Source organism: Micromonospora sp. SYSU B005, assembly GCF_055362685.1.
Genome location: NZ_JAXCFU010000001.1, coordinates 1,051,417 through 1,102,412, shown reverse-complemented (window position 1 = coordinate 1,102,412; position 50,996 = coordinate 1,051,417). Strand labels below are relative to the sequence as shown.

At 72.7% G+C, this 50,996-nt stretch carries 48 protein-coding genes, 3 tRNA genes and 1 pseudogene (1 of these 52 running past the window's edge); 25 read left to right on the top strand and 27 right to left on the bottom strand.

The window, feature by feature from the left end; genetic code table 11:
- The 4 genes and pseudogenes from SM452_RS05320 to SM452_RS05305 form a co-directional block, all read right to left on the bottom strand.
- Positions 1-492, bottom strand: a 492-nt coding sequence (locus SM452_RS05320) for an LLM class flavin-dependent oxidoreductase (RefSeq protein ID WP_463839377.1), incomplete at its 3' end; no start/stop codon positions are given.
- Positions 493-555: 63 nt separating this feature from the next.
- Positions 556-947: pseudogene (locus tag SM452_RS05315) on the bottom strand (LuxR C-terminal-related transcriptional regulator); the annotation flags it as partial.
- A 228-nt stretch (positions 948-1,175) separates the two neighbouring features.
- A tRNA-Arg gene (locus SM452_RS05310) sits at positions 1,176-1,248 on the bottom strand.
- Positions 1,249-1,284: 36 nt separating this feature from the next.
- A tRNA-Ser gene (locus SM452_RS05305) sits at positions 1,285-1,375 on the bottom strand.
- A gap of 645 nt (positions 1,376-2,020) precedes the next feature.
- Here SM452_RS05305 and SM452_RS05300 point away from each other — a divergent pair.
- Entirely contained in the window at positions 2,021-2,842 is an 822-nt protein-coding gene (locus tag SM452_RS05300; protein WP_463839376.1) for a hypothetical protein, read from the top strand.
- Positions 2,843-2,939: 97 nt separating this feature from the next.
- Here SM452_RS05300 and SM452_RS05295 read toward each other — a convergent pair whose 3' ends face one another.
- Positions 2,940-3,713 (bottom strand): CPBP family intramembrane glutamic endopeptidase, encoded by a 774-nt coding sequence (locus SM452_RS05295; protein ID WP_030499361.1) that lies wholly within the window; start codon positions 3,711-3,713, stop codon positions 2,940-2,942.
- A 122-nt stretch (positions 3,714-3,835) separates the two neighbouring features.
- On the opposite strand from SM452_RS05295, the gene SM452_RS05290 reads away from it, so the two are divergent.
- Positions 3,836-4,957 (top strand): globin domain-containing protein, encoded by a 1,122-nt coding sequence (locus tag SM452_RS05290; protein ID WP_357211372.1) that lies wholly within the window; start codon positions 3,836-3,838, stop codon positions 4,955-4,957.
- Between the two features lie 68 nt (positions 4,958-5,025).
- Here the strand turns inward: SM452_RS05290 and SM452_RS05285 are convergent, their stop codons facing one another.
- Positions 5,026-6,558, bottom strand: coding sequence for a peptide deformylase (locus SM452_RS05285; RefSeq protein ID WP_463839375.1), 1,533 nt, complete (start codon positions 6,556-6,558; stop codon positions 5,026-5,028).
- 321 nt (positions 6,559-6,879) lie between these two features.
- Between SM452_RS05285 and SM452_RS05280 the strand changes: the two genes are divergently transcribed.
- The gene (locus tag SM452_RS05280) at positions 6,880-7,662 is read left to right on the top strand and encodes a hypothetical protein (protein ID WP_355508640.1); all 783 of its coding nucleotides are present in this window, start codon (positions 6,880-6,882) and stop codon (positions 7,660-7,662) included.
- A 4-nt stretch (positions 7,663-7,666) separates the two neighbouring features.
- Here the strand turns inward: SM452_RS05280 and SM452_RS05275 are convergent, their stop codons facing one another.
- A complete protein-coding gene (locus tag SM452_RS05275; protein ID WP_463839374.1) occupies positions 7,667-9,445 on the bottom strand; it encodes a DUF6311 domain-containing protein in 1,779 nt (592 codons plus the stop codon).
- 210 nt (positions 9,446-9,655) lie between these two features.
- Here SM452_RS05275 and SM452_RS05270 point away from each other — a divergent pair, with 210 nt between their 5' ends.
- Positions 9,656-10,360 (top strand): class I SAM-dependent methyltransferase, encoded by a 705-nt coding sequence (locus SM452_RS05270; protein ID WP_013289245.1) that lies wholly within the window; start codon positions 9,656-9,658, stop codon positions 10,358-10,360.
- 53 nt (positions 10,361-10,413) lie between these two features.
- Here SM452_RS05270 and SM452_RS05265 read toward each other — a convergent pair whose 3' ends face one another.
- The 3 genes from SM452_RS05265 to SM452_RS05255 all read right to left on the bottom strand — a co-directional run bounded on the left by SM452_RS05265 (position 10,414) and on the right by SM452_RS05255 (position 12,007).
- Positions 10,414-10,947 (bottom strand): YbhB/YbcL family Raf kinase inhibitor-like protein, encoded by a 534-nt coding sequence (locus tag SM452_RS05265; RefSeq protein WP_091413270.1) that lies wholly within the window; start codon positions 10,945-10,947, stop codon positions 10,414-10,416.
- A 40-nt stretch (positions 10,948-10,987) separates the two neighbouring features.
- Entirely contained in the window at positions 10,988-11,677 is a 690-nt protein-coding gene (locus SM452_RS05260; protein ID WP_355508591.1) for a DNA alkylation repair protein, read from the bottom strand.
- Positions 11,678-11,920: 243 nt separating this feature from the next.
- A tRNA-Ser gene (locus SM452_RS05255) sits at positions 11,921-12,007 on the bottom strand.
- Positions 12,008-12,102: 95 nt separating this feature from the next.
- Here SM452_RS05255 and SM452_RS05250 point away from each other — a divergent pair.
- Both SM452_RS05250 and SM452_RS05245 read left to right on the top strand, forming a co-directional pair.
- On the top strand, positions 12,103-12,231 hold the full coding sequence (locus tag SM452_RS05250) for a hypothetical protein (RefSeq protein WP_396881890.1): 129 nt from the start codon (positions 12,103-12,105) through the stop codon (positions 12,229-12,231).
- 9 nt (positions 12,232-12,240) lie between these two features.
- Entirely contained in the window at positions 12,241-13,215 is a 975-nt protein-coding gene (locus tag SM452_RS05245) for an NAD(P)H-quinone oxidoreductase (protein WP_463839373.1), read from the top strand.
- A gap of 3 nt (positions 13,216-13,218) precedes the next feature.
- Here SM452_RS05245 and soxR read toward each other — a convergent pair whose 3' ends face one another.
- Entirely contained in the window at positions 13,219-13,671 is a 453-nt protein-coding gene (gene soxR, locus SM452_RS05240) for a redox-sensitive transcriptional activator SoxR (RefSeq protein ID WP_262013007.1), read from the bottom strand.
- A gap of 46 nt (positions 13,672-13,717) precedes the next feature.
- Here soxR and SM452_RS05235 point away from each other — a divergent pair, with 46 nt between their 5' ends.
- Positions 13,718-14,401 carry a transketolase gene (locus SM452_RS05235; protein ID WP_463839372.1) on the top strand — a complete coding sequence of 228 codons (684 nt, stop codon included), beginning with the start codon at positions 13,718-13,720 and terminating at the stop codon, positions 14,399-14,401.
- 14 nt (positions 14,402-14,415) lie between these two features.
- Complete coding sequence (locus SM452_RS05230; RefSeq protein ID WP_262013032.1) at positions 14,416-15,291, top strand: transketolase family protein; 876 nt, start codon at positions 14,416-14,418, stop codon at positions 15,289-15,291.
- A gap of 70 nt (positions 15,292-15,361) precedes the next feature.
- Here the strand turns inward: SM452_RS05230 and SM452_RS05225 are convergent, their stop codons facing one another.
- The 6 genes from SM452_RS05225 to SM452_RS05200 form a co-directional block, all read right to left on the bottom strand.
- Positions 15,362-16,072, bottom strand: coding sequence for a glycosyltransferase family 2 protein (locus SM452_RS05225; RefSeq protein WP_135242490.1), 711 nt, complete (start codon positions 16,070-16,072; stop codon positions 15,362-15,364).
- 79 nt (positions 16,073-16,151) lie between these two features.
- On the bottom strand, positions 16,152-16,739 hold the full coding sequence (locus SM452_RS05220; RefSeq protein ID WP_463839371.1) for a hypothetical protein: 588 nt from the start codon (positions 16,737-16,739) through the stop codon (positions 16,152-16,154).
- A 57-nt stretch (positions 16,740-16,796) separates the two neighbouring features.
- Complete coding sequence (locus SM452_RS05215; protein ID WP_463839370.1) at positions 16,797-18,245, bottom strand: sensor histidine kinase; 1,449 nt, start codon at positions 18,243-18,245, stop codon at positions 16,797-16,799.
- On the bottom strand, positions 18,238-18,921 hold the full coding sequence (locus tag SM452_RS05210) for a response regulator transcription factor (protein WP_194800383.1): 684 nt from the start codon (positions 18,919-18,921) through the stop codon (positions 18,238-18,240). Before SM452_RS05210 ends, SM452_RS05215 begins: the two co-directional genes overlap by 8 nt.
- A 68-nt stretch (positions 18,922-18,989) precedes the next feature.
- On the bottom strand, positions 18,990-19,502 hold the full coding sequence (locus SM452_RS05205; RefSeq protein ID WP_463839369.1) for a hypothetical protein: 513 nt from the start codon (positions 19,500-19,502) through the stop codon (positions 18,990-18,992).
- Positions 19,503-19,610: 108 nt separating this feature from the next.
- The gene (locus tag SM452_RS05200) at positions 19,611-20,783 is read right to left on the bottom strand and encodes a thiolase family protein (RefSeq protein WP_463839368.1); all 1,173 of its coding nucleotides are present in this window, start codon (positions 20,781-20,783) and stop codon (positions 19,611-19,613) included.
- 99 nt (positions 20,784-20,882) lie between these two features.
- Here SM452_RS05200 and SM452_RS05195 point away from each other — a divergent pair, with 99 nt between their 5' ends.
- Positions 20,883-21,314: a PH domain-containing protein gene (locus SM452_RS05195; RefSeq protein WP_396881883.1), complete on the top strand. Its 432-nt coding sequence runs from the start codon at positions 20,883-20,885 to the stop codon at positions 21,312-21,314.
- 3 nt (positions 21,315-21,317) lie between these two features.
- On the opposite strand, the gene SM452_RS05190 is transcribed toward SM452_RS05195, so the two are convergent.
- On the bottom strand, positions 21,318-22,259 hold the full coding sequence (locus tag SM452_RS05190; protein WP_216931101.1) for a rhomboid family intramembrane serine protease: 942 nt from the start codon (positions 22,257-22,259) through the stop codon (positions 21,318-21,320).
- Positions 22,260-22,284: 25 nt separating this feature from the next.
- Positions 22,285-22,815, bottom strand: a complete 531-nt coding sequence (locus SM452_RS05185) for a peptidylprolyl isomerase (protein WP_194800379.1) — start codon at positions 22,813-22,815, stop codon at positions 22,285-22,287.
- Between the two features lie 84 nt (positions 22,816-22,899).
- Here SM452_RS05185 and SM452_RS05180 point away from each other — a divergent pair, with 84 nt between their 5' ends.
- On the top strand, positions 22,900-23,739 hold the full coding sequence (locus tag SM452_RS05180; RefSeq protein WP_463839367.1) for a hypothetical protein: 840 nt from the start codon (positions 22,900-22,902) through the stop codon (positions 23,737-23,739).
- 97 nt (positions 23,740-23,836) lie between these two features.
- Here SM452_RS05180 and corA read toward each other — a convergent pair whose 3' ends face one another.
- Together corA and SM452_RS05170 are read right to left on the bottom strand one after the other, a co-directional pair.
- Positions 23,837-24,985: a magnesium/cobalt transporter CorA gene (corA, locus tag SM452_RS05175; RefSeq protein ID WP_463839366.1), complete on the bottom strand. Its 1,149-nt coding sequence runs from the start codon at positions 24,983-24,985 to the stop codon at positions 23,837-23,839.
- 344 nt (positions 24,986-25,329) lie between these two features.
- Positions 25,330-26,424 carry an aminotransferase-like domain-containing protein gene (locus SM452_RS05170; protein ID WP_262013000.1) on the bottom strand — a complete coding sequence of 365 codons (1,095 nt, stop codon included), beginning with the start codon at positions 26,422-26,424 and terminating at the stop codon, positions 25,330-25,332.
- Between the two features lie 198 nt (positions 26,425-26,622).
- Here SM452_RS05170 and SM452_RS05165 point away from each other — a divergent pair, with 198 nt between their 5' ends.
- Together SM452_RS05165 and SM452_RS05160 are read left to right on the top strand one after the other, a co-directional pair.
- The gene (locus SM452_RS05165; protein ID WP_135242497.1) at positions 26,623-27,501 is read left to right on the top strand and encodes a 3'(2'),5'-bisphosphate nucleotidase CysQ; all 879 of its coding nucleotides are present in this window, start codon (positions 26,623-26,625) and stop codon (positions 27,499-27,501) included.
- A gap of 101 nt (positions 27,502-27,602) precedes the next feature.
- A complete protein-coding gene (locus SM452_RS05160) occupies positions 27,603-29,159 on the top strand; it encodes a glycoside hydrolase family 26 protein (RefSeq protein ID WP_463839365.1) in 1,557 nt (518 codons plus the stop codon).
- A gap of 58 nt (positions 29,160-29,217) precedes the next feature.
- Here the strand turns inward: SM452_RS05160 and SM452_RS05155 are convergent, their stop codons facing one another.
- Genes SM452_RS05155 through SM452_RS05140 form a run of 4 tightly spaced genes read right to left on the bottom strand, consistent with a single transcriptional unit; the run spans position 29,218 to position 32,175 of the window.
- Positions 29,218-30,132: a glycosyltransferase family 2 protein gene (locus SM452_RS05155; RefSeq protein ID WP_013289266.1), complete on the bottom strand. Its 915-nt coding sequence runs from the start codon at positions 30,130-30,132 to the stop codon at positions 29,218-29,220.
- Complete coding sequence (locus SM452_RS05150) at positions 30,129-31,130, bottom strand: sulfotransferase family protein (protein ID WP_135242499.1); 1,002 nt, start codon at positions 31,128-31,130, stop codon at positions 30,129-30,131. The genes SM452_RS05155 and SM452_RS05150 overlap by 4 nt, the downstream gene beginning before the upstream one ends.
- Positions 31,127-31,702, bottom strand: a complete 576-nt coding sequence (locus SM452_RS05145; protein ID WP_463839364.1) for a glycosyltransferase — start codon at positions 31,700-31,702, stop codon at positions 31,127-31,129. Before SM452_RS05145 ends, SM452_RS05150 begins: the two co-directional genes overlap by 4 nt.
- On the bottom strand, positions 31,699-32,175 hold the full coding sequence (locus SM452_RS05140; protein ID WP_013289269.1) for a glycosyltransferase family 28 protein: 477 nt from the start codon (positions 32,173-32,175) through the stop codon (positions 31,699-31,701). Before SM452_RS05140 ends, SM452_RS05145 begins: the two co-directional genes overlap by 4 nt.
- Before the next feature lie 500 nt (positions 32,176-32,675).
- Between SM452_RS05140 and SM452_RS05135 the strand changes: the two genes are divergently transcribed.
- The 9 genes from SM452_RS05135 (at position 32,676) to SM452_RS05095 (ending at position 46,079) form a co-directional block, all read left to right on the top strand.
- Positions 32,676-34,508 (top strand): lipopolysaccharide biosynthesis protein, encoded by a 1,833-nt coding sequence (locus tag SM452_RS05135; protein WP_463839363.1) that lies wholly within the window; start codon positions 32,676-32,678, stop codon positions 34,506-34,508.
- A complete protein-coding gene (locus SM452_RS05130) occupies positions 34,505-35,512 on the top strand; it encodes a DUF3048 domain-containing protein (protein WP_463839362.1) in 1,008 nt (335 codons plus the stop codon). The genes SM452_RS05135 and SM452_RS05130 overlap by 4 nt, the downstream gene beginning before the upstream one ends.
- On the top strand, positions 35,509-36,993 hold the full coding sequence (locus SM452_RS05125) for an O-antigen ligase family protein (protein ID WP_463839361.1): 1,485 nt from the start codon (positions 35,509-35,511) through the stop codon (positions 36,991-36,993). The genes SM452_RS05130 and SM452_RS05125 overlap by 4 nt, the downstream gene beginning before the upstream one ends.
- Positions 36,993-38,198, top strand: a complete 1,206-nt coding sequence (locus tag SM452_RS05120; protein ID WP_262012993.1) for a hypothetical protein — start codon at positions 36,993-36,995, stop codon at positions 38,196-38,198. Before SM452_RS05125 ends, SM452_RS05120 begins: the two co-directional genes overlap by 1 nt.
- A 17-nt stretch (positions 38,199-38,215) precedes the next feature.
- Positions 38,216-39,079 carry a sulfotransferase family protein gene (locus SM452_RS05115; protein ID WP_013477472.1) on the top strand — a complete coding sequence of 288 codons (864 nt, stop codon included), beginning with the start codon at positions 38,216-38,218 and terminating at the stop codon, positions 39,077-39,079.
- The gene (locus tag SM452_RS05110) at positions 39,046-40,659 is read left to right on the top strand and encodes an oligosaccharide flippase family protein (protein ID WP_366622596.1); all 1,614 of its coding nucleotides are present in this window, start codon (positions 39,046-39,048) and stop codon (positions 40,657-40,659) included. Before SM452_RS05115 ends, SM452_RS05110 begins: the two co-directional genes overlap by 34 nt.
- Positions 40,660-40,687: 28 nt before the next feature.
- Positions 40,688-41,617: a sulfotransferase family protein gene (locus SM452_RS05105; protein ID WP_013477473.1), complete on the top strand. Its 930-nt coding sequence runs from the start codon at positions 40,688-40,690 to the stop codon at positions 41,615-41,617.
- Between the two features lie 143 nt (positions 41,618-41,760).
- Positions 41,761-42,804: a glycoside hydrolase family 26 protein gene (locus SM452_RS05100; RefSeq protein WP_366622599.1), complete on the top strand. Its 1,044-nt coding sequence runs from the start codon at positions 41,761-41,763 to the stop codon at positions 42,802-42,804.
- 188 nt (positions 42,805-42,992) lie between these two features.
- Positions 42,993-46,079, top strand: a complete 3,087-nt coding sequence (locus tag SM452_RS05095; protein ID WP_463839360.1) for a malectin domain-containing carbohydrate-binding protein — start codon at positions 42,993-42,995, stop codon at positions 46,077-46,079.
- Between the two features lie 98 nt (positions 46,080-46,177).
- Here the strand turns inward: SM452_RS05095 and SM452_RS05090 are convergent, their stop codons facing one another.
- Positions 46,178-46,570, bottom strand: coding sequence for a CBS domain-containing protein (locus SM452_RS05090; RefSeq protein WP_135242510.1), 393 nt, complete (start codon positions 46,568-46,570; stop codon positions 46,178-46,180).
- 112 nt (positions 46,571-46,682) lie between these two features.
- Here SM452_RS05090 and SM452_RS05085 point away from each other — a divergent pair, with 112 nt between their 5' ends.
- The 4 genes from SM452_RS05085 (at position 46,683) to SM452_RS05070 (ending at position 49,692) form a co-directional block, all read left to right on the top strand.
- Positions 46,683-47,138 carry an NUDIX domain-containing protein gene (locus SM452_RS05085; RefSeq protein ID WP_262012989.1) on the top strand — a complete coding sequence of 152 codons (456 nt, stop codon included), beginning with the start codon at positions 46,683-46,685 and terminating at the stop codon, positions 47,136-47,138.
- Positions 47,139-47,208: 70 nt separating this feature from the next.
- On the top strand, positions 47,209-47,940 hold the full coding sequence (locus SM452_RS05080) for a phosphocholine cytidylyltransferase family protein (RefSeq protein ID WP_357210239.1): 732 nt from the start codon (positions 47,209-47,211) through the stop codon (positions 47,938-47,940).
- Positions 47,928-48,995, top strand: a complete 1,068-nt coding sequence (locus SM452_RS05075) for an iron-containing alcohol dehydrogenase family protein (RefSeq protein WP_463839359.1) — start codon at positions 47,928-47,930, stop codon at positions 48,993-48,995. Before SM452_RS05080 ends, SM452_RS05075 begins: the two co-directional genes overlap by 13 nt.
- Positions 48,970-49,692 carry a CDP-alcohol phosphatidyltransferase family protein gene (locus tag SM452_RS05070; protein WP_463839358.1) on the top strand — a complete coding sequence of 241 codons (723 nt, stop codon included), beginning with the start codon at positions 48,970-48,972 and terminating at the stop codon, positions 49,690-49,692. Before SM452_RS05075 ends, SM452_RS05070 begins: the two co-directional genes overlap by 26 nt.
- Positions 49,693-50,175: 483 nt before the next feature.
- On the opposite strand, the gene SM452_RS05065 is transcribed toward SM452_RS05070, so the two are convergent.
- Positions 50,176-50,996 carry the 3' portion of a glycosyltransferase family 4 protein gene (locus SM452_RS05065; protein WP_355508556.1) on the bottom strand. The gene runs 439 nt beyond the window's last position, so 821 of the gene's 1,260 nt are visible here — the last part of the coding sequence; the start codon falls outside the window, past its right edge — the gene reads right to left on this strand; it ends in the stop codon at positions 50,176-50,178.

The following is a 50,996-nucleotide window of genomic DNA, read 5'->3' as shown; positions in this document are numbered from 1 at the left end:
CGTCTTCGGCCCGGTCGCGCCGGCGAAGATCCGGGCCGTGCCCACCGGCGGGTAGTCCAGCTTGACCTTGTCGAGCTGGACGTACCGACCCGACGTCGTCACCGTCTCGCCGGCCAGCAGCGCCTTCAACGCCTCGACGTGCTCGCGCAGCAGCGTCAGCGGCGAGCCCACCCGCGCTCCGACCTGCTCCATCCAGTCCTGGACGCCGTGGCCCACGGTGAGCAGCACCCGGTCGGGGAAGAGCCGGTGCAGCGTGGCGGCCTCCATGGCGAGTGCCGCGACGTTGCGGAACGGCACCGGCAGCAGCCCGACGCCCACCGCCAGCCGGTCGGTCCAGGCCAGGGCCGCGGCGGCGGTGGCGATGCCGCTTTCGAGGAAGCAGTCCTCCCAGAGCCACAACTGGTCGAGGCCGGCCTCGTCAGCGGCGCGTGCGACGGAGCGGAGGCGTTCGGGTGGATTCTGGGGCCGGAACACCACGCCGAGGGTCGTCATGACGGCCAAGCCTAGCCGCGGAGGGGCCCCGCCATCCATGCACTTTCCGGGAGGACGACCCGCTCAGCGTGGGCCGCCCGGCCCGACCAGGCCGGTTTCGTAGGCGACGATGACCAGTTGAGCCCGGTCCCGTACCGCCAGCTTGGTCAGCAGCCGCCCGACGTGCGTCTTCACGGCGGCCAGGCTGATACCGAGGTGCCCGGCCAACTCCGCGTTGGACAGGCCCCGGCCGATCAGCGTGAGGACCTCCCGTTCCCGCTCGGTCACCCGAGCCGTCGTGGCAGCGGCCGGGCCGGTTCGGGCCGACGGGCGAACTCGTCGATGAGCCGCCGGGTCACCGTCGGCGCGAGCAGTCCTTCTCCGGCGGCCACCACCCGGATGCCGGCCAGTAGTTCCGCCGGCGGGGTGTCCTTGAGCAGGAACCCGCTGGCTCCGGCCCGCAGTGCCCCGTAGACACCGGCGATGCCGGGCCGGTGGGGCAGGGCCTGGTCGGGGCCCAGCTCCGCTCGGGCGAAGGAGAACCGGGCCAGCGCGGCGCACGCCAGGTAGCCGACCGGCGCGAGCAGCGCGATCCCGGCGTCGCCGTGCGTCGCCGGCGGGGAACAGGTGCCACCGTCCACCCAGGCCAGACAGCACAAAGGGCCTGACCCGCGTTTCCACAGGTCAGACCCTTCACGATCTTGTGCGCCCGAAGGGACTCGAACCCCTAACCTTCTGATCCGTAGTCAGATGCTCTATCCGTTGAGCTACGGGCGCCTGGTGCTCGGCCAGTCTACACAACCGGCTTTCGCGCGGAGACTCCGGGATTCGAACCCGGGAGGGGCTTTAAGACCCCAACCGCATTAGCAGTGCGGCGCCATAGACCAGACTAGGCGAAGTCTCCCTGGTGACCCACGAGGTCACCGCGCCCGAGGATACAGGCCCGCACCCGCCCGGGGCAAAGCGGATACCGGGACCGGCCCTCGCCACCGCGTTTCCGTCGTGTGCCGGATCACGTCCACGGCTACGCTCCATCGATATGCAGGAGCAGCCGCCGAGCGATCCGCCCCGTCGCGAGCCCGCCCCCAAGGCCCGGCGGAGCCGCTCCCCACGACCGACGTTCAACCCACCGACACCGGATCCCGCCGCGGAGAACGCGACGAGCGACACACCGCCGCCCCGGCGTCCGCGCCGGTCCGCGCCCACTGTCGTCTTCCAGCCGCCGACGCCGGCCACCGCCGCACCGCCGGCACCGCGCCCGCGTCCGGCCGCCGATCCCTCACCAGCCGATCCGGGTACGCCCGCCGAGCAGGCCACACCGGAGGCTTCCACGGCTCCTTCGGGTACGACTGCCGCACAACCTCCGCCGAGCGCCGGGGAGGGCACGGCCCCGACCGATGAGAGGCCAGTCACGGCGGAACAGGATCGAGCCGTCGAGCCTCCGGCAGCGCCGGGCGCACCACCGGTCGGGGCAGAGGCGCCGAAACGGACGCGTCGCGCTCCCGCCGCCAAGAAGGCCGCCCCGGTCGCGAAGAAGGCGACCCCGGCGGTGAAGAAGGCCGCCCGGAAGGCGTCGCCCCCGAGGCGGGAGACGGCGATCACTACCCCGGAGCCCACAGAACACGAAGCGCCACAGATCGAGGTCACCGCCGCCGACACCACGGCATCCCACGCGGGGCAGTCCGCCGAGACGACGCACGTCACGGTCGTCGCGCGGGCACCCGGACAACCCGACGTCACGCGTACCCCGGAAACGGGCTGGCGGGCGGTGGGGCCGCAGCTGCGGGACCATCCCGGGTTCGCGCCGGAGCTGCTGGCCCTGGCGGCGGTCGACGCGCTCGGGCCGCGGGCCTCGGCCTGGGCGGAGCAGGTCCGGCGGGCCTATCCGGAGGCGGACGCCGACGGGGTGGCCCGGCTGGCGACGCGGCGGTTCGTCCGGATGGCCGGTACGGGTGGGGCGCTGGCGGCGGGCGCCGGGTTGTTCGCGCCGGTCGCGGAGCTGGCGTCGGTGCTGTGGACGCAGGCGAACCTGGTGCTGCATCTGGCGGCTGCGTACGGGCGGGATCCGGCGCACCCGGATCGGGCGGCCGAGCTGCTGGTGCTCACGCTGGTGCACCCGGATGACGGCACCGCGCGGGCGGCGCTGGCGGCGGCTCGGGCGGCTGATGCTCCGGCGGAGGGTCCGTGGGGGCGGGTGGCGGAGGCGGCCTGGCGTCTGGCCACGCCGGTGGCGGCGCAGGCGGGCGGCTGGCTCGGGCTGCGGTTGGCGGCCCGGTTGCTGCCGGGCGCGGCGGCGCTGGCGGCCGCGACGGGCGGTACGGCGACGGCCGAGCGACTCGCCGCGCGGGCGGTCGCCCGGTATCGGGCGTGATCGGCACCAGTTCGGCGAGCTGGCGCGGTCAGGCGGGGCCCGATGCCGCCACTTCCCCGACCTGGCGGCGGACGGAACGCGTGCCGGGCCGGCGCGGTCAGAGCCAGTCGAACCAGGACTTCGGCAGCATCGCGTAGCCGACGAACGCGAAGATGTCGAGCAGCGTGTGCGCGACGATCAGCGGGGCGACCCGGCGGGTGCGCAGGTAGAACAGCCCGAAGATCACGCCCATCACGGCGTTGCCGACGAACGCGCCGAAGCCCTGGTAGAGGTGGTACGAGCCGCGCAGCAGCGCGCTCGTGGCGAGCACCGCGCCGATCCGCCAGTTGAGCTGCCGCAGCCGGGTGATCAGGTAGCCGACCACGATCACCTCCTCCAGCACGGCGTTCTGCACGGCGGCGAGGATCAGCACCGGCACCGTCCACCAGAGGTCCGGCAGCGCGGCCGGGACCAGCGTGGCGTTGAGCCCGAGCTGCGCCGCCGCCCAGAACAGCGCCAGCCCGGGCAGGCCGATGAGCGCGGTCAGGCCCGCGCCCCGGGCCAGGTCCGAGCCGGGCCGGCGGAAGTCGACACCGAGCGTCCGCGCCGGGTCGCCGGGGTCGCGCGCCAGCAGGTGTACGGCGAGCAGCACCGGCAGCAGCGCGAAGACGATGCCGAGCAGCTGGTACGTGAGGTCGAGGTACGGCCGGGCCGACGCGGAGGTGTTCAGCGCGGCGGTCTGCTTGGACAGTCCGCCGGTCGCGGTCAGCTTCGCGATCAGGGACACCAGGGCGTACACGGCCGACTGGCCGAGGGACAGACCGAGCACGAGCAGCGTCTCGGTGCCCAGCATCCGGCGGGAGACCGGACGGGCCAGCTCGTCAACCGTCACCGGACCATGAAAGCACTTCGGCGACCGGGCCGGACGGTCGCACAGTCTGTGCGACCGACGTACACGCTCCGTGGACATTCTATGCGGGCCGATCCGCCCGTACGGAGAAGGAGCGTGCCCCTGTGGAGAACTTCGCGCGGCTGCTGAAGGAGAGCTGGACCCTGGTCGAGGAGGACCGGGAGCGGCTCAGCGGTCACTTCTACGCCCGGCTGTTCCTCCTCGACCCGGAGCTGCGCAAGCTCTTCCCGGTGCAGATGAACGGCCAGGGGGACCGCATCCTGGAGGCCATCGTCACGGCCACCCAGACGGTGGGCGACCCGGAGAGCTTCGACGAGTACCTTCGCGCGCTGGGCCGGGACCACCGCAAGTACCACGTGTCGGCCGAGCACTACGCGACGATGGGCGTCGCGCTGCTCGACGCGCTGCGCAGCACCGCCGGGGACGGCTGGAACCTGGAGTACGACCAGGCGTGGCGGGAGGCGTACGCGGGCATCAGCGCGCGGATGCTGGCCGGCGCGGAGGCGGACGAGAACCCGCCGTTCTGGCACGCCGAGGTGCTGACACACGAGCGGCACGGCCCGGACACGGCGGTGCTGACCGTGCGCGCGCTCCAGGATCCGCTGCCCTGGCGGGCCGGCCAGTACGTGAGCGTGGAGGTGCCGCGCTACCACCCGCGGGTGTGGCGGACGTACTCGGTGGCGAACGCGCCGAACGAGGAGAACGTGCTGGAGTTCCACGTGCGGACGCCACCGGGTGCGGCCGGTTGGGTGTCCGGCGCGCTGGTGCGCCGCACCAAGCCGGGTGACCTGCTGCGGGTGGCCGCGCCGATGGGCTCGATGACGCTTGATCCGGAGTCCACCCGGGACGTGCTCTGCGTGGCCGGCGGGGTCGGCCTGGCGCCGATCAAGGCGCTGGTGGAGGAGCTGACCCGGGTCAACCGGACCCGCTGGGTGCACGTCTTCTACGGCGCGCGCCGCCCGGACGAGCTGTACGCGCTGCCCGGCCTGGAGGACCTCGTCGCGTCCCACCCGTGGTTGTCGGTGACGCCGGCGTGCAGTGAGGACCCGGACTTCGGCGGCGAACTCGGTGACGTCTCCGAGGTGGTCACCCGGTACGGCCCGTGGACCACGCACGACTGCTACGTCTCCGGTTCGGCCGCGATGGTCCGGGCCACCCTGCGGGCGCTCGCCGCCGACGACGTCCCGCCGGACCACATCCGGTACGACACGTTCGGCAACCTCTGAACCTTGCTCCCCCCGAGCCGGGTCGCGTGCCCCCGCCCCCTGGGGCACGCGACCCGGCCCCCCGTTTCTCAGTAACGCCAGGGGGTTCCGGTCTCGCGGTACTCCTCCACCGGCACCAGCGGCACGCCGGGTGCCATCCGGTCGACGTAGAGCCGCCCCTCCAGGTGGTCGATCTCGTGCGCGACCAGCCGCGCCATCGCGTACTCGTAGGACGTGATCACCCGGCTGCCGTCCCACAGGGCGTGTTCCACGTCGATCCGCAGCGGCCGGGGCACCAGGCCACGGTGGTCGAAGAAGGAGAGGCACCCCTCGTACTGCTCGTCGGTCTCGGTCGCGGCGTCCACCACCCGTGGGTTGAGCAGCACCACCGGGTCGGCCGCCCGGTCGGCCGGGCGCACGAGCGCCGCGGACCAGCCGATGCCGAGCTGGGGCGCGGCGAGGCCGACGCCCTTGCTGAACGGGTGCAGCTCGTCCAGGCGGACCAGCATCCCGGCGAGCCGGTCGATCACCTCCCGGGCGTGCTGTTCGTCGGCCGGCAGGTCGAACTGGCGGGCCCGCTGCCGCAGCAGGTCGTCGCCGCGCTGCACGATGCCCACTGCGCGCATCCGGTCGCTGGCCCGCACCCGGGCGCCGCCGGTGGGCGCGTTGTCCGGCTCGGCGTCCGGCTCGGGGCTGCGGAACCGCCACTGCATCCGGTAGCGGGCGTTCAGCGGCGGGTCGTCGGTCCCCCAGTCGAAGACCACCCGGCCGCCGTCCACCGACCGCTGGATCGGGGTACGCAGCGGCCCCTCCTCCGCCGACAGCGAGGTCTCCGCGCCCCACACCTTGGGGTCGAGGTCCGCGGGCAGGTCGAGCCGCACCGCCAGGTGCCGGGTGGGCAGGCGTACGGCCCGCTGGAACCAGGGGCCCCACTTGTCCCGGCCGACGCGGTACGCGTACTCGATGGTGACCCGGTCACCGGGGTAGAGCGGGAAGCGTCCCTCGTCGTTCTCGAACAGCAGCCAGATCTCCTTGAAGGCGTCCCGGTCGTGCTTGGCCCGCCAGTGCATCGGCTCGCGCCCGTTGCCGTCGTCCCGGTAGGCGTTGAGTTGCAGCTCGGCGAAGGTGAGCGGGTGTTCCCGGTGGTGCCGGTTGGATCGGCCCGGGTCGTTGGGGTAGCGGTCGACGGCGACCCGGACCAGGTAGCGGGTGACCGGTTCGGTGCCGGCGTTGTACAGCTCCCGCCGGATCGCGCAGTGGTAGCCGTCACCGGTGTGGGTGAGCGTCGCGACCTCCCGTTCCACCACGAGCCCGGTCCCCGGCGGCAGCCACTGGCCGGGGACGGGCGGGTCGCGGTGGGCCACGCCGGCGCGGCCGTGCCGCAGCTCGTCGTACTCCCGGAAGCGCTGCCAGATCGCGCCGCTGGCCTCCAGGACGGCCTCGGCCCGGCGGGCGAAGTCCTCGGTGGGCCGGTGCCGGCGCCCTTCGACGTGGCTGACGTAGGACGGGTCGAAGCCCATCATCGTGGCCAGTTGCTTCTTGGACAGCCCTCGGCCGGTCCGGTGCCGGGCGAGTTCGGCCGCGAACGAGTCCGCGGCACGCTCGATCGGTGAGGTCGTCATCAGCTTCCTCGTACGCGGGAAGACCATTTTCACGTTGAGTGGCCGAACGTGTACGGAAACTGCCTCGTATTCGACACTCACCTTGACTTTTCAGCGGCGTGCATCGATCCTTGTGCCGTCTGCCGCCGGCTCTCCGGCGGCGTTTTCCGTCTCCGAGGCCGGGTAGTACGCGACGGCCGTGGAGTGACGCGGGCCTCCCCGCGATACCGCGGCACCTCTTCCCCTCCCGCCGGGAGGGTGGTTAGGCTAGCCTTAGCTTGGGTCGACGGCACGCGCCGACCGCAGGGCGACAGGACAGGGGACGGCCAGGTGACTGCGGTGATGCCGGGGCGCGACGCCGCCACCCCGCTCGCCCCGGTGACAGCGACCCTGCGCGCCATGTTCGGCACCGACGACCTGCCCGGGCTCGCGCCCGGCCTGCTGGTGCACGACGAACTGGACCGCTGGTCCCCCGCCACCCGCCTGATCGACGGCACGCTGCTGTCCGAGTTCCTGACCCGCGCCGGGCGCCGCTGGGGCGGCACCCCGCACGCCTGTGCCGCGCTGGCCTGGAAGTCCTACAGCTACTGGACCGCGCTCCCAGCGGTGCTCGGCTGGGCGTCCGCCCGCCGGGTGCCGCTGCTCGACCCGGCCGACGTGCTCGTGCACTTCGAGGACCACCACCAGCTCCTCACGCTGGGGCTGCGCGCCTCCACCCCGGTGGCGGTGCTGCCGAGCGACCCGCTGGCGCTCGCCGGCGCACCGGGCGTACTGGTGGTCCCGGACGAGGCGGCGCTGCTCGGCGCGCTGCGCGCGTCCCTGCTCGACGCCCACTTCGCGCCGCTGATCGACGCCATCCAGGGCGAGGTCCGGATCGGCACCCGTACGCTGCTCGGCTCGGTGGCCTCCGGCATCGCCCACGGCATCCTGCGCGCGTCGGACGCGCTGCCCGGCTCGGCCACCGCGGCCGTCGGCACGCTGCTCGGCGCGCTCGACCTGAGCGACCTGGTCGAGCTGGTGCCCGGCCCGGCCGGCGAGCCGACAGTGCAGCGGCGCACCTGTTGCCTGGCGTTCACGCTGCCCCGGCCCAAGGTGTGCCAGGGCTGCTGCGTCCGCCAGGCCTGACCGCTCAACCGACAAGCGGCCGGACATCCCACAACCACACACCGCCGGTACGCCTCGGCGTGATCCCGCTCAGCTCCGTCATCGCCCGGCGCAGCGCCTCGGCCTGCGGAAGCCGGGGGTCGAGGATCACCGCGCCGGCCCGCCAGTAGCGCAGGTCGTCAACGGCGGCCACCCGGTCCTGCGGCGTGATCGGCGGAACCGCGTCGGTGCGCCGTACCGTCTCGAAGAACGTGCTTGTGGGGCGCGGTGGCGCGGTGAAGAGAGCGATCCGGTCCCCGCCGGGGCGGGTGTCCGGATACAGGAAGTAGCCGCGGGCCAGCGGCATGTCCAGCCGGGTCTCGGCGGACCAGCGCAGCGGGACCGCGTACGTGGTGTCGGGCAGCGGCAGCGTGACGATGCTCCGCCCGTCCGCGACATAGGGACGCCAGGCGCCGGAGGTGACGAACGCCGGGGTCGGGTCGAGGCGCTTCGCGGGCAGCGGGGTGGGCAGGATCGGCAGCAGCGCCATGGCGAGCACGGTGACGGTGACGAACCGGATCTGGCCGCGCGCGTCCGGGTGCCGTACGGCGAGCCGCCGGACCCGCTCGGCGCCGAGCGCGAGCAGCACGCCGATGATCGGGGTGAGCGCGAGCGACCAGCGGGTGGGCACCACCGAGTGCAGGACCGGCAGGTTCTCCAGCGCTGCCCACGGGCCGGGGATGCCGGTGTCCTCTCCGTCGTAGCGGATCTCCCGGCCGAGCGAGAAGAGCACGAACACGAGCCCGACCGCAGCCAGCCCGAGTACCACGGCGTTGCGGCGCATCCACCAGACCAGCGCGACCACCAGGACCACCAGCGGCCAGCCGAAGAACGCGTTCTCCTCGGTGGCGTTCTTGACCAGCGGTTCGCTGCCCCGGGCATCGCCCGCCACCGACTCCCGGGACCAGGCCACGTACGCGGCGAGGTCGGTGGAGTAGCCGCGGATCAGCGTGGAGAGCCCGCTGTACGCGCCGGGGCCGAAGAACTGGACCCAGAGCGGGTACGCGAGCAGCGCCCCGGCGACCACCGCGGCCACAGCGAGCCCGGCGGCGAACGGGCGGGCCGCCGAGCGCAGCGCGGGACGGCCGAGGGCGAGCGCGAGCACCACCACGCCGAGCCCGATGGCGGTCATCAGCAGGATCTCCAGATTGAGGAACGCCTGCCAGACGATCACCAGCCCGAGCAGGACGCCGTTGCGCAGCCACCGGCCGGGTTCGGCCAGGCGCAGCGTCCGCCAGATGATCAGCGGTACCACGAACTGGCTGACGATGTTGGGGTGCGAGTTGGCGTGCGAGACCATCGCCGGCGCGAACGCGCAGAAGGCGGCACCCAGCCACGCCGGACCGCGGGACTTCACGACAACTCGGGAGAGCAGGAAATACCAGGACACGCCGGTGGCGGCGAGCCCGAGAGTGAGGAAAATCAGAAAGGACCAGCGCGGACCTGCCCAGAGCGTTATCGGGGTCAGCGGCAATGAAACGGATAATACGGACGTATTAGCCATGAGATTGACGACATCCGGCACATTCATCCGGTCCGAGGTGAACGGATAGGCGAAATCAGTGACGACGCGAGCACCATGCGCCATCATCCATTCGAATTGCGCCTGATCTGTCCGATTGTCCCGGATGCCATTGCGCGGGTCGACCCACAGTCGAGCGGTCACCCAGCACGCGAGCAGCACGAAGCTGAGCACGGCGAGCGCGTCCAGCCGCCTGCCCTGCCCCGATTTCGGCGTGCTCGCGCCGCTTTCCGGAGTAGTCATGACATTTCAGAGCGTAGTCAGGGTATGACGGGCACGTGCAATGTTCCGGGGAATCACGTACTATGTTCCGAGTTCGCCGAACGCCGAACAGGCACCCCTCCGGATCACAATTCGGCCCCCCCCTCCGTCCCCCGATTTCCCCCTCAGCCATCCAGATGGTTGACTCTGACGGTCCAGGCGCGGGTCAGTCATATCGTGAGGAATCGACGCATGGCAGAAATCACTGGGGATCAGCGCGTCCAGTCCGAGGTGCTCGAAGGCCTGGCGACGGCTGTCAACCACCGGCAGTGGTTCGTCGAACTGGCGGTGCCCTACCTCGGTGACAACCCGATCGAAATCGGCAGTGGCCTCGGCGACTACGCCTCCGCCTGGGCGGCGTACGCACCCCGGATCACCGCCACCGAAGCCGACCCGGACCGGCTGATCCAGCTCAAGGAGCGGCTGTCCGACCACCCCGGCGTCGAGGTCCGGCAGATGCTGCTCCCGCACCACGAGCGCGGCGACTACAGCGCGGCCGTGTCCTACAACGTGCTGGAGCACATCGACGACCACGTGGGCGCGCTGCGCAGCATGCGGGATCTGGTCCGCCCCGGCGGCGCCGTGGTCATCATCGTACCGGCGTTCCAGTTCGCCATGAGCCCCGCCGACATCGCCACCGGCCACGTCCGCCGCTACACGAAGAAGACGCTCGCCGCGGCGATGACGGAGGCGGGCCTCACCGTCGAGCGGATCCACTACGCCAACGCGCTCGGCCTGATCGGCTACTTCATGGCCACCAAGGTCTTCCGGCTGATGCCGAAGGAGGGCCCGATGGTCAAGGTGTACGACACGCTCGTCCTACCAGTCACCAAGGCCGCCGAGCAGCGCGTCCGGCCGCCGTTCGGCCAGTCCGTCTTCGCCGTAGCCCGCGTGTAAGGAAGGGCCCCTTGTTAACAGACGTCTGTTAACAAGGGGCCCTTCCTTACACCTCACTCCTTGATCTGGTACGTGGGGCGGATGACCGCCCGGGCCAGGGTGTGGAACGCCAGGTTGAAGCCGACGAAGGCCGGGCTCGCCCCGGCGGGGATGTCGAGACGGTCCACGTCCACCGCGTGCACCGCGAACACGTACCGGTGCGGGCGGTCCCCGGCCGGCGGCGCCGCGCCCCCGTAGCCGGTGTCGCCGTAGTCGTTGCGGACGCTGAACGCGCCGTCCAGGTCGGCCTCACGCACGCCGGTGGGCAACTCGGTGACGGACGCGGGCAGGTTCACCAGCACCCAGTGCCAGAAGCCGCTGCCGGTCGGGGCGTCCGGGTCGAAGCACGTGACCACGAAGCTCTTGGTCTCGGCCGGGAAGCCCGACCAGGACAGCTGCGGTGAGACGTTCTCGCCGCCGGTGCTGCCGTGCGCGTACCGCGCGTCCATCGGCTCGCCGTTGTGCACGTCGTCGCTGGTGAGGTCGAACGACGGCACCGTCGGCAGCAGCTCGTACGGGTCCGGGGCGATCGGTCGTTCCAGGGTCATCGAAACGGTCCTTCCGGGTACGCGAATGTCCTGCGCCCCTTCATACCCCGTTGGCCGCCCCACCGTGCTGTCGGCGCACCATCTCGTTGATCCAGACCGGCGCGTACGGGGACGTGCACCCAGGCGGCGTCGGGTAGTCCTTGAGCACGCCGAGCCGCTCGCCGATGCCGATCGCACGGTCCCGGTACGCGGCGTGCTCGATCCCGATCTGCGCCAGGCAATGGTTCATCGCCCACTGGAGGCGCTCCGGCGCACCGGCCATCTCCGCCTCGATCACGTCGAGCAGGCCGCCCAGGTCCAGCCCGTCCGGGTTCCGCGCCACCCGCTCGGTGGTCAGCGCCCAGCCGGCGCTCGCCACGACCGGATCGGGAGCGGCCGACCAGACCAGGCGCAGCGGCTCGGCGTGCGGGCTCTTCTTCACCACGTAGTTCACGAGCCAGTCGTGCACCTTCGGCGTACGCGCCTCGCGCAGCATGGCGTCCAGCTCGTCCCTCCCGTACGCCTTCGGGCGGCAGATCAGCAGCGCCAGCAGCCGCGCCGCGCTGTCGCCGGTCGCCCACAGCTCGCGTGCGAGGTCCTGCTGCGTCTTCAGCCGCTTGGCGATCGCCCGCAGCTTGCCCAGGTTGACTCCGTGGTCGTCGCCGTGCCGCTCGTTGACCGCGCGGATCTTCGGGTCGTCGAGCGCGGCCAGCTCGGCCGTCACTCCGGCCACCGTCGTCGTCTCTGCCACCCCGGCCTCCCGCCGTCGCCGCAACCCGCAGCCTACGACGCCCGGATCGCCGGTCGCCGGTCGCCGGTCGCCGGTCGCCGGTCGCCGGTCGCCGGTCGCCGGAGAAGAGAGCACCCGAGACCCTTATGCCTCTCGGTCATATTTATGCCCCAGAGGCATAAGCCGCAGAGGCGATGGCTACTTCCGCGGCGACACGCCGATGCGTCCGCACGCGCGGCCGGCCGACGGCGAGATGGGAGTGGGCGGAGGGTGTGGGATTCGAACCCACGAAGACATCGCTGCCTTACCGGTTTTCAAGACCAGCGCCATCGGCCACTAGGCGAACCCTCCCGGCACGCCCCCGAGGGGTGCGCGACCGGGACCAGTCTGCCACGAACCCCGTACCGGGCAAGCCGCCGTCCCACCTCCCCTGCGAGAACGTGTGCGTGCGGGAGCACCCGGCAGTGGTGCTGATCAGCGGAATCACGGCCGCCGGCAAGTCCACAGTGGCCGACGGCCCGGCGCGGCAGCCGTCCCGGACGGTGCACCTGCGCGGCGACGGGCGGATCGGGTAAGACTGAACCATGCGCGCGATCACGATCACGGAACCCGGCGGACCCGAGGCGCTCGTCTGGACCCACGTGCCGGACCCGGAGCCCGGTCCCGGTGAGGTGATCGTGGAGGTGCGGGCGAGCGCGGTGAACCGGGCCGACCTGTTGCAGCGGCAGGGGCACTACCCGCCGCCGCCGGGCGCGTCCGCGTACCCCGGTCTGGAGTGTTCGGGGACGGTGCGTGCGCTCGGTCCCGGCGTGACCGGCTGGTCGGTGGGCCAGGAGGTGTGCGCGCTGCTCGCGGGCGGCGGCTACGCCGAGCAGGTCGCGGTGCCGGCCGGGCAGTTGCTGCCGGTGCCGGCCGGGGTGGACCTGGTCGACGCGGCGGCCCTGCCGGAGGTGGCCTGCACGGTCTGGTCGAACGTCGTGGACCTGGCCCGGCTGGCCGAGGGCGACACGCTGCTGGTGCACGGCGGCGGCAGCGGGATCGGCACGTTCGCGATCCAGCTCGGCGTGGCGCTGGGCGCGACGGTGGTGGTGACCGCCCGTTCGGCGAAGCACGAGCGGCTGCGTGAGCTGGGCGCCGCGCACACGATCGACTACCGCGAGCAGGACTTCGTCGACGAGGTACGCCGGGTCACCGACGGCCGGGGCGCGGACGTGATCCTGGACATCATGGGCGGGTCCTACCTGTCCCGGAACGTGGCGGCGCTGGCGACTGGCGGGCGGCTCGTGGTGATCGGCATGCAGGGCGGCCGCAAGGGCGAACTCGACCTGGGGATGCTGCTGGCGAAGCGCGCGGCGGTGCACGCGACGGCGTTGCGGTCCCGCCCGGTGGACGACAAGGCGGGGATCGTCCGGGGCGTACGCGAGCAGGTGTGGCCCCTGGTGGAGGCGGACCGGATCCGGCCGGTGGTGCACGCCCGGGTGGACATGGCCGACGCCGCCGCCGCGCACCGCCTGGTGGAGACGAACGACCACCTGGGCAAGGTGCTGCTGGTCCGGTGAGGGTCAGCCCTGGCCGGGGCGCGGCAGCATGAGGCGCGGGCCGGGGCCCTCGGCGGCGAGCGAGTCGCCGGGGTTGTAGAGCGTGCAGCGCTGCAACGACAGGCAGCCGCAGCCGATGCAGCCGTCCAGGTCGTCGCGGAGCTTGCCGAGCAGCCGGATGCGCTCGTCCAGCCGGTCCCGCCAGGCGCGGGACAGCGCGGCCCAGTCGTCGGGCGTGGGGGTACGCCCCGACGGCAGCGAGTCGAGCGCCGCGCGGATCTCGTCCAGCGAGACACCGACCTGCTGGGAGATCCGGATGAACGCGACCCGGCGCAGCTCGGTGCGGGCGTAGCGGCGCTGGTTCCCGCCGGTGCGGGCGGCGTGGATCAGGCCGAGCCGCTCGTAGTAGCGCAGTGCCGAGGGCGCGACGCCACTGCGGTCGGCGAGCTGCCCGATGGTCAGTGTTGCTTCGTGCATCACACGGCCTTGAGTTGAAGTTCGCTTCAAGTCCGAGGCTATCGGTATGACGACGACCACCGCCACCGACCTGGGCGCGCTCCTGGACCGGGTGCGCGCCGGCCGCGAGTTCGGCGCCAACGTGTACTCGACGCTCGACGTGCTCCAGGTGCTCTACGACCGGGTGCTCCGGATCACCCCGGCCACCCTGGACGACCCGGACCGGGACCGCTTCCTGCTCTCCAAGGGCCACGCGGTCGCCGGGTACTACGCGCTGCTCGCCGCACGCGGCTTCCTGCCGGCCGAGTGGCTGGACGACCAGGGTGGCCCGGCGAGCCGGCTCGGCGACCACCCGGACCGCACGCTTGTGCCGGGCGTCGAGATCGGTTCCGGTTCGCTCGGCCACGGGCTCGGGCTGGGCGTGGGCACCGCGCTCGGGCTGCGGGCCCAGGGCCGCACCGGACCCCGGGTGTACGTGCTGCTCGGCGACGCCGAACTGGACGAGGGCTCCAACCACGAGGCGATCGCGTACGCGGGCGCGACCGGACTGGGCAACCTCACCGCGATCGTGCTGGACAACCGCTCGGCCACGTACGGCTGGCCGGGCGGCGCGGCGAGCCGGTTCACGGTGAACGGGTGGAGCGCCGCAACAGTGGACGGGCGCGACCACGACGCCCTGCACACCGCCCTCACCGGGCACGACGGTCACCGGCCGCACGTCGTCGTCGCGGTCGTCACGGACGGGGAGTGAGAATGAGCAGCACCATGCGGGACGCGTTCGTCACCAGCACCGAGGAGGTGCTCGCCGATCCGCGGACGACAGTAGTGCTCGCCGACATCTCCGCCGCCGCGTTCGAGCCGGCCGCCGCCCGCTACCCGGACCGGGTCGTGAACGTCGGCATCCGCGAGCAGTTGATGATCGGGGTCGCGGGTGGGCTGGCGCTGACCGGGCAGCGGCCGATCGTGCACAGCTACGCCCCGTTCCTGGTCGAGCGGGCGTACGAGCAGATCAAGCTGGACCTCGACCACCAGGACGTCGGCGCGGTGCTCGTCGGCATCGGCGGCTCGTACGACCGGGCGGCGGCGGGACGCACCCACCTCGGGCCGGCGGACGTGGCGTTGCTGGACACGCTGGACGGCTGGACGGTGCACGTGCCGGGGCACCCGGACGAGGTCCGGCCGCTGCTGCGCGACGTGGTGTGCGGGCAGGACTCGGCGTACCTGCGGCTGTCCGTCCAGGCCAACGCGCAGGCGTACCCGCAGGCGGGTGACCTGCACGTGGTCCGGGACGCCGGGCCGGGCGCGCCCCTGCTGGTGGCCGTCGGTCCGGTGCTCGACGCGGCGGTCGAGGCAACGGCCGACCGGCCGGTCACCGTGGCGTACACCCACCGGCCCCGGCCGTTCGACACGGCCGGGCTGCGGGCGCTCGCCGGGACCGAGGTGATCCTGGTCGAGCCGTACCTGGCGGGCACCTCGACGCGGGTGGTGTCGGAGGCGCTCGCCGACCGGCCGCACCGGCTGCTCGCGCTCGGGGTGGGCCGTAAGGATCTGCGCCGCTACGGCAGCGCCGAGGACCACGAACGCTGGCACGGCCTGGACGCGGCCGGGCTGCGCCGCTCGGTCGACGCGTTCCTCACCTGAGCGGCCCGGACACGGCGGAACCCCGCGACCTCGGCTCGTGCCGGGCTCGCGGGGTTCCGCCGGTGCGGGCTCAGTGCGCGGCGGCGGGACCGGCCGGGCGGCGGCGGGCGCGCTCGCGGGCCAGGATCCAGATCGCCTCGACGCCGTCCTTCCAGGTGATCTTCTTGCCCTCCTCGCGGCCCCGGGCGCGGTAGCTGATCGGCACCTCGTACGGGCGGATGCGGCGGCGCAGCAGCTTGCCGGTGACCTCGGCCTCCATGCCGAAGCCACGGGAGCGGACCTGGAGCGAGCGGTACAGCTCCAGCGGCATCAGCTTGAAGCAGGTCTCCAGGTCGCCGATGTAGGAGTTGTAGAGCACGTTAGCGGCGAGCGTGACGCCCTTGTTGCCCATCACGTACCAGAAGCTGTACGAGCTGTGGCTGCCGAAGGTCCGGTTGCCGTAGACGACTGTGGCCCGGCCGTCGAGCACCGGCTCCAGCAGGCGCGGGATGTCCTGCGGGTCGTACTCCAGGTCGGCGTCGAGGATGACCATGTACTCACCCTCGGCGCTGTCGACGGCGGTCTTGATGGCCGCGCCCTTGCCGGCGTTGCGCTGGTGGGTGATCACCCGTAGGCGGGCGTCGTCCACGCGGCCGAGGACCTCGCCGGTGCCGTCCCGGCTGCCGTCGTCCACGACGACGAGCTCGATCTCGCAGGGGTAGTCCACCGCCAATGCCTGCTTGAGGGCATCCGCGATACGTTCTTCCTCGTTGTAGACCGGCATGAGGATCGAGAGCTTCACGGAATCTCCACGGAGGCGATGGCAGGTCGGGGCATAGCGTAGCCTGGCACATTGCTCAGGTCACGACAGCCCGGGCACCCTATTCCTGACGAAGTGGTACGACCACGAGCCGGGCCACGCTCCGGTCGCCCTCCTTGGCACCGGCCACCCCGACCGTCGTACCGATCGTGATGTCGCTCGATCGGATCGTGGTCCGGCGCTCGACCACCCGCAGCTTCTCGCCGAACGTCCACGTCACTGTGAAGCCGTCGGTGGACTTGACGGTCATCGACCTGTCGTCGATCGCCGTCACCTCGCCGCGCTGGACCGTGACGGTCTTCGTGCCGCCGTCCCTGGTCTTCACCACCGCCTCGCCGTGCAGCGTGTTGCGCCGCAGCAGCACCCGGGCCCGGTGCCGCTGGTGTCCCTGCTTCGCCCGCTCGCCCTCGCCGCCCGGCCCGGCCTTCGGGCTGCCGGAGGGCGCCGGCGCAGCCAGCGGATCCACGTCCAGTTCCCCGGCGTCGACGCCGAATGCGGCGAGTGCCTGACCCTCCGTACCCAGGGCCGCGCTCACCTCGACCGCGTCGTCCGGTGCCGGGCCGGGCCGGGCCGCGCCGCACCCGGCGAGCCCGAGCGCGGCCGCGGCGAGCAGTGCGGTGGCGCCGGTGACGATTCGCTGACGTGCCATCAGTGGTCCTCTCTCGCGGTGACGACCCGAGCGTTCCGCACCGATGCGAGGAGACGGTCAAGCCGATGTTCGAGCCGCGTAAGGATTCGGCGGCACCCGGACGGTGAAGGCGGCCCCGCCCTCCGGGGCGTGCCCGGCAGCGATGTCCCCGCCGAGCCGGCGGACCAGCCCGGCGGCGAGCGCCAGGCCGAGTCCGCTGCCCACCTTGCGCACCCCGCGGTACCGCTCGTGCAGCGCGCCGCGCTCGAACGCCACCCGCAGGTCGTCGTCGGTGAAGCCGGGCCCGCCGTCCCGGACCTCCAGCACCCCGCCGCCCGCCGGGCCGTCGGCGCGGACCGCGAGCACCACCGGCGCCCCCGGCGGTACGACCCGCAGCGCGTTCTCCAGCAGCCCGTCCACCACCTGCCGGATCCGGCCCGGATCGGTGTACGCCGGCACCGGCACACCCGGCGTCTCCAGCCGGAACGGCACCCCGAGCGCCGCGTACCGGCCGGACCAGGCGCGCTCCGCGTCGGCGGCGAGCCCGGCCAGGTCGACCGGCACCGGTTCCAGGGGGAAGTCGACCGCCTCCAGCCGGGCCAGCGCCAGCAGGTCGCGGACCAGCCGATCCAGGTGTTCGGCCTCGGCGAGCACGGTCCGGCCGGTCGCCGGCACCGCGTCGGCCTCGATCACCCCGTCGGCCAGCGCCTCGGCGTAGCCACGGATGGCGGTGAGCGGGGTCCGCAACTCGTGCGAGACGGAGAGCAGGAACTCCCGCTGCCGCCCCTCGCTCGTGGCGAGCGCGGCGGCCAGGCCGTTCAGCGCGTACGCCAGGTCGGCCACCTCGTCGGGCGGCTCGACCGGTACGCGGACCGCCCGGTCCCCGGCACGCAGCCGCGCGGCGGCGGTGGCTGCGGTACGGATCGGCCGGGCCAGCCGGCGGGCGAGCAGCAGTCCGGCGGCCGCCCCGGCGGCCAGCCCGGCGAGCAGCGGCAACCAGAGTCCCCGCAGCACCTGCCGCCAGGGCGCGGCGCTGCGGACCCGGGTCAGCACCACACCGTCCCCGCCGGGCAGCGCCCGTGCCTCGACCAGCCGGCGTTCCCCGTCGACAAGCCGCCGGCCGGAGACGTTCTCGCCGCCGGCCACCCGCGTCACGAGCGGTCGGGGCAGGCCCGGCCGGTCGGCCCGGCCGTCCCGGATCACGTACACCTCGATCTGCTGCTGGCGCAGTTGCCGGATGAGCCGGTCCCCGGCACCGTCGCGCTGGCGTACCGGCCGTACCCGGAGCACGTCGGCGGCGAGCCGGGCCTGGGCGGCGAGCGCCTCCTGGTCCCGGCGTTCCGCGCCGCGTACCGCGAGGGGCACCGCGACGAGCGCGGTGACGAGCACCGACACCAGCGCCACCGCGCAGGTGGCGAGCACGGCGCGGGCGGTGAGCGTCCGCCCGGGGCGCCGGCCGGGCCGGACCGGACCGGTGGGCGGCATCGGCACCGTGGGCGGCATCGGCACCGTGGGCGGCTCAGGCATCGGCGGCGTACCCGACGCCCCGATGGGTGCGGATCACGCTGTCCGGGCCGAGCTTGGCCCGCACCTGCGCCACGTGCACGTCGACGGTCCGGGTGCCGGCGTGCGCCGCGTACCCCCACACGCCGGCCAGCAGTTCCTCCCTGGTGAACACCCGGCCGGGCCGTGCCATCAGGTGGGCCAGCAGGTCGAACTCGGTGGAGGTGAGCTGCACCGGCGTACCTGCGGCGGTGACCGTGCGGCGGGCCGGGTCGAGCGTGACGGCGCCGAGCGTGCGGGGCTGCTCGGCGGGCACACCGGCGGTGCGGCGCAGCACCGCCCGCAGCCGGGCGAGCAGTTCACGCGGGCTGAACGGCTTGGTGACGTAGTCGTCGGCGCCCAGTTCCAGCCCGACGACGCGGTCCACCTCGTCGTCGCGGGCGGTGAGGAAGATGACCGGCGTCCAGTCGCCGGCCGCGCGCAGCCGGCGGCAGATCTCGGTGCCGGCCAGGCCGGGCAACGCGATGTCGAGCACGCAGGCCACCGGGCGCAGGCGCCGTGCGGCGGCCAGCCCGGCCTCGCCGTCACGTTCCAGGTGTACGCCGAACCCGTCCCGGGTCAGGTAGAGCCGGACCAGGTCGGCGATGGCCGGCTCGTCCTCCACCACGAGGACGAGCCCGGGCGGGGCGGCGGTGGTCACCGGCTCATGATGACCGACCGGCGACCGCGCGGCCGGTCAGGGAATGTTCGGATCAGGTAAGGAGGACGTCAGCGGGCCGGGGCGGGCCGCAGCACCGTCGGGCGGGCGCCCGCCGTCGGCTCACCGATGGTCGCCACCACCCGCTCGGCCGGCGTACGCAGGCGGGTGCGGAAGGCGTGGTTGAGCAGTGCGTCGAGCTGCCACACCTGCTTCGGGTGGTGGGTACGCAGGACGAAACGCTCGCGTACCCCGTCGATCGCGGTGGCCGCCAGTTCCACGCTGTGCGCGCGGGCGTCGGGGCTCCACGTCACGTTGCTCAGCTCGCGCAGTTCGGTGTTGAGGTGCAGGCGCAGCCGGTGCAGCACCCGGGTCTGCCGGGTGACCACCAGCCGCCGGTGGGTGAGGAGCATCAGGTAGTCGCCGCCCACCGGGTCGTCCGGGCGGCTGCACCGGGTGACCAGGATGGTCGCGTCGCCGGAGCCGACGCACCGGCGGAACACCGGCATGTGCCGGGTGACGGTCTGGGTCGCCAGGCCGGTCTCGGCGGCGGCCGGAAGGAACGTTCGCGAGAACACGTCCATGCCCGGTCCAACGAGCCGATGACCAGGGGTGATATGGGTCACGCCCGATTTCTGGAACTTCCACACGTGCAAGTCGCACCCGCGGTGCGACTCCGGCGGCCGGTCGGATCAGAGCAGCTCGACGATCGTGGCGTTTGCCATGCCGCCGCCCTCGCACATGGTCTGCAGGCCGTAGCGGATGCCGTTGTCCCGCATGTGCTGGAGCATCGTGGTCATGATCCGCGCGCCGGACCCGCCGAGCGGGTGACCGAGCGCGATCGCCCCGCCTCGGGGGTTGAGCCGCTCCGGGTCCGCCTCGGTCTCGGCCAGCCAGGCCAGCGGCACCGGGGCGAACGCCTCGTTCACCTCGTACACCCCGATCTCCTCGATGCCCAGCCCCGCGCGGCGCAGCGCCTTCGCGGTGGCCGGGATCGGGGCGGTGAGCATGGTGACCGGGTCGTCGGCGGCGACCACGGCGGTGTGCACCCGGGCCAGCGGGCGCAGGCCGTGCCGGCTGGCCCACTCGGCGGTGGTGACCGCGAGCGCGGCGGCGCCGTCGGAGATCTGCGACGCGGACCCGGCGGTGACCACGCCGTCGGCGCGGAACGGGGTGGGCAGCTCGCCCAGCTTCGCCAGCGAGGTGTCGCGGCGGATGCCCTCGTCGGCGGAGAACTTGCCGCCGTCGGCGAGCGCCACCGGGGCGAGTTCGGCCTCGAACGCGCCGGCGTCCTGCGCGGCGGCGGCCTTCTCGTGGCTGGCGAGCGCGAACTCGTCGAGCTGGGTACGCGAGAAGCGCCACCGCTGCGCGATCAGCTCGGCCCCGACGCCCTGGTTGAACGGCAACGGGGAGTCCTCCGCGACGCCCTCGACGCCGCGGTAGCGCTCCAGGATCGCCGCGCTGAACGGCATGCCACCGGCGACGCTGGAACCCATCGGCACCCGGGTCATCGACTCGACGCCACCGGCCACGACCATGTCGGCCTGGCCGGACAGGACCGTCGCGGCGGCGAAGTGCAGCGCCTGCTGGCTGGACCCGCACTGGCGGTCGAGCGTGGTGCCGGGGACCGACTCCGGCCAGCCGGCGGCGAGCACGGCGTTGCGGCCCACGTTCCAGGACTGCTCGCCGACCTGCGACACACAGCCCCAGACGACGTCGTCGACCTGGCCCGGGTCGATGCCGGTGCGCTCGGCGAGCACGCGCAGCACGTGCGCCGAGAGGTCGACCGGGTGCACTCCGGCGAGGCTGCCCTTGCGCCGCCCGACCGGGGTCCGTACCGCGCCGACGATGACCGCGTCACTCATGTCTACTCCCCGGTAACCTCGCTTGCCCCGATCCTACGTGCTGATCCGACCGGTCGTCCTCCCCCGGCGTGCGGCAGGTGCGGCTGGCATGCTGGGCGGATGGATCCACAGTCGCCGCCGGTCCGGCAGTGGCGGGTACCGCGCGAGGTGCCGGTGCTCAAGGCGGTGGGCGCGCTCGCGCTCGTCGCCCTGGGGCTGGTGTTCGCCGGCGGTGATCCGGTCCGGCCGGCGCTCGCCGGGCTGGCCGCCGCCGGTCTGCTCGCCTGGGCGCTGCGCGACGTGGTCGCGCCGGTCCGCCTCGCCGTCGACAGGGACGGGCTCACCGTGCTGCGGGGATTCGCCGGGCGGCGCCGGCTGCCGTGGGACGCCGTGGAGGCGATCCGCCTGGACCGGCGCAGCCGGCGCGGGATCACCGCCGAGACGCTGGAGATCGACGCCGGGGAGTCGCTGCACCTGTTCGGCCGCCGCGACCTGGACGCCCCACTGGACGAGGTGGCCGCGGCGCTGGACGAGGCCCGCCCCGCGCGCTGAGGCTCAGCCGAGCAGCGCGGCGGTACGGACGAGCGTCAGGCCGATCAGCGCGACCAGCACGATCGCGCAGCCCGCCACCTGGAACACGGTGCGCCGCGACCGTGGCGCGTACGCCAGGACCAGCGCCACCAGCGCGCCGGCCACCAGACCGCCGAGGTGCCCGGCCACCGAGATGCTCGGCACGGTGAACGTGAAGATCAGGTTGATCACCAGGATCGGCACGATCGCCGAGGTGTCCCGGCCGAGCCGCCGCATGATCACGAAGACGGCGGCGAACAGGCCGAACACGGCGGTCGAGGCACCGGCCGTGAACCGGTTCGGCTCGGTGAAGACGTACGCCGCGACGTTGCCGCCGAGCCCGGCGAGCAGGTAGAGCGCCAGGAAGCGCAGCGGCCCGAGCACCGCCTCCAGCGTCCGGCCGAGCACCCAGAGCGCCCACATGTTCAGCAGCAGGTGCAGCACGCCGTAGTGCAGGAACATGGCGGTGACCAGCCGGTACCACTCGCCGTCGGCCACCCCGCCGACGTGCCCGTCGGGGAAGCGCGCCAGGCCGAGCACCGCACCCCACTCGGTGAGCGGCGTCCCGTTGCCCATCAGGCCGCCCAGGCCACCGCCGGCCACCGCGGTCCCGCTGCGGGCCGAGAGGACGGACAGCAGCATCATCACCACGTTCAGCGCGATCAGCGCCTTCGTGACGTTGCCCTGGCGGCCGGCGGCACCGCCACCGAAGGCGGTACGCGCCGGCCGCACGCTGCGGCGGCCCTCGGCGACGCACTCCGGGCACTGGTGGCCGACGGACGCGTCGCGCATGCACTCGGTGCAGATCGGCCGGTCGCACCGGGTGCACCGGATGTATGTCTCCCGGCCGGGGTGCCGGTAGCAGACCGGAGTGGTCGGCACCGGACCCCCGGTGGCGTCGCCTGGCTGGCCGGAGCGCTCAGTCATGCGAGCAAAGGTACCCGCGTGCCGCTCAGGACTGCTTGTGCTCGATCTCGACCCGCTCGATCACCACGTCCTGGAGCGGCCGGTCGCTCGGGCCGGTCGGGGTGTTGGCGATCGAGTCGACCACCTTCGCGGACTGCTCGTCGGCCACCTGGCCGAAGATGGTGTGCCGGTTGTTCAGGTGTGGCGTGGGCGACACCGTGATGAAGAACTGCGAGCCGTTGGTGCCCGGCCCGGCGTTCGCCATCGCCAGCAGGTACGGCCGGTCGAAGCGCAGCTCGGGGTGGAACTCGTCGGCGAACTTGTAGCCCGGACCACCGCGGCCGGTGCCGGTCGGGTCGCCCATCTGAATCATGAAACCGCTGATCACGCGGTGCGAGACGGTGCCGTCGTAGTACGGCCCGCTGCCCGGCTGACCGGTACGCGGGTCGATGTACTCCCGGGTGCCCTCGGCCAGCTCCACGAAGTTGCGGACGGTCTTCGGTGCGTGGTTCGGGAAGAGCTCCAGCCGGATCGGGCCGGCGTTGGTGTGCAAGGTGGCGTAGACAGCCTCGGCCACGGGTACTCCTCACTCGTAGTTCAGTTCCTTGCGGATCCTCCCATGTGCCCGATCTGGCCATGCGGAGGCATTCGAAGGTGGAGGATGACGAAGGAACAACTCCCAGGAGGTGGGACCGTGTTTGGAATCGGGCGGCGAAAGACCCAGGGCCAGCTCGCGAAGGTCGAGTTGAACCAGGGCATCGGTCACCTGAGGCAGGCCGCCACGCACGCCGCGAAGGGTGCCGGCGCCACTGTCGGCCCGCGGGTCCAGGCAGCCCGGGTCGCCGTCGCGCCGACCGCGGTCCTGGTCCGGGACCGCGCGTCCAGCGGGTTCGCGTCGACCGCCGCGGCGCTCGCGCCGGTTCTGCTGGCCGTGCGCAACGCCCGGGTCGAGGCCGCCGGCAAGGCGTCGGACGGCCGCAAGGTGATGGCCAAGAAGCAGGCCGCGATGACCAAGAAGGCGAAGAACATGAAGGCCGGAAAGAAGAAGCAGCGCAGGTCGCGGGGCATGACCGCGGGCCTGCTGGTGGCCGGCACCGTCGCCGGCCTTGCCGGTGCGATGGCCATGCGCCGCCGCCGCGAGCAGCAGGAGTGGGCCGAGTACGACCCGACGGGCACGCTCGGCGCGACCGGCACGCTCGGCGCGACCGGTCGCGACAAGCTGGAGCCGATGCGGGAGGACGTGGACACGATCGTGGTGGAGACCCCTGATGCGAGCGCGAAGGTGACGCAGGCCGGTCCGACCGGCGCCGGCTCCTCGGCGGTGGCCAAGGGCAGCAGCGCGTCGACCGCCACCTCCGGCAGCCAGCCGGTGATCCACCCGACCGACCAGGTCCCCTCCGTCGCCGAGGGCGCCCGGGACGTCTCCGGCCGCCCGGCCGACGACATCTCCAAGGCCGTCCAGGCCGGCAAGAACGCCGCGAAGGCCGGCGGTCGCCGCTGACCTCGTACCGTCGGATCAGCGCCGGCACGCGGGACATCCCGCGTGGCCGGCGCTTCCGCGTGTACGGACGGCGCGGCGGCCCGCCGTGGTGCGGCGGTTACAGCCAGCCGTTGCGGCGGAACAGGCGGTAGAGCGTGAAGGACGCCACGAGCATCAGCGCCCAGACGCCCGGATAGCCGTACGTCCATTTCAGCTCGGGCATGTTGTCGAAGTTCATGCCGTAGATGCCGGCGATCGCCGTCCACACCGCACCGATCGCGGCCCACGCGGCGATCTTGCGCATGTCGTTGTTCTGATCGACGGTGACCTGGGCCAGCCGGGCCTGGAGGATCGAGTTGAGCAGGTCGTCGTAGGAGTTCACCTGCTCGACGGTGCGGCTGAGGTGGTCCTGCACGTCGCGGAAGTAGCGCCGTACCTCCTGCGGCACCGCGCGGTTGACCTGCGAGGTGAGCGTGATCAGCGGCCGCTGCAACGGCACCACCGCCCGCTTGAACTCGACCAGCTCCCGCTTCATCTGGTAGATCCGCTGGATCCGGCCGCTGCTCTGCCTGTCGAAGACGTCCGCCTCCAGCACGTCGAGGTCGTCCTCCAGCCGGTCGGCCACCTCCAGGTAGAGGTCCACCACGCGGTCGGTGATCGCGTACGCGACCGCCCACGGGCCGTGCCGCAGCAGGTCCCGCTTCGCCTCCAGGTCGGCGCGCACCGGCGCCAGCCGGCAGGCGTCGCCGTGCCGCACGCTGATCACGAAGTGCGGCCCGATGAAGAGCATCACCTGACCGGTCTCCACCACCTCGGAGTTCTCGGTCAGCTCGGCGTGCTCGCAGTAGCGGGCGGTACGCAGCACCAGGAAGACGATCTCGCCGAAGTGTTCCAGCTTCGGGCGCTGCTGGGCCTTTACCGCGTCCTCCACCGCCAGCTCGTGCAGGCCGAAGGTGGCGGCGATCTCGGTCATCTCGGTCAGGTCCGGCTCGTGCAGGCCGAGCCAGACGAAACCGTCCCGCTCCTGCCGGGCGGCGGCCAGGGCCTCGGCGTACCCGGGGCGGCCGGGGCGGCGCTCGCCGTCGACGTACAGCCCGCAGTCGACGATGCCGCTGCGTTCCGGGCCGGCCGGCTGGGCCGTACGCGGGGAGCCGTCCGCGTTGAGGATGCGGGACATCGCGCGTACCGGGGCCGACCAGGCGCGGGGGCGCAGTGCCCGGCTGCCGTCGGTGCCGGCGGTTCGGTCGCGTGCCACCCGGTCCGTCATCTCTCGCCCCCTCTCCCTAGAGCTGCGGCTTGCAGGTTACGCCGACCGGCGGGAAGCGCAGCGCGGGCGCGGGTGCGGGGGACGGGCGGTTGCGACGGGCGTCACGCGGCGGCGCCGGGCGGGCCGGGCCGCGTCAGGGGGGTGAGGGGCGACACGGCCCACCCGGCACCCCTTGGGGGCGGGAGTGATGCTGGGCGTGCCGCCGACCCGGCCGGTCGTCCGGCGTGCGGGCTGGTCACCGGCAGAAGGTGAGCGGCACTCGCAGCATTGTGGGGGTGCCGGCCGGTCCGGCGGGAGTGCCGAACCGGCCAGCGGGGCCTTTTTGTCAGAAACCCGACAGAAAATCAGCCGCGAACAGCGGCCATCGCCTCCGCTAGACGCCGCACACCCTCGTCGATCCGGTCCGCCGTGACCGCCGAGTACGCCAGGCGCAGCGCGTGCCGGCCGCCGTCGACCATGAAGTCGCTGCCCTTCACCACCGCCACGCCCCGCTCGGCGGCAGCCGGGGCGAGCCGGTCGACGTCGACGTCCTCGGGCAGCTCCACCCAGAGGAAGTAGCCGCCGTCCGGCTCCACGAACCGGGCCTCCGGGATGTGCCGGCGCAGCGACTCGGCCAGCACCGCCGACCGCTCGCCGAGCGCCGAACGGACCGTCCGGATCGACTCGTCGATCGCGCCGGAGACGCAGAACTGGTGCACGATCGCCTGCGCCACCATGCCGGGCGAGATGTAGAGGTTGGTGGCCCGCTTCGCGATCGCCGCGATCAGCTCGGCCGGGCCGACCAGGTAGCCGACCCGGACACCCGGGCAGACCGTCTTGGTGAAGCTGGAGGCGTGCACCACCACGCCCCGGCTGTCCATCGACAGCATCGAGGGCAGCGGCTCGCCCCGGAACCGGATGTCCGCGTACGGGTCGTCCTCGAAGATCGTGAACTCGTACTCGGCGGCCAGGTCCAGCAGCTCACGGCGCTTCTCCAGGGAGAGCGTCACGCCGGCCGGGTTCTGGTAGTTGGGGATCACGTGGGCCAGCCGCGGCCGTACCCCGGACTCCAGCAGCTTGCGCAGCTCGGCGGTGTCCAGACCGTCCGGCTGGATCGTCACGCCGTGCACCTCGCCGCCCATCTGCTTCAGGTTGAGCAGCGTGCGGTCGTACGTCGGGCGCTCGACCACCACCGCGTCGCCCCGGCGGACCAGGTGGTCGAAGAGGAACGCGTCGGCCTGCAACGAGCCGTTGGTGATCAGCACCTGGTCGGCCTCGACACCGTGCTTCTCGGCGATCCACTTCCGCAAGGGCGGGTAGCCGACGGAGGTGCCGTACGCGGTGACCCCGGCGGGGTCGGCGTCGAAGGCGCGGACGGCGGCGGCCTTGAGCCCCTCGACATCGACGATGTCCAGCGAAGGCGCGCCACGGGCGAACGAGATCAGCTGCTCGGCGGTCATGCGCAGAGCCTAGGGCCTGGCCCGGCGGGTCCGACCGCGATACACGCGAAGTTCAACATGCGGGCGGCCGGCCGGGTCACCGGTGCGTCCGGGGGATCCGAGACCGCCTCGCGACTGTCTACGATCCGACGGACGCTGGCGCCGGTCCGACCGGACGCCGAAGGATGACGGGTCGCGGCAGACCCGGGAGAACAAGGGATGAGGCTCGTGACCGAGGACGAGGCGGGACGGCTCGACGACCAGCGGTTCGCGCAGTGGCTGGCGACCGAGGCCGGCAAGGCGCTCACCGCGCTGCGGGACCGGCAGGGCTTCGCCGACCCGAAGGCGCTCAAGGACGCCGGCGACCGCGCGTCGCACGAGCTGATGACGGCGGCGCTGGCCCGGCTGCGGCCGGCCGACGCGGTGCTCTCCGAGGAGGAGGCCGACGCGCGCCGCGCGTGGGCGGACGGCGAGCGCGCGCCCCGGCACGAGGCGGACCGGGTCTGGATCATCGACCCGCTGGACGGCACGCGCGAGTTCTCCGAGGAGGGCCGGGACGACTGGGCGGTGCACGTGGCGCTCTGGCAGCGCTCCGCCGCCCCGGACGGCGCCCTGGTCGCCGGCGCGGTCGGCATGCCGGCCCGGACCACGGTGGACGGTACGCCGCTCGTGCTCGGCACCACCTGCCCGCAGCCGAAGGCGTCCGACGGGCCGATCCGGATCGCGGTGAGCCGCAGCCGCCCGCCGGCGTTCGTGGGCGAACTGGTCGAGATGCTCGGCGCCACCGCGGTGCCGATGGGCTCAGCCGGTGTGAAGGTCTGCGCGGTGGTGACCGGTGAGGTCGACGCGTACGTCCACGCGGGCGGTCAGTACGAGTGGGACAGTGCCGCACCGGTCGCCGTGGCGCTGGGCGCGGGCATGCACGCGTCCCGGATCGACGGTTCGCCGCTGCGCTACAACCGGGCCGACCCGCGGCTGCCCGATCTGCTGGTCTGCCGGCCCGAACTGGCCGACCAGTTGCTCGACGCGATCGCCCGGACCGGGGTCGAGATGCCCGCTTCGACCGTCACCGGTGACCAGGGTGAGGCGTTCGGCTGAGTGTCACGGTACGTACGGCCAGGTGGATGAGGGTTATCGTCGGGCAGGTATGCGTGGCGATCTGAGCCCCGACCACGGGCCGCCGACAGCCAGGGAGGGTCATGCCGGCCGACCGAGAGCCGCACAATGCCTTCGGGCAGCCGACCGGCCTGTGGCCGGGTCAGGACATTCCGCGCCAGGTGGGCGGTCCTTCGCTGCCCTGGCCAGAGGCCGAGAGCGCGCCACCGCCACCACCGGCCCGGCCGGGCGGTGACCTGCCCTGGCCCGAGCGCGACCGGCCCGACGCCGGTCACCACGACGGGCCCGGGCACGACCCGGCCGGCTGGGACGCCGCTGCCGGCACGACGAACGGCTGGGCGCCGCAGCACGGGCCGGCGGGCCACGGCGGTGACGCCTGGCCCCCGGGTGAGCCGCACGACGACGCCTGGGCCACTCAGGCCGGTCCGGCGGGTGAGGCGGGCTGGGGGGCGGGCACCACGGCGACCGCCACGCTGAGCGGACCGCCCCCGGTGGACGTTCCACACGGACCGGCCACCGGCGGTCCGGGCCAGCCGCCGGCGCCGCCGCTCGCCCCGGCCCCCGTGCCGTCGTCCGGAGGCTCCCGTCGTCGCTGGCGGGTCGCCCTCGCGGCGGCACTGGTCCTGGCCGTGGCCGGCAGCGGGGTCGCGGTGGCCACGCTGCGACCCGACGCGGCGGAACGGCAGGCCGGCGGGACGCCCGGCTCGGTCGGGCCGGCCACCTCGATGGGCCCGGGCACGCCCGCCACCCCGGGCGCGTCCCCGAGCGCCGACCAGGGTCTCGGCGGCAAGCCCTCGGCGCGTCCGTCGGCCTCCGCGGACGCCGGGCCGGCCTTCAGCGGTACGCGACTGACGCTGCCCGGCGCCTCGATCGGTGTGCAGAGCGGGGAGACGTTCGGCCAGGCGCTGGCCCGGTCCGACCGGACGTTCGGCAAGCTGCGGATGGCCCGGATCTTCTTCCCCGGCCTGCCGCCGGCCTGGTCCGGCAGCCGTGCCGACGTGGTGGACCGAACCGTCGTGGTGTCGTTCAAGGCGTCGCCGCAGGAGGTGAACACCGGCAAGTTCGACTCCCGCCTGACCTCCTGGTTCTCCTCGATCCCGCGCGAGCACAACGTCTACTGGTCGTACTTCCACGAGCCGGAGGACGACGTCGAGCGCGGGGCGTTCAGTACGACGGCGTACCGGACGGCGTGGAAGCGGATCGCCGGCCTGGCCGACCGGACCGGCAACCCCAAGCTGATCAACACGCTGATCCTGATGTGCTGGACGCTCGACCCGAAGTCCGGGCGCAGCTTCGACGCGTTCTACCCGGGCGGCGACGTGATCGAGGCCCTGGGCTGGGACTGCTACAACTGGGGCAAGAAGTGGAAGCGGTACGCCTCGCCGCAGGAGATCTACGGCCCCATGATCAGCAAGTCGAAGGCGCTCGGTAAGCCGTGGGGCGTCGCCGAGACCGGCAGTGACCTGGTGCCCGGTGACGCGGGCACCGGACGGGCGGCCTGGATCCGGTCGATGACCAGCTTCCTCAACGGCCAGCGACCGGAGTTCGTGGCGTACTACAACCAGACGGTCAGCCAGGGCGACTTCCGGCTGCTCGACCAGCCGAGCATCCAGGCGTGGAAGTCCTTCTGCACGGCCTGATCGCAGCGGAACGAGAACGGGCGGGCGACCGAGGTCGCCCGCCCGTCTCGCGTACGGCTCAGATGCCCCGGCCGCGCTTGTGCAGCGTGCGCAGCACCCGGTCGGCCTGCACGGCCCGGCTCGCCACCGCCAGCGCCAGGTAGGCGCGCGGCTCCTTCGGGTTGCGGGCCAGCGTGCGCCGGGCCCAGCGGACCGCGTCGCGCCGGTTGCCCATCGCGGCCTGCGCGAAGGCGATCTGCCCGGCCACCCGCGCCTCGCCGTGCGGCACGGTGGCGAACTCCGGGTAGCGGCGCAGCAGCCACTGCAACGCGGTCGAGATGGTCTCCCAGCGCTGCGCGAAGTAGGACCGCTTGTGCCAGCGGACCAGCACGTACGGGCTCTCCACGTTCACCAGCGGGGCGTACCGGGCGGCGCGGAGCAGGAACTCGTAGTCCTCCGCGTAGCTGCCCGGGATCTGCTCGTCCACCAGGCCGATCGCGTCGAGCAGCGCGGCGCGGCGGATCAGGAACGTGGACGGGTGCAGCTCGGTGAGCCGGTCGCGCAGCAGCGCCTCCAGCGAGATCCGGGCCCGGTCCAGCGAACGGTCCACCGTACGGTCGTCGTAGCTGACCCGGATGCCGCAGCTCACCAGCGCGCCGTCCGGGTGCGCGTCGAGCGCCCCGAACTGCGCGGCCAGCTTGCCGGGCAGCCACTCGTCGTCGTCGTCGCAGAACGCCACCCAGTCGCCGGTGGCCGCCTCGATGCCGGTGTTGCGCGCGCCGGCCAGCCCTGCGGTACGGGTATTCGTGATCACCCGGATCCGCCGGTCACCCCGGTCGGTCTCCAGCGACCGGTCCGGCTCGGACTGGTCGTAGACGACGATCGCCTCGATCAGGCCCGGGTGGGCCTGGCTGAGGATCGCGTCGAGCGCCGCACGCAGCAGCTCCGGACGGTCCCGCGTCGGTACGACGACCGAGATGCTCGGCCCACTCATGCTCTCTCCACGGACTCGTCGGATCCCCGCTGGCCCAGATAGCCGTAGCGGACCCGCAGGGGAAGCGTGGCCAGGCTGACCACGGCACGGCTGCGGCGCGGCAGGCGGTCCCGCCACGCCTCGTCCCGGCGCACCGTCAACGGCCCGCCGCTGAACCGCAGCGGGTTGCCGGCGACGCTGTGCGCACGGAACGGCGCGGCCGGCTCGGGCGCCGCGCCGGTGTCGCCGGCCCCGGCCAGGATGCGCAGCGCCGCCGGGTCGTCCGGCAGGCCGGCGAAGTCCCGCACCCGGCGTACGGTGCCGGCCGGGTCGGCGGTGAAGTCCTCGTAGCGCAGCCGCAGCACCTTCGCCCGGGACGCGAGCAGGTGGAACGCGGCGTTCTGCGCGGTCCACAGCTTGCTCACCTCGAACGGCGAGAAGGTCGGCATGAAGTCCTCGCCGTCGACCACCTCGGGGCGGCGCACCTGCTTGCCCCACGAGTACGCCACCGCCCGGCTGTCCCGGACCAGGTGCAGCACCCGCAGGTCGAGCCCTTCGGCCCAGCGCAGCGCGAAGGCGAGCGAGGCGTGCTTGCTGGAGTCCACCACCACCCGGGCGCCGGTCACCGACAGCGCGGCCCGGTAGATCCGGGTGTACAGGTCGGCGTAGCGGCGTACGTCGGCCAGCTGCTCCGGCGGGAGCGCGTCCTTGGCGAGCCGAGGGATGTGCCGGGTCCGGTCGACGCGGTCCTTGAGTGCCAGCACGTCGTCCCGGTCGACAGCGGCCCAGCCGCCGAACGCCTGGTCGCCGACCTGGCGCCAGAACGGGCAGGCGGTGAACCGCTCACCGCAGCCGCACCGCTCGTCGGCGCCGAGCGCCCGCTCCCACAGGTGCACCACCTCGCCGACGGCGCACACGTCGGCGCTCTGCGCCAGCAGCAGCTCCAGCAAGGTGGAGCCGCTGCGGCCGAGGCCGCCGACGAAGAGGACCCGCGGCGGCGCCGGATCCGGGGCGCTCATCCGCGACGCCCGACGGCTCGTTGCCGTACCCGGCGGGCGACCAGCTCGTCGATCACCGCGCCGACCCGGGCGACCGCCTCGGCGCGCGGGTCCGGGCGGTTCGGGTCGGCGGCCAGGACGAACCGGTTCGGGTCGGCCAGGCCCTCGTCCAGCGCGGCGAGCAGCTCGGCCTCGGACTCGCACAGCCGCACCATGCCGGCCGCGCCGAGACGACGGGAGAACAGCTGCTGGTGGTTGTCGACGTGCTCGTCGTGCGACGGGTCGCGGGGCACCACGATCGGCAGGTGGCCGTTGCGCCGCGCCTCGGTGATGGTGGCCGGGCCGCCGTGGCTGACCACGAGCGTCGCCTCCGCCATCGCCCGCTGGAGTTCCTCGTGGCCGAGGAACGGGGTGGCCTCGGGCAGGGCCGGGGTGCGGCTGTGGCCGTACTGGAGGACCAGCCGGACCTCGGGCCGCGCCGCGTGCCAGCGTTCCAGCCAGCCGACCAGCCGGTCGAAGCGGTGCACGTCGGTGCCGACGACGACAAGCACGTACGGCGCCGCGGAGCGCCGGTCCCGCTGCCGGGGGATCACAGGAGGTTCCCCACGACGGTCGCCTCCGGGTACATCCGGCGCTGCTCGTCCCACTGCACGAGCATCGCGGAGAGGAAGGGACGGCAGAGCCGGGCGGTGAGCGTCGCGCTGTCGATCCGGTCGTACACCTCGATGTAGACCGTCGGGATCTTGCGCATGCGGGCCGCCACCACGAACGGCAGGGCGACCCCGGCGCCGGTGGTGACCACCGCGTCGACCTGACGCCGACGGATCACCTTCAGCGCGAGGAACGCGTTGCGTACCAGGTTCTTGACGTTGCGTGTGGTGGGGTGGTGCGCCCAGACCACGTCCTCACCGGCGAGCAGCGAGCGCGCGTCGGGGGTGTCGAACGTTACCCATGCGCGGCGCCGATCCCGGTACCACGGTTCCAGGGCCAGGAGCTGGGCCAGGTGCCCGCCACTGGAACCCACCAGCAGGACCTGCCCCGAGTCCTCGGTTGACCCGCTCACCACAGACTTCCTCCCGTACGCGGATGACGCGTCCGGATTTTTGTGAAAGCCCCTCGGACGCGTCCTGACAACCTACTGGCGCGCCCCTGGGCAACTGAAGGGGCCATTGGACGGATCCTGACGCGCCGGTCGGCTCACCTCTCGATTCCCGTCACTGGGATGCCCACCCGCCGGCCACCGTCCAGGTCAGCCCGGTTCGCCGCGCGCCGCCGGGGCGGGCCACCGGAAGAAAGTGAGATGTGTCAGGATTCCGTCACCGCTCCGCACGAGAGCCGTCGGCGACGCCGGCTTATCCGGGGACAGGTCGGGCCCGACACCGGGAAACCCGCCGAATGGTCAGCGCCGATCGGCCATTTCTACGCGGGCTGCCCACACCCGGGCAGGCTTACCGGAACGTGAGCAGACTTTCCCTCGTCGTTCGGATCGGGGACACTCAAGGCCACGGTCAGGTCCAGCTGTGCCGTGGACTGCCCGGCTCGGTCGAAAGGGAGCGACAGACTCTGATGCCCTCACCCCATTTGGCCGAGAGCGACGCCGACGGTCTTGCCCTGATGGCCTACCTGGGCTGGCTGCGCCGCCGCTGGTGGATCCTGCTGCTCGCCGCGGCCCTCGGGCTGGGCGGTGGGCTCGTGCTGAACCAGATCCAGGAGGCGCGCTACACCTCGACCACGTCGCTGCTGGTGCGCCCGCTCGGCTCGGGCGCGGAGAGCAACCCCAACACCAAGGTCAACCTCGACACCGAGGCCCAGGTGGTCCGTTCCCTGGTCGTGGCCGAGCGGGCCAAGGCGCTGATGAAGGTCGACACCGGGGCCGACCAGCTCGTCAAGTCGGTGACCGTCAAGGTGCCGCCGAACAGCCAGATCCTCCAGGTGGTCTACGAGGCGAACAGCCCCGAGGGCGCCCAGTCGGGCTCGCACGCGTTCGCCCAGGCGTACCTGGACCTGCGCAAGGCCACCGCGCAGAAGACGCTGGAGAACGAGACAAACGCGCTCAAGCAGCAGATCGCCGAGCTGAACAAGGAGCTCAGCGCCGTCGCCGGGCGGATCGCGGCGGCGCCGTCGAACTCGCCCGAGCGGGAGCGGGCCGAGGCCGAGCGGAGCGTCCTGACCAACCAGATCACCGGCCTGAACAACCGTCTCAGCCCGCTGGTGTCGGCCGGTTCCGACCCGGGCGAGATCATCTCCGACGCCCGGCTGCCCGAGTCGCCCAGCTCGCCGAACCGCACGCTCAACCTCGCCAGCGGCATGGGCGCAGGCCTGCTGCTCGGCATCGTGCTGGCGCTGGTGCTGGACCGGCTCGACACCCGGATCCGGCGCGGTCGTGACATCTCCGACCGGGTCGGCCTGCCGCTGCTCGTGGAGCTGCCGTCGCGGACCCCCTCGCTGGCCGTCCTGCCGGCCACCCACCGGGTCTCCCGCGAGCTGGGCCGGCTGCGCAACGTGCTGCTGTCCGCCGTGCCCGAGCCGGCACAGGGCGGACGCGGCCGCCAGTTGCTGCTCTGCGACGCCTCGGCCGGCTCCGCCGCCGGGTTCGTCGCCGCCAACCTCGCCGCCGCGTACGCCCGTACCGGCCAGCAGGTCGCACTGATCACCACCAAGCCCGACTCGACGGTGGGCGCCATCACCGGCGTGGCCGAGGGGCGGCACAACCTGGCGTCCGTGCTGCGCCGCGACGTACCCCCGCTCAAGGCGCTCGCGCCGGTGCCGGGGCTGGGCCAGCTCCGGGTGCTGGTGCCGGGCGACCTTGACGCGGAGGTCGAACTGCCGGTCGCCGGTCTGCTGGAGATCCTGCACGAGCTGTCCGCGCGCTTCGACCACGTGATCATCGAGACCGCGCAGCCCGCGTTCGCAGTGGAGGCCCAGGCCCTGGGCCGGTACGTCGACGCCGTGATCATGGTGGCCGAGGCGGGCAAGACCCGCAGCGGCGAGATCACCGCCGCCCTGCAGCAGTTCGAGCAGGTCAACGCGCCGGTGATCGGTGCCGTGCTGGCCCCGCGCCTGCCCGTCCCGGCGGCCGGCGCCGCCCGGCCGGCGTCCTCGGGCGGTTCGGGCACGTCGGGCGCGCCGAGCACCCCGGTGGCACCGGCAAACCGGCCCAAGCCCCGGCCGAGCCCCGGCCCGTCCGCCGAGTCGACGATGGTGCTGCCGCGCATGCAGTCGTCCCGCCCCGCCCCGGCGAAGCCGGCACCGGGCAAGGCCACCCCGCCGCCGAACCCGGGCAACCAGGGCATGCCGGGCAAGCCGGTGCCGCTCAACGGCACCGGCGGCACGTACCGCTCCCGGGGTGACGGCGACGGCCGCAGCTACGCGCTCGACTCCGGCGAGGACCTGGGGTGAACCGCCGGCAGATGCTCCGCGCCGCCATCGCCCCCGCCGTCGTCCTCGGCGTCGGTACCGGGTGCAGCGAACCCGAGCCCAAGCCGGGCAAGGTCCAGGTGGTGGACCCGGGCGACGTCACCGCCTCGCCGTCATCGGCCAGCGCCTCGCCGACCCTGCCCACCGGCCCGCTCACCGGCGCGCCGGTGAGCACCCCGGCCGCCGCCACCCGCCAGGCGGTCGCCGTGCCGCTGCGGGTGAGCCCCGCGACCACCCCGGCCGGCCTGGACGCCGCCGACCTGGTCTACGCCGAGTTCGCCGAGTCCGACACGCTGCACCTGACCGCCGTGTTCCACTCCAGGGACGCCACCAAGATCGGTCCGGTCACCGAGATCCGGCCGGTCGACATCCGGTCGCTCGCGGTGCTGCGCCCGTTCGTCGGCTACGACGGCGGCCCCACCGGCTTCCTCACCCAGTTCGAGAACTCCGACCTCGACGGCGTCACCCCCGACGACGACAGCAAGGTCTTCTCCGGCGACTACACGTCGACCGCCGCGCTGCTCAAGGCCGCCCCGAAGGGCGGCCAGCCGCCCACCCCGCCGATCGACCACGCCGGCGAGGGCGACGCGCTCGCCATCCGCGACCTCGCGCCGGCCACCGAACTCACCGTCACCGTCTCCGGCGGCCCGCCGATGGTCTGGCGGTACGACCAGGCGAAGTCCGTCTGGGTCGGCAAGGTCGGCAAGGTCACCGTGACCGCCGCCTCCGTCATCGTGCTGACGATGGAGTACCGCACGCTGGACGTCCGCAAGCCGTCCCCGCGCTCGCTGCCCTCGGCGAACGTCTTCGGTGAGGGCGCGGTGCTGGCGGTGTCCGGGCCGAACAGCGCGAAGGGCCGGTGGCGCAAGCCCGGCCTGGGCATGGTCTGCACGCTCGCCGACACCGGCGGCGATCTCCTGCACCCCCAGCCCGGCAACGCGTGGGTGATCTACGCGCCGACCACCGCCAAGGTCACCGTGAAATGAGCACCGCCACCCCGCCCCGCACCGCGCGCGGGACGGTTCCGGTCGGGGCGGTGTCGCCTCCGGACGGGAACCGCCTGCGGCCGGTGACGGTACGGCCGGAGAGCTGGTCGTGGCGGCTGCCGACGGCATGGCCGCTGATCTCGGTCTTCCTGCTGTACCCGCTGTGGTGGGTGCTCGGCGTGTCGAGCTTCGTCTTCGTCATCTTCGCGGTGCCGATGGTGGTGCAGATGCGCAAGCGGGGCCCGATCCGGGTGCCGCCCGGCTTCGGGATCTGGATGGTCCTGCTGCTCTGGGTGTTCCTGTCCGTGCTCACCCTCGACCTCACCGCGCCGAACACGCTGCCCCCGGGCGGCAGCGGCAAGTACATCGGCTGGGGCATCCGGCTCGCCAACTACGTCGCCATGACGGTGACCATGCTCTACGTCTACAACCTGCGGGAGCGGGAGCTGTCCCAGCGCCGGATGGTCCGCCTGTTCGGGTTCATGGGCGTGGTCGTGGTGCTCGGCGGCTGGATCGGCTCGCTGTACCCGAACCTCACGTTCGTCGCGCCGCTGCGATTCGTCCTGCCCCAGTCGATCGCCGGTCACCCGTACGTCACCTCGCTCATGGAGATCAAGTTCGCGCAGGTGCAGCAGGTGATCGAGGGGGAGGCCAGTTCGCCCCGCCCGTCCGCGCCGTTCACCTACACGAACTCGTGGGGCCAGAACACCGCCATCCTGCTGGTCTGGCTGATCGTCGGCTGGGTCGTACTGGGCAAGCCGATGCGCCGTACCGCGGGCGTGGCGATCGCCCTGGCGGCGATCTTCCCGATCGTCTACTCGCTGAACCGCGGCCTCTGGATCGGTCTCGGCATCGCCGCCGCCTACGTCGCGCTGCGGCTCGCGCTGCGCGGCCGGATGGTGGTGCTCGGCGGGCTCGCCCTGGCGGTCGGGCTGATCGGAGTGCTGATCGTCGCCACACCGCTCGGCCGCACCTTCGACGAACGCCTCCAGAACGGCCACAGCGACGACATCCGGACCACGCTGTCCCAGGGCGCGGTCACCGCGGCCAACCACTCGCCGATCCTCGGGTACGGCGGCAACCGGGCGCTCATCGGCAGCAACCGGTCCATCGCCATCGGCAAGTCCGACGACTGCAAGCAGTGCGGCAACCGGGAACTCGGCAGCAACGGCCAGGTCTGGGCGCTGCTCGTCGGGCAGGGCTGGGTCGGCGCGATCTGCTACAACGCCTTCTTCATCTACTGCATCTGGCGCTACCGCCGCGACCACAGCGCGGTCGGCATCGCCGGCACGCTCGTGCTCATCCTCATGCTCTTCTTCCAGTTCACCTACGGTGCGATGGAAGCGACACTCGCCTACGCCCTGATCACTGTCGCCCTGCTGGCCCGCAACGACCGGATACGCCGGTCGCTCGCGCCGGCACCACCCCAGGGCACGATCGCCGGGCTACGGGCCCGACTGGAAAAGACCGGTGACAGCTGATGGTGTTCCGCGTACCCCCGGACGGCGACGGCCGTGCCGCGTACCTCGGTGAACTGGCCGGGCTGATCTGGCCCGCGCCGGCCGAGCCCAGCCTGCGCCGCGGCGGCGCCGGCTGGGTGGTGGTGCCGTCGGCGTCCCGCCCCCGGCTGCTCGTGCCGACCGGCTCGGGCCGGGCGGCGGCGAGCGCGGTCCGGCACTCCACCGAGGCGGTCGGCCGCAAGGCCAAGCTGGTCCGGCAGGGGCTGTCCACCGCGTTCCGGCTCGGGCTGGGCCCACTGGTGTTCCGCGACCGGCTGGTGGTCGACGGCGGCGGGCTGGACGCGTACCTGACCGAGGTGCTCGGCGAGCCGGCGCTGGTGAGCCTGCACATCGGGCCGGCCCGGGCGAACCGCAAGCCGGTGCTGCAACTGCTCGCCCCGGACGGCCGGGCCCTCGGGTACGCCAAGCTCGGCGTCGACCCGCTGACCCGTGCGCTGGTGCACGCCGAGGCGGACGCGCTGCGCCGCCTCGCCGAGGTGCCGCTCGGCCCGGTGGTGCTGGCCGGGGTACGCCATCACGGCGACTGGCACGGCCACGCGCTGCTCGTCCAGGAGGCGCTGCCGGTGCGGCTGCCCCGGGCCACCCCGGCCGCCGCCGAGGCGGCCGAACGCGACGCGATGGTGGCGGTCGCGGGCTGTCTCGGCGTACGCCGGCAGTCGTGGGCGGCAAGCGGGCACGCGGCCCGGCTCACCGCCGCGGTGGACGCGCTCGGGCCCCGGCCGGAGGCCGGGCGGCTGCGCGCGGCGCTGAAGTCCGTCGCGGACGCCGACCCGGTGGTGGCCTTCGGCGCCTGGCACGGGGACTGGAACGGCGGCAACAGCGCGGTGCTGGCCGACGGCCGGGTGCTGGTCTGGGACTGGGAACGGTTCGAGGCGGACGTGCCGGCCGGGTACGACGCGCTGCACCTGGCGGTGCAGGGCGCGATGAGCCACGACGGGGTGGAACCGGTCGAGGCGGCCCGCGCGCTGATCGCCGGCGCCGAGGCCACCCTGGCGCCGTTCGACCAGACCGGTGGGGGCGCCGATCTGGTCGCCGTGCTCTACCTGGTGGAGCTGGCGGCGCGCTACCTGCGGGATCGGCAGGCGGAGGCGGGTGCGCGACTGGGGCACGTCGACACCTGGCTGCTGCCCGCCGTCGAGGAACACCTGGCCCGCCGGGCCGGGTGAGAGTGAGGAGTGGGGACGTGACGCTGGCCAAGGAGCAGGCGCTCCGCGCGGTGAAGTCGGTGAGCCGGACGGTCGGCCGGCTGACCGCCGGTTCGCGGATGGTGCCGGGATTCCTGATCGTGGGGGCGCAGCGCTGCGGCACCACCTCGCTGTTCAAGACGCTGTCGCAGCATCCCGGAGTGCTGCCGCCCGCGTACCACAAGGGCGTGCACTACTTCGACATGGACTACCACCGGGGGATGAGCTGGTACCTCGGGCACTTCCCCACCACCGGCAAGGCCGAGGCGGTGAAGGCGCAGATCGGGGTACGCGGGATCACCGGCGAGTCCAGCCCGTACTACATGTTCCACCCGCTGGCCGGGCAGCGCATCGCCCGGGACCTGCCCTCGGTGAAGCTGCTGGTGCTGCTGCGTGACCCGGTGGAGCGCGCCTACTCCGCGCACTCGCACGAGCTGGCCCGGGGCTACGAGACCGAGGCGGACTTCGAGCGGGCGCTCGCGCTGGAGGAGTCCCGTACGGCGGGCGAGCGGGAGCGGATGATCAGCTCCGCGTCGTACGCCAGCGAGCACCTCCAGCACAACGCGTACCTGGCCCGGGGCCGCTACATCGAGCAGCTGGAGCGCCTGGAGGCGCTGGTCGGCCGGGACCGCATGCACGTCATCGACAGCGACGACTTCTTCGCCGACCCGCGTCCCTCCTTCGACGCGGTGTGCGACTTCCTCGGGCTGCCCCGCTGGGCGGACATCGCATTCGGCAAGCACAACTCCCGGTCCCGTTCGCCCATGTCGGCGGAGCTGAGGACCCGGCTGGAGGACCACTTCGCGCCGTACGACGAGCGGCTGGCGACGTGGTGGGGACGCGTGCCGTCGTGGCGGCGGTGACGCGGGCGGACGCCGGCGGCACCCCGACGCTCACCGCACCGCCCCCCGGGCCGGGCGCGGGGCTGGGCGGCGCGGCCCGGCAGGGCTTCGCCAACCTGGTCGGGGTCGGGCTTGCCGCGGTCGCCGGCTTCGGCCTGAACATCGTCATCGCCCGCGGCTGGTCGGTCCGCGAGGCGGGCATGTTCTTCGCGGCCACCAGCGCGTTCATGATCGCCGCGTCGGCGGCCCGGCTCGGCACCGACGTCGGCACCGTCTACTTCGTCAGCCGTCAGCGCACCCTCGACCGCCGCGACCAGATCCGGGGCACCATCCTGGTCGGGTTGCTGCCGGTGCTGGTGGTCGGCACGCTGCTCGGGCTGGCCGGCTGGCTGGCCGCACCGGCGCTGGCTCGGGCCACCATGCCGGAGGCCGGGCCGGAGGCGGTCACCGCGCTGCGCATCCTGCTCGCGTTCGTGCCGCTGGCCGCGCTCAACGACTACGCGCTCGCCGCCTGCCGCGGCTTCGGCCAGATGCGTCCGCTACTCACAGTGGAGCGGCTCGGCCGCACGCTGGTGCAGTTCCTGGCCGTCGCGGTGGCCGCCTGGCTCGGGCTGTCCGCCACCGTCGCGCTGCCGCTGGCCTGGGTGGTGCCGTACCTGATCGCCGCGGTGGTCGCGCTGTTCTGGCTGAGCCGGCTGGTCGGCCGGGCCGGCCGGCAGGTGACCCGGCCGGTGCCGGCGCGTGAGCTGGCCGGACCGTTCTGGCGCTTCACCGGGCCCCGTGCGGTCAGCAGCCTGGCCGCGATCGTGGTGCAGCGGCTGGACATCGTGCTGCTCAGCGCGTTGCGCGGTCCGGCCGACGCGGCGATCTACACGGCCGCGACCCGGTTCCTGGCGTTGGGTCAGCTCTCCAGCGTCGCGCTGTCCAGCTCGGTGCAGCACCGGCTGGCCGCCGCGTTCGCCCGCAACGACCGGGCCGAGGCGGGTCAGCTCTACCAGGTCGCCACCGGCTGGCTCGTGATCCTCTCCTGGCCCGCGTACCTGATCTTCGCGGCGTTCGCCACGCCGATGCTGGCGCTGTTCGGGGCCGGCTACGCCGACGGCCGCCGGGTCGTGGTGCTGCTGGCGCTGACCATGCTGCTGGCCACCGGGTGCGGCATGGTCGACATGGTGCTCAACATGGCCGGGCGCACCGCGTGGACGTTCTACAACGCGATGACCGGCACCGTGCTCAACGTGGTCGGCAACGTTGTGCTCATCCCGCGTTACGGCATCCTCGGCGCGGCCCTGGCCTGGACCGTCTCCATCCTGGTCACCAACCTGGTGCCGCTGACCCAGCTCTGGTGGTCGATGCGGCTGCACCCGTTCGGCGCCGGTACCCGGGCCGCGATGGCGCTCGCCGTCGTGACGCTGGGCCTGCCGCTCGGCGTGGCGACGCTGCTCGGTGCCGGTTCGCTCGTGCTCGCGCTGGTCACGGTCGCCGGGCTGGTCGCGTACGCGGCGGGTGTCTGGCGCTGGCGGCGCACCCTGAACCTCGACGCGCTGCGGTCCCTGCGCCGTGGCCGTAACCGGGCCGGGGCGGACCCGGCCGCCCAGTCCTGACCGATCCTGCGCACCGATGGGACCTTCGATGACAAGCGACTCCCCCGCCCCGCACTCCGGCCTGTCCACGGTGAAGGCCGCGAAGCTCGCCGCGGTCGGTCTGCTGGCGGACCGGAAGGAACGCCGCGAGCTGGAACGGCCGGTCGAGGGGGGCGGCCGCCGGCTCACCCTGAAGGTGGAGCGTCCGATCTTCATCCTGGGCGCCCCGCGCTCCGGCACCACGTTCCTCGGCAGTTGCGTGGGCGCGCTGCCGGACGTGTCGTACCACTTCGAACCGCGCCTGACGAAGGCCGTCGCCCGCTGTGTCTACGAGGGAAGCTGGACGCCGCAGCGGGCCGCCCGCTACTTCCGCGGCTACTACGGCGCGCTGCTCGCCGCGTCCGGGCACGGCGGCCTGCGCTTCGCCGAGAAGGACCCGGAGAACTGCTTCATCGTGCCGTTCCTGACCGAGGTCTTCCCGGACGCGGTCTTCCTGCACGTCTACCGGGACGGCCGGGACGTGGCGGTGTCGCACGCCGAGCAGCCCTGGCTGAACGCCGCGTCCACCGGCACCGGCCGCAGCGGCCGCGGCGGTACGCCGTGGGGCGCCGCGCCCCGGTTCTGGGTGGAGCCGGAGCGGCGCGAGGAGTTCACGCAGGTCTCCGACCTGGGCCGGTCGGCCTGGATGTGGCGGCGGTTCACCAGCAGCGCGCTGACCCAGCTCGCCGAGCTGCCCGCCGAGCGGGTGCGGCACCTGCGGTACGAGGACATCGTCACCCGCCCGGCCGAGGCGGCCGAGGTCGTGGCCGACTTCCTGGAGGTCGGTGACCCGGCCGGACGGGAGGCGCTGCACGCCCGCTTCGCCAAGGCGCGGCCGGGTTCGGTGGGCCGGTGGCGGCAGCGACTGACCGAAAAGGATCTGGCCGACGTGATGGCTCAGGCCGGGCCGCTGCTGACGCGACTCGGCTACCCCGCCTGAGCGCCGCGTCACAGGTAGAGTGCCAGGGGTCGCCCGCCCGGCCCGGCGTGCCTCTCCGCCCACGCGGATCCGTCAGGGCCCCATACCGTGGCCGGCGACCGTCCTGGGGAGAGGTTGCGGTGGTACGACGGTTACGACTGACGATGGCTGCCGTGCTGGGCCTGGCCTTCCTGGCCCCGGCCGTGGCGGCCTGTGACATCGGCTCGGAGCGATCCGACGAGACGGCGACGGCGGTGCCGCCCCCGCCGACTGTGACACCGCGGACCGCTCCGGTCCGCACCACCGGGTGGGGGCCGGAGCCGCCGGAGAAGGGGGCCTGGCTCGGCACCTGGGTCAAGCCGCAGTACCACAACGCCAGCGGGCGGGCCGCCGCGTTCGACGCGTTCAACCAGGCGGCCGGCGGCAAGCTCACCATCGCGCACATGTTCCACGAGTGGAACGAGCCGTTCCCGAGCGCCACCGAGAAGTTGTTCCAGTCCCGGGGCAAGCTCCAGATGATCTCGTGGCAGGGCACCGACACCCGGTCCACCGTCAGCGGCGTCTACGACGCGCTGATCCGGGAACGCGCGAAGGACGTCAAGGAGTTCGGCGTTCCGGTGCTGCTGCGCTACCGGTGGGAGATGGACCGGCCGAACCTGGCCGCGAGCATGCACTCGCCGGAGGACTACGTCGCCGCCTGGAAGCACGTCCGCGGCATCTTCGCCGAGATGGGCGTCACCAACGCCGGGTGGGTGTGGTGCCCGCACGCGGACGGGTTCGCCGAGCCGCAGCGCCGGGCCGCCGCCTACTACCCGGGCGACGACCAGGTCGACTGGCTCTGCGCGGACGTCTATCCCAGTCCGGAGTGGAACAGCTTCTCCAACCGGATGGACCACTTCATGGCGTTCGCCAAGAAGCACCCGCGGCCGGTCATCATCGGCGAGTACGGCCTGACCCAGGACGGGCGGCCGGGCCAGCGCGCCGAATGGATGCGCGAGGTCGGGCCGTACCTGAAGAAGCACCCGCAGATCAAGGCGGCTGTCTACTTCGCGGCCCGGCAGACGGAGAAGCCCATCTACGACAGCACGTTCGGCAACGACCCGGAGAGCGAGCAGGTCTTCCGGGAGATGGCGACCGATCCGTACTTCCAGCCACCGATGCCCGACCTGAGCGTTTCCTCAGGAACACCCTCCGTGTCCGGGGACTGATCGTCGGTCGTCTTTTCGTGTGACCCGGGCCGTTTCCTCGGCCAAAAGGGCCGAACCCGGGTGGACGGGCGACGGCCGAATGCGAGAAGGTATTGCTCTCACGTCTGCGGTCGGTCGAGTGACGCCCCGCCTCATGTCGGCACCGACCACGATCGCAGCGCCTCCGACGTTTCCCCCCGGAGTAGCCTGTGGCTTCCTCGATCCTGAGACACCGCTCGGTGTCCGCATTCGGCGCTGCCGTGCTCGGCATCGCCACCTTGTTCACACCGGTGCCGGCGCTCGCCGCACCGGCAGCGGCGCCCGCGCCCGACCACAGCACGCTGGTCGGCGAGGTGCCGTCGGACAAGACGCCGAACATCAACGACGGCAACGTCGTGGCCATCCACGACGCCGGCAGCAAGGTGATCGTCGGCGGCTCGTTCACCAACGCGCAGAACCGGGGCTCCTCACCCACCCCGGTCGACCGCCGCGGACTGCTCGCCTTCGACAAGGCGACCGGCAAGATCGACAACGCGTTCGCGCCGGTGCTGGACAACGACGTCACCGCGATCATCGCCGGGCCGACCCCCGGCACGGTGTACGTCGCCGGCAAGTTCAACAAGGTCGGCGACAAGAACTTCCGCAAGCTGGTGCTGCTGAACGTCGCCGACGGCACCCCCGTCGAGGGGTTCAAGGGCCCGGCGTTCAACGGCACGGTGAACGACATCGCGCTCGTCGACGGTCACCTGCTGGTCGGCGGCATCTTCACCACGGCGACCGCGACGATCAACCGCAACGGGCTGGCCTCGCTGAACCCGACCACCGGCGCGGTGGACGAGTACCTCACCGTGGCGCTGACCGAGAACCACAACTGGACCCCGACCAACAACGGCGCCTCGGCCGGTGTCGGCGTGGAGAAGCTCTCCGTCTCCCCTGACGGCAAGCACCTCGTGGTGATCGGCAACTTCAAGAAGGCCGACGGCGTCGTGCACGACCAGATCGTGCGGATCAACCTCGGCGAGAGCTCCGCGACCGTCGCCGACTGGAACACCGACGGCTACTCCGCGGCCTGCAAGTACACCGCGTTCGACTCGTGGGTGCGCGACGTCCAGTTCTCCCCGGACAGCAAGTACTTCGTGGTGGTCACCACCGGCGCGTCGTACCCGGGCACGCTCTGCGACTCCGCCGCCCGCTGGGAGACCTCCGCCACCGGCGCCGGCCAGAAGCCGACCTGGACGAACTTCAGCGGCGGCGACACCTTCCTCTCGGTCGGCATCAGCGAGAAGGCCATCTACGTCGGCGGCCACTTCCGCTGGTCGAACAACCCGCTCGCCCGTGACAAGGCCGGACCGGGCGCGGTGCCGCGGGCCAGCATCGCCGCGCTCGACCCGGTGAGCGGCCTGCCGCTGTCCTGGAACCCGGGCCGCCACCCGCGCGGCTACGGCGTCACCGAGATGCTGGTGACGCAGGAGGGCCTCTGGCTCGGCAGCGACCAGGAGTACATCGGCAACTTCGACTACCAGCGCAAGCGGATCGCCTTCTTCCCGCTGGACGGGGGCAGCACCCCGCACTCGACCAGCACCAAGGGCCTTCCCGGCAACGTCTACCAGGCCGGCCGTGCGGCGCAGACCGAGGTGCTCTACCGGGTCAACGCCGGTGGTCCGGCCATCCCGGCGACCGACGGCGGGCCGGACTGGGCCGCCGACAGCGCCACCGAGCCCAGCCCGTACCACAACACGGGCAACCAGGTCACCAGCTACACCACCAACGCGACGTTCGACTCCACCGTGCCGGCGAGCACGCCGGCCACGCTGTTCAACACCGAGCGGTGGGACGAGGCGACCGCGCCGGACATGCAGTGGGACATCCCGGTCGCCGCAGGCACCCGGGTCGACGTCCGGATCTACATGGGCAACCGCTGGTCCGGCACGAGCAAGCCGGGCGCCCGCAAGTTCGACGTCAGCATCGACGGCGTACTCAAGCTGAACGACTTCGACCCGGTCGTCGCCGCCGGCGGCACCGACCGCGGCACCATGCAGTCCATCTCGGTGGTCAGCGACGGCGTCGTCGACATCGACTTCGGCCGGGTGCTGCAGAACCCGCTGCTGCACGGCATCGAGATCGTCAAGACCGCGCCCACGCCGGACGCCTCCGACGTGCTCTACCGGGTCAACGCGGGCGGCGACCAGCTCGCCGCGCCGAGCGGCCCGGCCTGGGCCGCGGACACCGCCGCCGCGCCGAGCACCTACCACAACGCCGGCAACCAGGTGACCAGCTACACCACGAACGCCACGCTCGACGGCACGGTGCCGTCGGGTACGCCGGTCGAGCTGTTCAACGCGGAGCGGTGGGACGAGTCGCCCGCGCCGGACATGCAGTGGGACTTCCCGGTCCCGGCCGGTACGCCGGTGCAGGTGCGTCTCTACCTGGCCAACCGCTGGTCGGGCACCGCCACCGCCGGCAAGCGCAAGTTCAACGTGTCGATCGACGGCGTGGTCAAGCTGAGCAACTTCGACCCGATCGCCGCGATCGGCGCCACCAACCGGGGCACCATGCGTGCGTTCCCGATCACCAGTGACGGCAACATCGACATCGACTTCGGTCGCGTCCTGGAGAACCCGCTGGTGCAGGGCATCGAGATCGTCAAGCTGCCCCCGGTGCCGCCGGCCACCACCGTCGACAGCATCACCAAGCGGACGTACGACGGCGCCACCTCGGTCGGCAACGCGATGTCGGTGCCGAACGGCGACAACACCGGCTGGTCGAACATCAAGGGCGCGTTCTGGGTCGGCGGTGACCTGTTCTACGGCGTCGGCGGCGACCTCTACAAGCGCTCGTTCGACGGCAACGAGTTCGGCACCCCGAAGAAGCTGGACCCGTACCACGACGCCAAGTGGGACCTGGTCGTGACCGGCTCCGCGCCGGAGGGCTCCACCTACGCCGGCATGACCGGCAACTTCTCCGCGGAACTGCCGAACGTGACCGCGATGTTCTACAAGAGCGGACGCATCTACTACTCGCTGGCCGGTCAGAGCACGCTGTTCTGGCGCGGCTTCACGCCGGACACCGGCACCGTCGGCGCCGAGCGCAACACGGTCACCGGCACCACCGCGTTCGCCGACGCGGGCGGCCTGTTCCTGGACGGCGACACGCTCTACGTCGTCTCCCGGAGCACCGGCAACCTGTCCACGATGGCGTGGTCCGACGGCGTGCCGACCGGCTCCGCCACGGTGCGCAGCGGTCCGGGCGTCGACGACGTGGACTGGCGCGGCACCTCGGTCTTCGTCGGCCCCTGACGGGCGGGCACGACCGAAACGGAACAGACACGACGATGGCCCGGCCGATATCGGCCGGGCCATCGCCCTTTCTCCGGCGCCGCTCGCGCCGGACCACATCAGGTACGGGTCGGCGCGTGCTCACCCGCCCAGACCCGCATCAGGTCCCGTACCGAGATCACTCCCGCCACCTCCCGGCCGTCGAGCACGACCAGGTGACGGAACCCGCCGCGGGCCATCGCCGCGGCTGCCTCCTCGATCGTCCAGTCCGGGCCGGCGTATACGACGTCCCAGGTCAGGTGTGCCCCGGTGCGCTCGACATCCGGGTCGAGCCCGGCGCCGATCGCCTTCAGCACATCGCGTTCGGTCATGATCCCTACTCCCTCGGAGTCCGGGTCGATCACGACCGCCGACCCGACACCGCGGGCCGACATCATCCGGGCCGCCTGCCGGAGCGTGTGCTCCGGCCCGACCACCAGTACCTCGCTGGACATCGCTTCCCGTACCTGCATCACACATCACCCCTGTGGGACGGCGACTGAGTACGGACATGGTGGGCCATCGATGCGTACCGGGACAAGAACGGGCATCGCCGGAGACGGCCCGGATGGCTACTGTCGGAGGGTGCCCACCGAGCCCCTCCGCTGCGCCGGCGCGCTGATCGTCGATGACGACGGCCGCATCTTCATCCAACGCCGATCCCCCGACCGACGCCTCTTCCCGAACTGCTGGGACATCGTCGGCGGCCACCTCGAACCGGGCGAGGAGATCGACGACGCGCTGCGCCGGGAGGTCACCGAGGAGACCGGCTGGGCCGTGTCGCACGTGCTCGGCCTGGTCGGCGAATACCGGTACACCGCCGACGACGGGCTGACCCGGGTGGAGACCGACTTCCTGATCCGGGTGGACGGCGACCTCAGCCGGCCCCGGCTGGAGGCCGGCAAGCACACCGAGTTCCGCTGGCTGGCGGAGTCGGAGATCGCGCTGCTCGACGAGCACCGGGACGTCAACGACGGGCTGATCCGGCGGATCGCTGAGGACGGCTTCGCCGCGCTGCGCTCGATCGGTCTGACGGGCTGAACCACTGCCGCTCCGCGCCCGGCGATATCCTCGCCGGGTGGAATCGGGTCGAGAAGAGGAGCGTGTCGGCATGATCGGGATGGTGCTCGCCGCGGGAGCGGGGCGCCGGCTGCGGCCGTACACCGACACCCTGCCCAAGGCCCTGGTGCCGGTCGACGGGGAGACCACCATCCTCGACATCGCGCTGCGCAACCTCGCCGAGGTGGGGCTGAACGAGGTCGTGATCGTGGTCGGCTACGCGGCCGACGCGGTGCGGCAGCGCCAGGCCGCCCTGGAGGAGAAGTACGGCGTCACGATCACGCTGGTCCACAACGACAAGGCCGAGGAGTGGAACAACGCGTACTCGCTCTGGTTGGCGCGGGAGCACTTCTCCCGTGGCGTGCTGCTCGTAAACGGCGACACCGTGCACCCGGTGAGCGTGGAGAAGACGCTGCTGGCCGAGCGCGGCCCGGGCATCCTGCTCGCAGTGGACACGCTCAAGCCGCTGGCCGAGGAGGAGATGAAGACCACCTTCGACGCCGCAGGCCAGCTCACCCGCATCACCAAGCTGATGGACCCGGGCGAGGCGTACGGCGAGTACATCGGCGCGACGCTGATCGAGCCGCAGGTGGCGGTGCCGCTCGCGGACGCGCTGGAGGCGACCTGGCGGCGCGACCCGAACCTCTACTACGAGGACGGCTACCAGGAGTTCGCCGAGCGCGGCGGCGAGGTGCGGGCGGCCCCGATCGGTGACGTCTCCTGGGTCGAGGTCGACAACCACGCCGATCTGGCCCGGGCGCGGGAGATCGCGTGCCGCTACTAGCCCGCAGCGTCCTCACCCCGCTGCACATCGACGTGCGGCGGGGCGCGGTGGCCGACCTGGCGGCGATCCTCTCCGACGGGCGGATCTCCGCCGGTGGCGACGTCGCCGTGGTGGTCGGGCCGGGGCAGGGCGAACGGATCGCCGAACTGATCCGGCCGTCGCTGCGCTCGGCCGACGTGTTCACGGTGGCCGGGGGCACGCTCGACGCCGCCGACGACCTGGGGGCGAAGCTGCGCACCCGGTCGTACGACGCGGTCGTCGGCATCGGCGGCGGCAAGACGATCGACGTGGCCAAGTACGCGGCGACCCGCCGTGGCCTGCCGATGGTGACGGTGGCGACCGCGCTGGCGAACGACGGCATCGCCTCCCCGGTCGCCAGCCTGATCACCGAGGGCCTGAAGGGCTCCTACGGCGTGCACATCCCGATCGCGGTGATCGTCGACCTGGACTTCGTGGAGGCCGGGCCGGAGCGGCACAACCGGGCCGGCATCGGCGACGTGGTCAGCAACATCAGCGCGCTGGCGGACTGGGAACTGGCCCGGCGGGTCCGCGGTGAGCCGGTCGACGGGCTGGCCGCCTCACTGGCCCGGGCCGGCGCGGAGGCGGTGCTGAACCACCCGGGCGACATGAGCGACGACGCGTTCGTGACCGTCCTGGCCGAGGCGTTGATCTCCAGTGGGTTGGCCATGGCCGTCTGCGGAACCAGCCGCCCCTCCAGCGGCGGCTGCCACGAGATCATGCACGCGATCGACGCGCTGTTCCCCGGCACCGCCTCGCACGGCGAACTGGCCGGGCTCGGTGCGCTGTTCTGCACGTACCTGCGCGGCGACGAGCGCCGGTTCGCCGAGATGGCGGCCTGCCTGACCCGGCACGGGCTGCCCCGGCTGCCCGCCGAGGTCGAGCTGACCGACGACCAGTTCGTCGAGGCGGTGCAGTTCGCGCCGGCCACCCGGCCGGACCGCTACACCATCCTCGAACACCTCGCGATGTCCGCTACCGAGACGCGGGAGCGGCTGGCAGACTACGCCGGTGCCCTCCGCGACCACATTGGCTGAGCCCCGCCCCACCGTCGCCGACTTCCACCGGGTCAACCGGGGAGGCGGCCTGTTCAGCGAGTCGATCAGCCAGTGGATCGGGGCGGCCTTCGCGCTCGCCGCGCAGCGCCTGGGGTTGCGCCCGACCGCGCTGACGCTGACCAACCTGGTGCTGGGACTGGCCGCCTCGGTCACCGTGGTGGCACTCGCCGACGACGTGGCCGCCGGCACCGTACCGGCCTGGGCGGTCGGGCTGTTCGCGCTCGTCGCGTGGCAGATCGCGTACGCGCTGGACTGCGCCGACGGGCAGCTCGCCCGGGTGACCGGTCAGGGCAGCGCGGCCGGCGCCCGGATCGACGTGCTCTGCGACGTGGCCGCCCAGATCGCGCTGGTGGCCGCGATCGGCGCGACGGCTGTGGCGCAGCGCCCGTCCACGCCGGTCTGGCTGGTGGCGGTGTTCGCCGGCACCTGGATGGTCAACCTGGTGACCTCGGTGATGCAGTCCGGGCCGAACGCGGCGAGCATGGTCACCTCGACCTCGCTCCCGGTACGCCTGGTGAAGCTGGTCCGCGACTACGGCGCGGTGATCTTCGTGGCCGGCCTGGTGCTGGCGTTCGCGCCCACGCTGGCGCTCTGGCTGATGGTCGCGTTCACCGTGGTCAACGGCGGCTTCCTGCTGGCCAGCATCGCCTTCTCCGCCCGCGCCTCCCTGCGCTGAAGCCTCCTCCCGCCCTCGCCCCACTCCGGCTTTGCCGCCCTCGTCGGCCCCTCCGCCGCCGTCGTGCCCTGCGCGCCGTCGTGCCCTGCGCTGTCGTGCCCTGCCGCGCGTAGTGCTGCCGTCGTCACGCTCAATGAGAAGGCCGCCCTGTCCGACGCGCCGATGGCGCCTGCGCAGGCGAGTCCGTCGCCGCACCAGACGTCAGTCACTGATAGTGACGTCCCCGCGAGGGTGGTCGGTTCACCTTCGGCGCCTTTGCTCTGCAGCCATATGCGCACCAGGAACTCTCGGTCACTGCCGCGTCGATGGCTGCAGAGCAAAGGCGGCGGAGAGGCATCTACCGGCGGAGTCGGCTCTCAGACATTCGAGCAGCTCAAGCCCATGGTCGATGATCGAGGGCGCGGATCGACGAGAAACCGCCCGTCACAGAAGGTGACCGGCGCAGGCGCACACCTGCCAGTAACGCAAAGTGGTCAGATCACGTCAGGCGCGGCTCTGCAAGCCGGCGTAGATGTCGATCAGGCGCTTGGTGATCACGTCGGGGTGGAAGGTGCGCTCGTAGCGGGATCGGGCCGGACCGGCGAGCGTCCCCGCCTCGGCGGCGGCCAGCGGCAGCGCGGCGGCCAGCGCGTCCACCTCCGGCGCCACCACCCAGCCCGCCTCGCCGCGCTGCACCCCGGCCGGCAACGCGACAAGCCCGTCGCCCGGCGCCGCGGTGGCCACCTCGGCCGGGCCGGTGCCTGCGGGCTCGCGCGGGCCGTCCGCGCCCACCAGGTACGGGATGCCGCCGAGCGCGGTGCCGAGCACCGGCCGCCCCGACGCCAGCGCCTCGATGATCACGGTGGGCAGCACGTCGTGCCAGGTGGAGGTGGCCAGCACCACGGAGCTGTCGGCCAGCACCGCGCGTACCCCGGAGCGGTCGAGCTGGCCCAGGTAGTGCACGTCGGGCCGTTCGGCGGCGGCCGCCTCGGCGAGCGGACGCAGCTCGCCGTCACCGGCGATGCGCAGCGGGCCGAGCGCGCCCACCGGGTGCCGCCGCCATGCCGCGAGCAGCAGGTCCAGGCCCTTCTCCGGGCTGAGCCGCCCCATGAAGAGGAAGCCGTTCCCCGCCGGCGCCGGGGTGCCCGGGTCGGGCACCGCGTTCGGCTTCACCACGATCCGCTCGTCCGGGATGCCGTAGTCGCGCAGATGATCAGCCACAGCCGTGGTGAGCGCGATGTACCGGTCCACCGACTTCCAGGTCGGGCGGTGCACGGCGAGCGTGGTCGCCATCAGCGCGCTCTGCGCCCGCGAGTTGCGGTAAC

Coding starts and splice junctions, on each gene's coding strand:
- SM452_RS05215 (WP_463839370.1), bottom strand. CDS start 18,245: ATGCCTGAGCCGCCCACGGTGCCGATGCCGCCCACGGTGCCGATGCCG.
- SM452_RS05220 (WP_463839371.1), bottom strand. CDS start 16,739: ATGGCACGTCAGCGAATCGTCACCGGCGCCACCGCACTGCTCGCCGCG.
- SM452_RS05165 (WP_135242497.1), top strand. CDS start 26,623: ATGAGGCTCGTGACCGAGGACGAGGCGGGACGGCTCGACGACCAGCGG.
- corA (WP_463839366.1), bottom strand. CDS start 24,985: ATGACGGACCGGGTGGCACGCGACCGAACCGCCGGCACCGACGGCAGC.
- SM452_RS05180 (WP_463839367.1), top strand. CDS start 22,900: ATGACGAAGGAACAACTCCCAGGAGGTGGGACCGTGTTTGGAATCGGG.
- SM452_RS05235 (WP_463839372.1), top strand. CDS start 13,718: ATGACGACGACCACCGCCACCGACCTGGGCGCGCTCCTGGACCGGGTG.
- SM452_RS05170 (WP_262013000.1), bottom strand. CDS start 26,424: ATGACCGCCGAGCAGCTGATCTCGTTCGCCCGTGGCGCGCCTTCGCTG.
- SM452_RS05100 (WP_366622599.1), top strand. CDS start 41,761: ATGGCTGCCGTGCTGGGCCTGGCCTTCCTGGCCCCGGCCGTGGCGGCC.
- SM452_RS05195 (WP_396881883.1), top strand. CDS start 20,883: ATGGATCCACAGTCGCCGCCGGTCCGGCAGTGGCGGGTACCGCGCGAG.
- SM452_RS05270 (WP_013289245.1), top strand. CDS start 9,656: ATGGCAGAAATCACTGGGGATCAGCGCGTCCAGTCCGAGGTGCTCGAA.
- SM452_RS05090 (WP_135242510.1), bottom strand. CDS start 46,570: ATGCAGGTACGGGAAGCGATGTCCAGCGAGGTACTGGTGGTCGGGCCG.
- soxR (WP_262013007.1), bottom strand. CDS start 13,671: ATGCACGAAGCAACACTGACCATCGGGCAGCTCGCCGACCGCAGTGGC.
- SM452_RS05080 (WP_357210239.1), top strand. CDS start 47,209: ATGATCGGGATGGTGCTCGCCGCGGGAGCGGGGCGCCGGCTGCGGCCG.
- SM452_RS05155 (WP_013289266.1), bottom strand. CDS start 30,132: ATGAGTGGGCCGAGCATCTCGGTCGTCGTACCGACGCGGGACCGTCCG.
- SM452_RS05135 (WP_463839363.1), top strand. CDS start 32,676: ATGCCCTCACCCCATTTGGCCGAGAGCGACGCCGACGGTCTTGCCCTG.
- SM452_RS05285 (WP_463839375.1), bottom strand. CDS start 6,558: ATGACGACCTCACCGATCGAGCGTGCCGCGGACTCGTTCGCGGCCGAA.
- SM452_RS05275 (WP_463839374.1), bottom strand. CDS start 9,445: ATGACTACTCCGGAAAGCGGCGCGAGCACGCCGAAATCGGGGCAGGGC.
- SM452_RS05105 (WP_013477473.1), top strand. CDS start 40,688: ATGACAAGCGACTCCCCCGCCCCGCACTCCGGCCTGTCCACGGTGAAG.
- SM452_RS05265 (WP_091413270.1), bottom strand. CDS start 10,947: ATGACCCTGGAACGACCGATCGCCCCGGACCCGTACGAGCTGCTGCCG.
- SM452_RS05160 (WP_463839365.1), top strand. CDS start 27,603: ATGCCGGCCGACCGAGAGCCGCACAATGCCTTCGGGCAGCCGACCGGC.
- SM452_RS05245 (WP_463839373.1), top strand. CDS start 12,241: ATGCGCGCGATCACGATCACGGAACCCGGCGGACCCGAGGCGCTCGTC.
- SM452_RS05150 (WP_135242499.1), bottom strand. CDS start 31,130: ATGAGCGCCCCGGATCCGGCGCCGCCGCGGGTCCTCTTCGTCGGCGGC.
- SM452_RS05280 (WP_355508640.1), top strand. CDS start 6,880: ATGCCGGGGCGCGACGCCGCCACCCCGCTCGCCCCGGTGACAGCGACC.
- SM452_RS05190 (WP_216931101.1), bottom strand. CDS start 22,259: ATGACTGAGCGCTCCGGCCAGCCAGGCGACGCCACCGGGGGTCCGGTG.
- SM452_RS05120 (WP_262012993.1), top strand. CDS start 36,993: ATGGTGTTCCGCGTACCCCCGGACGGCGACGGCCGTGCCGCGTACCTC.
- SM452_RS05200 (WP_463839368.1), bottom strand. CDS start 20,783: ATGAGTGACGCGGTCATCGTCGGCGCGGTACGGACCCCGGTCGGGCGG.
- SM452_RS05230 (WP_262013032.1), top strand. CDS start 14,416: ATGCGGGACGCGTTCGTCACCAGCACCGAGGAGGTGCTCGCCGATCCG.
- SM452_RS05125 (WP_463839361.1), top strand. CDS start 35,509: ATGAGCACCGCCACCCCGCCCCGCACCGCGCGCGGGACGGTTCCGGTC.
- SM452_RS05205 (WP_463839369.1), bottom strand. CDS start 19,502: ATGGACGTGTTCTCGCGAACGTTCCTTCCGGCCGCCGCCGAGACCGGC.